The organism is Oricola nitratireducens (assembly GCF_014904745.1).
GTDB classification, from domain to species: Bacteria; Pseudomonadota; Alphaproteobacteria; order Rhizobiales; family Rhizobiaceae; genus Oricola; species Oricola nitratireducens.
Window position 1 is genome coordinate 1 of record NZ_JACZCS010000035.1, and the last position, 55,883, is coordinate 55,883.

General features: G+C 62.2%; 56 protein-coding genes (1 of these 56 running past the window's edge). 37 read left to right on the top strand and 19 right to left on the bottom strand.

The window, feature by feature from the left end; all coding sequences use genetic code 11:
- Window positions 1-8: 8 nt before the first annotated feature.
- The gene (locus IG169_RS16645; RefSeq protein WP_343225668.1) at window positions 9-1,121 is read right to left on the bottom strand and encodes a YeeE/YedE family protein; all 1,113 of its coding nucleotides are present in this window, start codon (window positions 1,119-1,121) and stop codon (window positions 9-11) included.
- A 115-nt stretch (window positions 1,122-1,236) separates the two neighbouring features.
- On the opposite strand from IG169_RS16645, the gene IG169_RS16650 reads away from it, so the two are divergent.
- Window positions 1,237-2,163, top strand: coding sequence for an MBL fold metallo-hydrolase (locus IG169_RS16650; RefSeq protein ID WP_193177367.1), 927 nt, complete (start codon window positions 1,237-1,239; stop codon window positions 2,161-2,163).
- Between the two features lie 4 nt (window positions 2,164-2,167).
- Here the strand turns inward: IG169_RS16650 and IG169_RS16655 are convergent, their stop codons facing one another.
- From IG169_RS16655 to IG169_RS16665, 3 genes are all read right to left on the bottom strand, one after another.
- The gene (locus IG169_RS16655) at window positions 2,168-3,268 is read right to left on the bottom strand and encodes a YeeE/YedE family protein (protein ID WP_193177368.1); all 1,101 of its coding nucleotides are present in this window, start codon (window positions 3,266-3,268) and stop codon (window positions 2,168-2,170) included.
- A gap of 104 nt (window positions 3,269-3,372) precedes the next feature.
- Window positions 3,373-3,717, bottom strand: coding sequence for an ArsR/SmtB family transcription factor (locus IG169_RS16660; protein ID WP_193177369.1), 345 nt, complete (start codon window positions 3,715-3,717; stop codon window positions 3,373-3,375).
- 68 nt (window positions 3,718-3,785) lie between these two features.
- Window positions 3,786-4,157: a thioredoxin domain-containing protein gene (locus IG169_RS16665; RefSeq protein ID WP_193177370.1), complete on the bottom strand. Its 372-nt coding sequence runs from the start codon at window positions 4,155-4,157 to the stop codon at window positions 3,786-3,788.
- Between the two features lie 108 nt (window positions 4,158-4,265).
- On the opposite strand from IG169_RS16665, the gene IG169_RS16670 reads away from it, so the two are divergent.
- The 11 genes from IG169_RS16670 (at window position 4,266) to IG169_RS16720 (ending at window position 14,374) form a co-directional block, all read left to right on the top strand.
- Window positions 4,266-5,000, top strand: a complete 735-nt coding sequence (locus tag IG169_RS16670; RefSeq protein WP_193177371.1) for a cytochrome c biogenesis protein CcdA — start codon at window positions 4,266-4,268, stop codon at window positions 4,998-5,000.
- 11 nt (window positions 5,001-5,011) lie between these two features.
- The gene (locus tag IG169_RS16675) at window positions 5,012-5,599 is read left to right on the top strand and encodes a thioredoxin family protein (RefSeq protein ID WP_193177372.1); all 588 of its coding nucleotides are present in this window, start codon (window positions 5,012-5,014) and stop codon (window positions 5,597-5,599) included.
- A 198-nt stretch (window positions 5,600-5,797) separates the two neighbouring features.
- Window positions 5,798-6,265 carry a sulfur oxidation c-type cytochrome SoxX gene (gene soxX / locus IG169_RS16680; protein ID WP_193177508.1) on the top strand — a complete coding sequence of 156 codons (468 nt, stop codon included), beginning with the start codon at window positions 5,798-5,800 and terminating at the stop codon, window positions 6,263-6,265.
- Window positions 6,266-6,288: 23 nt separating this feature from the next.
- Complete coding sequence (soxY, locus tag IG169_RS16685) at window positions 6,289-6,744, top strand: thiosulfate oxidation carrier protein SoxY (protein ID WP_193177373.1); 456 nt, start codon at window positions 6,289-6,291, stop codon at window positions 6,742-6,744.
- A 24-nt stretch (window positions 6,745-6,768) separates the two neighbouring features.
- Window positions 6,769-7,095: a thiosulfate oxidation carrier complex protein SoxZ gene (soxZ, locus tag IG169_RS16690; RefSeq protein ID WP_193177374.1), complete on the top strand. Its 327-nt coding sequence runs from the start codon at window positions 6,769-6,771 to the stop codon at window positions 7,093-7,095.
- 94 nt (window positions 7,096-7,189) lie between these two features.
- Window positions 7,190-8,011 (top strand): sulfur oxidation c-type cytochrome SoxA, encoded by an 822-nt coding sequence (soxA, locus tag IG169_RS16695; protein ID WP_193177509.1) that lies wholly within the window; start codon window positions 7,190-7,192, stop codon window positions 8,009-8,011.
- A gap of 112 nt (window positions 8,012-8,123) precedes the next feature.
- A complete protein-coding gene (gene soxB, locus IG169_RS16700; RefSeq protein ID WP_193177375.1) occupies window positions 8,124-9,818 on the top strand; it encodes a thiosulfohydrolase SoxB in 1,695 nt (564 codons plus the stop codon).
- A 151-nt stretch (window positions 9,819-9,969) separates the two neighbouring features.
- Window positions 9,970-11,181, top strand: a complete 1,212-nt coding sequence (gene soxC, locus IG169_RS16705) for a sulfite dehydrogenase (protein ID WP_428982260.1) — start codon at window positions 9,970-9,972, stop codon at window positions 11,179-11,181.
- Window positions 11,165-12,259 (top strand): c-type cytochrome, encoded by a 1,095-nt coding sequence (locus IG169_RS16710; protein ID WP_193177377.1) that lies wholly within the window; start codon window positions 11,165-11,167, stop codon window positions 12,257-12,259. Before soxC ends, IG169_RS16710 begins: the two co-directional genes overlap by 17 nt.
- Before the next feature lie 53 nt (window positions 12,260-12,312).
- Entirely contained in the window at window positions 12,313-13,065 is a 753-nt protein-coding gene (locus tag IG169_RS16715) for a cytochrome C (RefSeq protein WP_246717425.1), read from the top strand.
- A 37-nt stretch (window positions 13,066-13,102) separates the two neighbouring features.
- Window positions 13,103-14,374, top strand: coding sequence for an NAD(P)/FAD-dependent oxidoreductase (locus tag IG169_RS16720; RefSeq protein WP_193177378.1), 1,272 nt, complete (start codon window positions 13,103-13,105; stop codon window positions 14,372-14,374).
- Between the two features lie 22 nt (window positions 14,375-14,396).
- Here the strand turns inward: IG169_RS16720 and IG169_RS16725 are convergent, their stop codons facing one another.
- The 3 genes from IG169_RS16725 to IG169_RS16735 form a co-directional block, all read right to left on the bottom strand.
- Window positions 14,397-16,145, bottom strand: coding sequence for a SulP family inorganic anion transporter (locus IG169_RS16725; protein ID WP_193177379.1), 1,749 nt, complete (start codon window positions 16,143-16,145; stop codon window positions 14,397-14,399).
- Between the two features lie 61 nt (window positions 16,146-16,206).
- Window positions 16,207-17,091 (bottom strand): MBL fold metallo-hydrolase, encoded by an 885-nt coding sequence (locus IG169_RS16730; protein ID WP_193177380.1) that lies wholly within the window; start codon window positions 17,089-17,091, stop codon window positions 16,207-16,209.
- Between the two features lie 58 nt (window positions 17,092-17,149).
- Entirely contained in the window at window positions 17,150-17,374 is a 225-nt protein-coding gene (locus IG169_RS16735) for a YgaP family membrane protein (RefSeq protein ID WP_210326074.1), read from the bottom strand.
- A 77-nt stretch (window positions 17,375-17,451) separates the two neighbouring features.
- Between IG169_RS16735 and IG169_RS16740 the strand changes: the two genes are divergently transcribed.
- Window positions 17,452-17,748 carry an ArsR/SmtB family transcription factor gene (locus IG169_RS16740; RefSeq protein ID WP_246717426.1) on the top strand — a complete coding sequence of 99 codons (297 nt, stop codon included), beginning with the start codon at window positions 17,452-17,454 and terminating at the stop codon, window positions 17,746-17,748.
- Window positions 17,749-17,766: 18 nt separating this feature from the next.
- Here IG169_RS16740 and pcaQ read toward each other — a convergent pair whose 3' ends face one another.
- Window positions 17,767-18,681, bottom strand: a complete 915-nt coding sequence (gene pcaQ, locus IG169_RS16745) for a pca operon transcription factor PcaQ (protein ID WP_193177381.1) — start codon at window positions 18,679-18,681, stop codon at window positions 17,767-17,769.
- Window positions 18,682-18,764: 83 nt separating this feature from the next.
- On the opposite strand from pcaQ, the gene pcaD reads away from it, so the two are divergent.
- From pcaD to IG169_RS16765, 4 genes are all read left to right on the top strand, one after another.
- Window positions 18,765-19,559, top strand: coding sequence for a 3-oxoadipate enol-lactonase (gene pcaD / locus IG169_RS16750; protein WP_193177382.1), 795 nt, complete (start codon window positions 18,765-18,767; stop codon window positions 19,557-19,559).
- A gap of 49 nt (window positions 19,560-19,608) precedes the next feature.
- Window positions 19,609-19,767: a hypothetical protein gene (locus tag IG169_RS16755; RefSeq protein WP_193177383.1), complete on the top strand. Its 159-nt coding sequence runs from the start codon at window positions 19,609-19,611 to the stop codon at window positions 19,765-19,767.
- Between the two features lie 2 nt (window positions 19,768-19,769).
- On the top strand, window positions 19,770-20,972 hold the full coding sequence (pcaF, locus tag IG169_RS16760) for a 3-oxoadipyl-CoA thiolase (RefSeq protein ID WP_193177384.1): 1,203 nt from the start codon (window positions 19,770-19,772) through the stop codon (window positions 20,970-20,972).
- 237 nt (window positions 20,973-21,209) lie between these two features.
- Entirely contained in the window at window positions 21,210-22,016 is an 807-nt protein-coding gene (locus tag IG169_RS16765; protein ID WP_193177385.1) for a GGDEF domain-containing protein, read from the top strand.
- Window positions 22,017-22,093: 77 nt separating this feature from the next.
- Here the strand turns inward: IG169_RS16765 and IG169_RS16770 are convergent, their stop codons facing one another.
- Window positions 22,094-23,212, bottom strand: coding sequence for a 5-methyltetrahydropteroyltriglutamate--homocysteine S-methyltransferase (locus IG169_RS16770; protein ID WP_193177386.1), 1,119 nt, complete (start codon window positions 23,210-23,212; stop codon window positions 22,094-22,096).
- 82 nt (window positions 23,213-23,294) lie between these two features.
- Window positions 23,295-24,200, bottom strand: a complete 906-nt coding sequence (locus IG169_RS16775) for an AraC family transcriptional regulator (protein WP_193177387.1) — start codon at window positions 24,198-24,200, stop codon at window positions 23,295-23,297.
- Window positions 24,201-24,389: 189 nt separating this feature from the next.
- Between IG169_RS16775 and IG169_RS16780 the strand changes: the two genes are divergently transcribed.
- The 7 genes from IG169_RS16780 to IG169_RS16810 all read left to right on the top strand — a co-directional run bounded on the left by IG169_RS16780 (window position 24,390) and on the right by IG169_RS16810 (window position 32,541).
- A complete protein-coding gene (locus IG169_RS16780; protein WP_193177388.1) occupies window positions 24,390-25,841 on the top strand; it encodes an aldehyde dehydrogenase in 1,452 nt (483 codons plus the stop codon).
- A 44-nt stretch (window positions 25,842-25,885) separates the two neighbouring features.
- Window positions 25,886-27,088 (top strand): amino acid ABC transporter substrate-binding protein, encoded by a 1,203-nt coding sequence (locus IG169_RS16785; RefSeq protein WP_193177389.1) that lies wholly within the window; start codon window positions 25,886-25,888, stop codon window positions 27,086-27,088.
- A 63-nt stretch (window positions 27,089-27,151) separates the two neighbouring features.
- On the top strand, window positions 27,152-28,018 hold the full coding sequence (locus tag IG169_RS16790; RefSeq protein WP_193177513.1) for a branched-chain amino acid ABC transporter permease: 867 nt from the start codon (window positions 27,152-27,154) through the stop codon (window positions 28,016-28,018).
- Window positions 28,015-28,980, top strand: coding sequence for a branched-chain amino acid ABC transporter permease (locus tag IG169_RS16795; protein WP_193177390.1), 966 nt, complete (start codon window positions 28,015-28,017; stop codon window positions 28,978-28,980). Before IG169_RS16790 ends, IG169_RS16795 begins: the two co-directional genes overlap by 4 nt.
- Complete coding sequence (locus IG169_RS16800) at window positions 28,977-29,711, top strand: ABC transporter ATP-binding protein (protein WP_193177391.1); 735 nt, start codon at window positions 28,977-28,979, stop codon at window positions 29,709-29,711. The genes IG169_RS16795 and IG169_RS16800 overlap by 4 nt, the downstream gene beginning before the upstream one ends.
- Entirely contained in the window at window positions 29,704-31,059 is a 1,356-nt protein-coding gene (locus tag IG169_RS24380) for an ATP-binding cassette domain-containing protein (protein WP_193177392.1), read from the top strand. Before IG169_RS16800 ends, IG169_RS24380 begins: the two co-directional genes overlap by 8 nt.
- A gap of 24 nt (window positions 31,060-31,083) precedes the next feature.
- Window positions 31,084-32,541, top strand: coding sequence for an aldehyde dehydrogenase family protein (locus IG169_RS16810; protein WP_210326075.1), 1,458 nt, complete (start codon window positions 31,084-31,086; stop codon window positions 32,539-32,541).
- Between the two features lie 136 nt (window positions 32,542-32,677).
- On the opposite strand, the gene IG169_RS16815 is transcribed toward IG169_RS16810, so the two are convergent.
- A complete protein-coding gene (locus IG169_RS16815) occupies window positions 32,678-33,442 on the bottom strand; it encodes a winged helix-turn-helix transcriptional regulator (protein ID WP_193177394.1) in 765 nt (254 codons plus the stop codon).
- A gap of 148 nt (window positions 33,443-33,590) precedes the next feature.
- Between IG169_RS16815 and IG169_RS16820 the strand changes: the two genes are divergently transcribed.
- Window positions 33,591-33,806, top strand: a complete 216-nt coding sequence (locus IG169_RS16820; RefSeq protein ID WP_193177395.1) for a tautomerase family protein — start codon at window positions 33,591-33,593, stop codon at window positions 33,804-33,806.
- 57 nt (window positions 33,807-33,863) lie between these two features.
- Here the strand turns inward: IG169_RS16820 and IG169_RS16825 are convergent, their stop codons facing one another.
- The 4 genes from IG169_RS16825 to IG169_RS16840 are packed head-to-tail and all read right to left on the bottom strand — an operon-like array spanning window position 33,864 to window position 38,519.
- Window positions 33,864-35,576: a thiamine pyrophosphate-requiring protein gene (locus IG169_RS16825; RefSeq protein ID WP_193177396.1), complete on the bottom strand. Its 1,713-nt coding sequence runs from the start codon at window positions 35,574-35,576 to the stop codon at window positions 33,864-33,866.
- Window positions 35,577-35,601: 25 nt separating this feature from the next.
- Complete coding sequence (locus IG169_RS16830; RefSeq protein WP_193177397.1) at window positions 35,602-36,960, bottom strand: TRAP transporter large permease; 1,359 nt, start codon at window positions 36,958-36,960, stop codon at window positions 35,602-35,604.
- Between the two features lie 3 nt (window positions 36,961-36,963).
- Window positions 36,964-37,473 carry a TRAP transporter small permease gene (locus tag IG169_RS16835; protein ID WP_193177398.1) on the bottom strand — a complete coding sequence of 170 codons (510 nt, stop codon included), beginning with the start codon at window positions 37,471-37,473 and terminating at the stop codon, window positions 36,964-36,966.
- Window positions 37,473-38,519, bottom strand: a complete 1,047-nt coding sequence (locus tag IG169_RS16840) for a TRAP transporter substrate-binding protein (RefSeq protein WP_193177399.1) — start codon at window positions 38,517-38,519, stop codon at window positions 37,473-37,475. Before IG169_RS16840 ends, IG169_RS16835 begins: the two co-directional genes overlap by 1 nt.
- 660 nt (window positions 38,520-39,179) lie before the next feature.
- Between IG169_RS16840 and IG169_RS16845 the strand changes: the two genes are divergently transcribed.
- Together IG169_RS16845 and IG169_RS16850 are read left to right on the top strand one after the other, a co-directional pair.
- On the top strand, window positions 39,180-41,150 hold the full coding sequence (locus IG169_RS16845; protein ID WP_193177400.1) for a methyl-accepting chemotaxis protein: 1,971 nt from the start codon (window positions 39,180-39,182) through the stop codon (window positions 41,148-41,150).
- The gene (locus IG169_RS16850; RefSeq protein WP_193177401.1) at window positions 41,150-41,647 is read left to right on the top strand and encodes a chemotaxis protein CheW; all 498 of its coding nucleotides are present in this window, start codon (window positions 41,150-41,152) and stop codon (window positions 41,645-41,647) included. The genes IG169_RS16845 and IG169_RS16850 overlap by 1 nt, the downstream gene beginning before the upstream one ends.
- Window positions 41,648-41,681: 34 nt before the next feature.
- Here IG169_RS16850 and betA read toward each other — a convergent pair whose 3' ends face one another.
- Genes betA through betI form a run of 4 tightly spaced genes read right to left on the bottom strand, consistent with a single transcriptional unit; the run spans window position 41,682 to window position 46,926 of the window.
- Window positions 41,682-43,343: a choline dehydrogenase gene (betA, locus tag IG169_RS16855; RefSeq protein ID WP_210326076.1), complete on the bottom strand. Its 1,662-nt coding sequence runs from the start codon at window positions 43,341-43,343 to the stop codon at window positions 41,682-41,684.
- 15 nt (window positions 43,344-43,358) lie between these two features.
- Window positions 43,359-44,822, bottom strand: a complete 1,464-nt coding sequence (gene betB / locus IG169_RS16860; protein WP_193177402.1) for a betaine-aldehyde dehydrogenase — start codon at window positions 44,820-44,822, stop codon at window positions 43,359-43,361.
- The gene (betC, locus tag IG169_RS16865) at window positions 44,822-46,339 is read right to left on the bottom strand and encodes a choline-sulfatase (protein WP_193177403.1); all 1,518 of its coding nucleotides are present in this window, start codon (window positions 46,337-46,339) and stop codon (window positions 44,822-44,824) included. The genes betB and betC overlap by 1 nt, the downstream gene beginning before the upstream one ends.
- Complete coding sequence (betI, locus tag IG169_RS16870; protein ID WP_193177404.1) at window positions 46,336-46,926, bottom strand: transcriptional regulator BetI; 591 nt, start codon at window positions 46,924-46,926, stop codon at window positions 46,336-46,338. Before betI ends, betC begins: the two co-directional genes overlap by 4 nt.
- A 104-nt stretch (window positions 46,927-47,030) precedes the next feature.
- Between betI and IG169_RS16875 the strand changes: the two genes are divergently transcribed.
- The 10 genes from IG169_RS16875 to IG169_RS16920 form a co-directional block, all read left to right on the top strand.
- Window positions 47,031-47,963: a choline ABC transporter substrate-binding protein gene (locus tag IG169_RS16875; RefSeq protein WP_193177405.1), complete on the top strand. Its 933-nt coding sequence runs from the start codon at window positions 47,031-47,033 to the stop codon at window positions 47,961-47,963.
- 99 nt (window positions 47,964-48,062) lie between these two features.
- Window positions 48,063-48,902: a choline ABC transporter permease subunit gene (gene choW / locus IG169_RS16880; protein ID WP_193177406.1), complete on the top strand. Its 840-nt coding sequence runs from the start codon at window positions 48,063-48,065 to the stop codon at window positions 48,900-48,902.
- Window positions 48,903-48,907: 5 nt separating this feature from the next.
- Window positions 48,908-49,942 carry a choline ABC transporter ATP-binding protein gene (gene choV, locus IG169_RS16885; protein ID WP_193177407.1) on the top strand — a complete coding sequence of 345 codons (1,035 nt, stop codon included), beginning with the start codon at window positions 48,908-48,910 and terminating at the stop codon, window positions 49,940-49,942.
- Window positions 49,943-50,049: 107 nt separating this feature from the next.
- Window positions 50,050-51,171, top strand: a complete 1,122-nt coding sequence (apbC, locus tag IG169_RS16890; RefSeq protein WP_193177408.1) for an iron-sulfur cluster carrier protein ApbC — start codon at window positions 50,050-50,052, stop codon at window positions 51,169-51,171.
- Window positions 51,172-51,346: 175 nt separating this feature from the next.
- On the top strand, window positions 51,347-51,583 hold the full coding sequence (locus IG169_RS16895; RefSeq protein WP_193177409.1) for an Lrp/AsnC ligand binding domain-containing protein: 237 nt from the start codon (window positions 51,347-51,349) through the stop codon (window positions 51,581-51,583).
- A gap of 52 nt (window positions 51,584-51,635) precedes the next feature.
- Window positions 51,636-52,775: an ABC transporter substrate-binding protein gene (locus IG169_RS16900; protein ID WP_193177410.1), complete on the top strand. Its 1,140-nt coding sequence runs from the start codon at window positions 51,636-51,638 to the stop codon at window positions 52,773-52,775.
- 73 nt (window positions 52,776-52,848) lie between these two features.
- Window positions 52,849-53,769, top strand: coding sequence for an ABC transporter permease subunit (locus IG169_RS16905; RefSeq protein WP_193177411.1), 921 nt, complete (start codon window positions 52,849-52,851; stop codon window positions 53,767-53,769).
- A complete protein-coding gene (locus IG169_RS16910; RefSeq protein ID WP_193177412.1) occupies window positions 53,769-54,749 on the top strand; it encodes a branched-chain amino acid ABC transporter permease in 981 nt (326 codons plus the stop codon). The genes IG169_RS16905 and IG169_RS16910 overlap by 1 nt, the downstream gene beginning before the upstream one ends.
- Window positions 54,742-55,491 carry an ABC transporter ATP-binding protein gene (locus IG169_RS16915; RefSeq protein ID WP_193177413.1) on the top strand — a complete coding sequence of 250 codons (750 nt, stop codon included), beginning with the start codon at window positions 54,742-54,744 and terminating at the stop codon, window positions 55,489-55,491. Before IG169_RS16910 ends, IG169_RS16915 begins: the two co-directional genes overlap by 8 nt.
- Window positions 55,488-55,883, top strand: partial view of an ABC transporter ATP-binding protein gene (locus IG169_RS16920; RefSeq protein WP_193177414.1) — the 5' portion only. 294 nt of this gene lie beyond the right edge of the window; 396 of the gene's 690 nt are visible here — the first part of the coding sequence; the start codon lies at window positions 55,488-55,490; the stop codon falls past the right edge of the window. Before IG169_RS16915 ends, IG169_RS16920 begins: the two co-directional genes overlap by 4 nt.

The window sequence follows — 55,883 nt, forward strand, 5'->3', positions numbered from 1 at the left end:
AGCTTTCCCTACTCGGCAGGATGGGTTTCAAGAGCCGGCTCTCGGACAGCCGGCTTTTCAATGTGACGATCGACTATCCAGTCGGTCACGCCGGCCGACAGCCACATGGCGAACAGGGCCACCCAGGCCGTCATGGCGAATACGGATGCACCGGTGACGCCCGCGCCGACCGCACAGCCGCCCGCCAGCATGCCGCCGAATCCCATCATCGCAGCACCGAGGAGATAGCGCCGCATCGACTGGCCGTCATGGAAGCCCTGCAACTGCAACTGACCGGTGAGCCAGGCGGCGAGAAAGGCGCCGATAAACACGCCGGGTACGAGACCGACGTTGAAATCGAGCATCGAGCCGGGCGGGGTGAGGAACAGCATTAGCGTGTCGGCCGAGGGACCGGTGAAGGTCAGCGAATTCATCTGGACCGGCTCGAATGCGACACCGCCCATGAGATGGGTGAACAGCCAGGCGGCGGGCACCATCATGCCGACCATGAAAGCGGCAGCGGCACGCCAGGGATTCACATGTTGCCTGGTGGCGACGATGACCGACAATACGAGCGCGATGCCGGCCGCCGTCACGGCCTGGATCGTATCGAGATGCGTCATGGCGAGAAGATCGTTGCCGCCGATCACGATCGTTGTCAGTGGTCGGGCAAGCGCTTCGCGCAGCGGCGACAGGAAGCCGTGCAGGCTCGCCTGGGCGACGACGGCGAAGACCAGACCCGACAGAAGTGCGCGCAGATTGCCAGTGGCGGACAGGACGAGCAGCCGGCTGGCGCAGCCACGCGCCAGGATCATGCCGCTGCCGAACAGCAACCCGCCGATCGCCGCGCCGGACAGGCTCTGTGGCGAGGCGATTTGGCGCGCCTCGCTCGTGTTCAGCATGCCGGCGACTGACAGGGCCTGCGTGCCGAAAACCGCGGCGGTGAAGACGACAAGCCATACAGTCGTTTTCTCGCCGATGCGACCGCGCGAGAACTCGACGGTGGCGGCGCGAAGACAGAACCGGCTCTGCTGCGCGAACGCGCCAAACAAAGCACCGACGATCGCGCCCCCCAGAACAAGCGTCCAGTCCTCGCCGATCCGGTCGACAACAGCAATCAGAACCGATGCCAACATGTCCATGGGCAAACCCTCTTGGAAAACTGATGAACCAGGAGCCAGGCCTTGACGTTGACCTTGATCAAGTTGATACGCATATATTCAAATGTAGCTATGTTTTGAATGCGGGAGGAACGCAATGAGCTTGAAAAAAATGACGCGGCGCGAGGCACTGGCAGTGCTCGGCGTCGCCTCGGCCCTGCCTTTCGTGCCCGGCATGAGCGGGCGGGCGGTTGCCGACATCGCGCTCGGTTCGAAGACGGTCACGACGGTCAGCGATGGCAACCTCGTCCTGCCGCTCGATTTCGCGTTTCCCGACGTGCCGCGCGAGGACCTCATCGCGCTGCTCGAGGCGGCCGGGCTGGGCACCGACGCGGTCGAGCCTCCGTGCAATGTGACCGTGCTGAAGGACGGCGACCGGGTTGTCCTGTTCGATGTCGGTTCGGGCCCGAATTTCATGCCGAGCGCCGGCAAGATCCTCGACAATATCGATGCCGCCGGGATCGCTCCCGAAGATGTCACCGATGTCGTGTTCACGCATGCCCATCCGGATCATATCTGGGGGCTGCTCGACGATTTCGACGAGTTCATTTTCCCGGAGGCGAACTATTTCATCAACCAGGTGGAATGGGACTACTGGCGCGCGGATGACACGCTGGCAAAGATGCCCGAGGCGCGGAAGACCTTCGTCGTCGGGGCGCAGAACCGGCTTGCCGCGCTGGAGGACGTGATCAGCTTCTTCAATTACGGTGACGAGGTGCTGCCGGGTATCGAGGCTATCGACACGGCCGGCCATACGCCGGGGCATACATCATTCGCGATCCATGACGGCAGCGACAGCGTGACAGTGATCGGCGATGCCGCGACCAGCGCGGTGATTTCTTTCGCGCATCCCGAATGGCCGTCGGGCTCGGATCAGGATACGGAGATGGGAATCGCGACGCGCACCAAGCTGCTCGACCGGCTGGCACAGGAACAGACGCGTTTTATCGGTTTCCACCTGCCGGAAGGCGGCATCGGACGGGTCGAGAAGGACGGTACGGCCTACCGGTTCGTGGCGGCTTAGGCCGTCACTCCGCCGGCATGTTGCCGTGACCCTGCCGGCGCATGAAGCCGAAGGCCGATCCCTCGACCAGATAGCCGAGGCCGAGGCGTGCGCCGAAGGCGATGCTTATCATTGCGATCGGCGCCGACAGCGCCATCACGGATACGGCGCTGACTCCCTGACCGATGGTGCAGCCAAGCGCGAACACGCCGCCGGTTCCCATCAGGAACGCACCGAGCAGATGCCGGCTCAGTTCGCGGGCATCGTCGCAGGCTTCCCAGCGCATGTCGTTCGACCGCCATGCGCTCAGCGTCGCGCCGAGCAGCACGCCGCCGACGAGGCCGACACCGTAGTCCGGCAGTACTCCGGTGACGGTGATGATCTGCAGCATTGCGTCGCCGAGCGGCATGACGAAAGACCCGGCTTCAAGCTGTACGGGTTCGAAAAGGTGCTGTGACAATTGCGACGTGACGAACCAGCCGGCGGCGATGCCCGCGCCGATAATGGCGCCCGAGATCATCCGTTCGCGGTTGCGCCGGAAGGCGGCATCGCGAAACACCCAGAAAAACAGGCCGGTGGCAGTGACGATGGCGAGCGGGAAGGAGAGATCGAAACTGGTGAGACTGGAGAGGATCGCGCCGGCCGACTGGCCGCCAAGTCCGCCGAAATCGATGGACAGCGGGTCGATCAGTGCCAGGCGCGCATGGCCGGTCAGGCCGCGCTGGGCCGCGAGCGCTGCAAGCGCGATGCCCGTCAACACGACGAGCGCGCGCATGTTGCCGCCGCCGAGCCGGATGATGGCGCCGAAACCGCATGTGCCGACCAGCGCCATGCCGATGCCGAACATGACGCCGCCGAGGATCGTGCCGGCGACGGGCAGCGGTTCGGTCAGATAGAAGCTCGAGGATACGTCGATCCATCCGAGCGCGATCATCGACTGGGTCAGCGCAAGGGCGACCGCGGCGGCAAGCACCCAGGCGCGCACGCCGGAACTGTCGCCGGCATACCAATGGCGCTCGAGCGCCGACATGGTGCAGAAATGATATCGCCGCGCCGCAAATCCGATGATCGAGCCGATAACGAGGCCGGCCACTGGCAGCGACCAGGCGCTTTCCAGTAAAAGCATCCTGATTCCTCCCGCGCTTCTGACGGCGCATTTTTTTTTCGAAATTGCCCGTTTTCCCGGGGATTGGCAAGGCGGCCGTGGAGGACGGGCCTTGCTGGCTTTCGCTACACCTTGCGCACCGGGCGGCAGAACAGCTCGTAGAGTGTCTCGACGACGGAGGCGACTTCCTTGCCCGCGACGCTATAATAGATCATCCGGCCTTCGCGCCGCGTGTGCACCAGACGGTCGAATCTGAGCCGCGCCAGCTGCTGCGAAACCGCGGCCTGCGGCATCGACAGGATCTCTTCCAGTTCCGAGACCGATTTCTCTCCTTCGGACAAAATGCACAGGATCAGGAGACGCGTCTCGTGGGAGAGCGCTTTCAGGAGGTCGCTTGCCACGCGCGCCTGTTCGATCAACGCATTGGCGTCGGCGGCATCCATGTCCGGGATGAATTTTGGCAGAGGCATGAATCTGTTCCGATTTTCAACTTGCTGGCATGAATATAGCTACTCGTTTGCGGTTTTTACAGTCCGCGTCAACCGGCCTTCGGCGTATTGAGCTTTTCCAGCATCTCTCCGAGCAGAAACCAGAAAAACTGATCACCGGTATATCCGCGCATCCGTCCGATTTCCTTGCCGTTGTCTACCAGCACGAATGTCGGCGTGAAGCGTTCGACACGGATGCCCGCAAGGTCGGCGGGCAGGGGGTCGTGGATATCGACGCGGCGCAGCGGCGCGATCTTTGCTTCCGGCGTGTTGGGATAAGCCGGGCCGATCTCCTTGTTCCAGCGCAGGCACCAAGCGCAGCCGGCCTGTTCGAACATCACCAGTTCGGCGGCCATGGCAGACTGTGGCGCCACGGCGGCGGCGACCGCGACAAACAGGAATGTTTTCAAAAAACGGCGCATCCGGCTGTTCCGCGTTTCACAGGACTTGATTTCCATTTACATATCGCATTGTGTGCATATTTAACAGCCCGATCTTACAGGAACGGGCGAGACTTGGGGAGGTCACACGTGTTCGATATCGGCTTTGGCGCCGCATTTCTTGCGGGCTTGCTATCATTCGTTTCGCCCTGTGTGCTGCCAATCGTCCCGCCATATCTGGCCTATCTCGCCGGCGTATCCTTTTCCGACCTGCAGAGCGCGGAAATGGAACGTGAGCGGGCGCGCCGCATCATCATCTCTGCCGTTGCCTTCGTTCTCGGCTTTTCCACGGTCTTTGTCGCGCTTGGCGCGACGGCAAGTTTCGTTGGCCAGGCAATCGCGCAGTATTTCGACATGCTGTCGATCATCGCCGGCATCATCATCGTCATCATGGGCCTGCATTTCCTCGGCGTTTTCCGCATCGCGCTGCTTTACCGCGAGGCGCGGGTGGATGTGCGCAAGAAGCCGGCGGGGGTCGTCGGCGCCTATGTGATGGGGCTGGCCTTCGCTTTCGGCTGGACGCCGTGCGTCGGCCCGGTCCTCGCGGCGATTCTCTTCATTGCCGGTTCCGAGGACACGGCGCTGCGCGGCGCCGGGCTTCTCGCCGTCTATTCGCTCGGGATCGGCCTGCCATTCCTGCTTGCCGCAGTCTTTGCGAGCCGCTTCATCGGCTGGGCCAACCGCTTCAAGCGGTACATGGGAACCGTAGAAAAAGCCATGGGCGCGTTGCTCGTGCTGACCGGCATTCTTTTCATCACGGGGCAGATGTCGCGAATCGCGCAATGGTTACTCGACACATTTCCCGGATTTGCTACCGTTGGATAGGAGGAGCTGAGATGAGACGATTGATTGCCCTGGCAAGCCTTGCATTCATGGCGTTCGCCGTTCCCGCCGCGGCCGTTGAAATCGGTGACGACGGTCTCCACAAGGAAGACTGGTTCTCGCTCACCTTCAAGGATATCGCCGAGGATATCGCGACCGCGAAGGAAAACGGCAAGCGTCTCGCGCTGATCGTCGAGCAGCGCGGATGCATTTATTGCAAGGAAGTGCATGAAGTCCTCCTGCAGGACCCGGAGGTGCGCGACTACATCAAGGAGCACTTCATGGTGGTGCAGTACAACCTGCACGGCTCCGAGGAAGTCACGGATACCGACGGGGAAGTCCTGACCGAAAAGGCGGCCGCGCGGAAATGGCGCCTGCTTTTTACCCCGACGGTCATGTTCATGCCGGAAGATCCGCCGGAAGGTATCGATGCCGCGCAGGCAGCAGTGGCGATGATGCCCGGCGCGTTCAAGAAGGGCACCTTCCTGGAGATGTTTATCTGGGTGAACGATAAGGGCTACGAAGGCGACGAGGGGTTCCAGACGTACTACAATCGCCGGTATCGGGAGCGCCATGGTGGCGCGGAGCCGGTGGAGAACTGATGCTGGTCACAATCGGGATCATGACGCGGAAAACCCCGGAAATGCCCGCAGAAAAAATATTCAAAAAATCATATTTATGCATTGAATGATGTCAGCGTTTTGGATAGTTTCGCCCGACAGGGTGGCTTTCCAGCAGGGAGTGCCCGCGATACGGGTGCTTTCGGAGGAGTGTCCGGCAAGGAGGAGGAACGATTGCCCATGGTTATCAAAGCAAGGACATGGCTTGTTGCAGCGGCGGCCGTAATGGCGTCGACAGCAGTTGCGTACAGCAGTGAAATGGCGCCGCAGGACGTCAAAATCGAAGACAACATGGTTTCGGCTTCGCTGACTGGCGGGGCGGGCGATGCTGCCGAAGGCCGCAAGATCTTCGCAAACCGCAAACTCGGGAACTGCCTTGCCTGCCATGCGGTCAGTGACCAGAGCGAGCAGCTTTTCCACGGTGATGTCGGTCCGTCGCTCGATGGCGTCGCCGACCGCTGGTCGCCGGAGGAACTGCGCGCGATCGTCGTCAATTCGAAGGCTGTCTTCACCAAAGACACCATCATGCCCGGCTTCTACTCGCTGGATGTCGGCGTGCATGTCCGCAAGGACCTGGTGGGCAAGACGATTTTGACGGCGCAGCAGGTTGAGGATGTCGTCGCATATCTCGCGACGCTGAAAGAATGATCTTCCAAGGAAGGAGACACATAATGACACTCACACGGCGTTCGATGCTCACCTTGTCGGTGGGCGCAGCCATCGGGGTCGCCGCCGGCATGCGGACGGGTCCTGCCGCTGCGTCGGCCGAAGACGCAATGGCGAAAGTCAAGGAATTCGCAGGTGGCGCAGAGCCCGCAACGGGCACGATCACGCTGGATGCGCCCGAGATCGCGGAAAACGGCAACACCGTTCCGATTTCGGTATCCGTGGACAGCCCGATGACCGATGACGACTACGTGACGTCGGTCGCGATTTACGCCGACGGCAATCCGTCGCCGGAAGTCATCACCTTCAACTTCACGCCGCTGAGTGGCGAGGCTTCGGCCACGACGCGCATGCGGCTCGCCAAGACCCAGAATGTCATCGCTGTCGCGAAGACGAGCAAGGGCGGTGTGTTCATGGACAAAAAAGAAGTCAAGGTGACCATCGGCGGCTGCGGCGGCTGATCGAAATCGGAGGTTAGAAAAGAAATGGCAACGGTTAAACCACGCGTCAAAGTGCCGAAGTCCGCGTCCGCGGGCGAGGTTATCACCATCAAGACATTGATCAGCCATCCGATGGAATCGGGGCAGCGCAAGGACAAGGAAGGCAATCCTATCCCGCGCAAGATCATCAACAAGTTCACCTGCGAGTTCAACGGGCAGACGGTGTTCTCGTGCGATCTCGATCCGGCCGTGTCCGCAAACCCCTATCTGGAGTTTACGGCCAAGGTCAACGAGGCGGGGACGTTCAAGTTCGCATGGGTGGATGACGACGGATCCGTCTACACGCATGAACAGGAAATCGCGCTCAAGTAAAGCGCATGGTCTGCGCTGGGAGGGCAGGCCGTCACCTTTGCCGGGAGGAAACGCATTGAAAAAGCAATATCTCGTAAGTGTAGCTGCAATCGCGATGGCTGGGGCGCTCAGCACTGCAGCCGTCGCCGGCGGTCCTGTCGATGAAAAGCTGGTCATCGACGGGGAAATCGAAATGACGACGCGGACTGCCCCGCCCGAGGGGCACCCACTCGATGAACTGATTTCGGGCTGGCACTACCGCACGGTCGAAACCCGTGCTCTGGAAACCGACTCCTTCGAGAATCCGGGCATGCTCGGTGTCGAGGATGGCGAGCAGATCTGGAACACGGTCGAGGGCACCGAAGGCAAGTCGTGCGCGAGCTGCCATGGTGATGCGGCAGAATCGATGAAGGATGTCGGCGCGCATTTCCCCAAATGGGATGCCGAATCCGGCCGTCCGATCAACATCGAGCTGCAGATCAACAAGTGTCGTACCGAACGTATGGGCGCGGAAGCCTACAAGTTCGACAAGGGTGGCCAGAAGCCGCTGACCGCTTATATCAAGCGGCAGTCGCTCGGCACGCCGGTCTCCATCGACCTTTCCCAGGGCGACATGCAGTCGTGGTGGGAAAAGGGCAAGGAGATGTACTACACGCGAACGGGCCAGTTGAACCTGTCGTGTGCGACCTGCCACGAGGACCACAATGGCCAGTTCATTCGTGCCGACCACCTCAGCCAGGGGCAGATCAACGGCTTTCCGACCTACCGTCTGAAGCAGGGTGCGCTGGTTTCCGTGCACAACCGCTTCCGCGGCTGCATCCGCGATACGCGTGCCGAAATGCCGGCCGCCTTCTCGGACGAGTTGATGGCGCTTGAGGTCTATGTGACTTGGCGCGGTACCGGCCTTTCGGTCGAAACGCCTGCCGTCCGGCAGTAATCCGGGGCAGCGATAACCGGCCGGGGCGGTTTGCCCCGGTCATACACATTGATCCTGAAAGTTCCTCTGGCTGGCGGCCGGACGGGCTTTTATTGTCCGGAGTTGGACTGACATGTTCTCACGTCGCGAATTCCTCATGGCATCCGTTGCCGCAGCCGCCGTTGCTGGCCCTGGAATGGTTGGTCAATGGTCTCGCGCCATGGCGCAGCAGGCGCTGACCGAAGACGAACTTCTTTCGTTCGACGCGACGGGCAATGTCACCCTCATCCACATCACCGACATTCACGCACAGATAAAGCCGCTCTATTTCCGCGAGCCTTCGATCAATCTGGGCGTCGGGGAGGCGACCGGGCTTCCGCCGCATGTCACCGGCATGGACTTTCTGAAGCTCTACAATATCGAGCCGGGCACGCCGCACGCCTATGCGCTGACCTCGGAGGACTTCGTGTCGCTCGCCAAGGCCTATGGCAAGATGGGCGGGCTGGACCGTGTCGCGACGGTCATCAAGCGTATCCGTGGCGAACGTGGCGACGACAACGTGCTGCTGCTCGACGGTGGCGACACCTGGCAGGGTTCCTACACGTCGCTGCAGACGCAGGGCTCCGACATGGTCGAGCTGATGAATACGCTGATGCCCGACGCGATGACCGGGCACTGGGAATTCACCTATGGCGCGGACCGGGTGACCGAACTGGTCGAAAGCCTGCCGTTCTCGTTCCTCGGCGGCAACATCTATGACGCCGAGTGGAACGAACCGGCCTTCGAAGCCTACAAGATTTTCGACAAGGGCGGCGTGCGTGTCGCCGTCATCGGCCAGGCCTTCCCCTATACCCCGATCGCCAATCCGCGCTGGATGTTCCCGAACTGGTCGTTCGGCATCCGAGAGGAAGACGTCATTGCCAATGTCGAGGCAGCGCGCGAGGAGGGGGCGGATGTCGTCGTGCTCCTGTCGCATAACGGTTTCGATGTCGATCGCAAGCTCGCCTCGCGGGTCGACGGCATCGATGTCATCCTGACCGGCCACACGCATGACGCACTGCCCGAACCGGTAATCGTCAACGACACGCTGGTGATCGCCTCGGGATCGAACGGCAAGTTCGTCAGCCGCGTCGATCTCGACGTGCGCGACGGCGGCGTCCAGGGCTACAAATACAAGCTGATACCGATCTTCTCCGACGTCATCACGCCGGATGCGGACATGGCGGCGCTGATCGACAAGGTGCGCGCGCCCTACGAGACGGAACTGGCGCGCGAACTCGGCAAGACGGACTCGCTGCTTTACCGCCGCGGCAACTTCAACGGCACATTCGATGACTTGATCTGCGATGCGCTGCTGTCCGAACGCGAGGCCGACATCGCGCTGTCGCCCGGTTTCCGCTGGGGCACAAGCCTGCTGCCGGGGCAGTCGATCACCGTGGAAGATCTGCATAATGCGACCTCGATGACCTATCCGGCCGCCTATCGCTCGATGATGACGGGCTCGTTGATCAAGGACATCATCGAGGACGTCGCCGACAATCTGTTCAACACCGATCCCTATTACCAGCAGGGCGGCGACATGGTGCGTATCGGCGGCATGGGCTACCGGATCAACGTCCACGAACAGATGGGTTCGCGCATTTCCGACATGACGCTTCTCAAGACAGGCGAGGCGATCGAAGCAGACAAGGAATACGCGGTCGCAGGCTGGGCCTCGGTCAACGAAGGCACCGAAGGTTCGGCGATCTGGGACGTGGTCGAAGGCTATCTGCAGAAGAACCCGGTGGTTCAGTTGCAGGAAAACACCTCGGTCATCGTCGAAGCCTGACGAAGCAAATGCGCATTCGACAAGCGTGTTTTTTCCTGATATATAGAAAAAACTGAATATGTCAGCGATCCTGGAGGGACGTGTGAGCAAGCAATCAAGGGAAAATCTGGACAAGAAGGCGGCCTCGCGACGCCGGTTCCTGCAGGCAGGAATCGCCGGTGGCGCGACGCTCGCCGCGGCCGCAACCGCGCGTGCCGCGGGCGATCCGGCGATTACCGAGGTGCAGGACTGGAACCGCTATCTCGGCGACGGCGTCGACGCTGCGCCTTACGGCCAGCCGTCGGAATTCGAGGCGCATGTGGTACGGCGCGACGTTCCATGGCTGACCGCGGACCCGGTCTCGTCGATCAACTTCACACCGCTGCATGATCTCGATGGCATCATCACGCCGAACGGGGTCTGTTTCGAGCGCCACCATGGCGGCACCGCGATCATCGATCCCGCCGAGCACCGGCTGATGATCAACGGCCTGGTCGACAAGCAGCTCGTCTTCACCATGGACGACCTGAAGCGTTTCCCGCGTGAAAACCGTGTCTACTTTCTGGAATGCGCGGCCAATTCCGGCATGGAATGGCGCGGCGCCCAGCTGAACGGCTGCCAGTTCACGCATGGCATGGTTCACTGCGTCGTCTACACCGGCGTTCCCCTGAAATACCTGCTCGAAGAAGCCGGCGTCAAAACCAACGGCAAATGGGTGCTCGCCGAGGGCGCCGATGCGGCGGCGATGACCCGCTCGATCCCGATGGAAAAGGCGCTCGAAGATTGCCTCGTCGCCTTCAAGATGAATGGCGAGGCGCTTCGGCCGGAGCAGGGCTACCCAATCCGACTGTGCGTGCCGGGCTGGGAAGGCAATATGTGGGTCAAGTGGCTGCGCCGCATCGAAGTCGGCGACGAGCCTTGGGCGCAGCGCGAGGAGACCTCGAAATACACCGATCTGTTGCCGGACGGCACAGCGCGCCGCCACACTTGGGTGATGGACGTCAAGTCGGTGATCACCAGCCCGAGCCCGCAGGCGCCGATCACGCATGGCCGCGGCCGCACCGTGATCAGCGGTCTTGCATGGTCGGGCAACGGCAAGGTCACGCGCGTCGACGTTTCGCTCGACGGCGGGCGCAACTGGCAGACGGCGCGCCTTGACGGGCCGAGCCTGTCCAAGGCGCTGCACCGTTTCTACTTCGATTTCGACTGGGATGGTTCGCCGCTGCTGATCCAGTCCCGCGCGATGGACGAAGCCGGTTTCATCCAGCCGACCAAGAACGAGTTGCGTGCCGTGCGCGGGACCAATTCGATCTATCACAACAACGGCATACAGACCTGGCATGTCAAAGGCGACGGAGTGGTTGAGAATGTTGAAGTATCTTAAGGCGGCGCTTCTGACCGCGACCATCGCCGCCGTCGCGGCTCCGGCATTCGCCGGCGATCCCGAGGAAGGCGCAAAGGTGTTCCGCAAATGCGCGGCCTGTCACTCGATCGGCGAAGGCGCAAAAAGCCGGGTCGGCCCGGAGCTCAACGAGTTGCTCGGGCGCACGGCCGGCACTGTTGACGGCTTCAAATATTCCGCCGCCATGGTCGCTGCGGGCGAGGGCGGAATGGTCTGGGACGAGCAGACGCTGACGCATTTCCTCGTCAAGCCGAAGGATCTCGTCAAGGGCACCAAGATGGCATTCGCCGGTCTGCGCAAATCGACCGACGTCGCCAATGTCATCGCCTACTTGAAAACCTTCTCCGAAGGCGCCGCGGAGGCGCCGGCCGAGGGCGAAGCCGCTGCATCGGGCGGTACCGAAGTGGCGATGGCGGAAAAGCCGGCTGCCGCCGCCGACGCTCCGCTGCCCGATCATGAAGGCGTATTCGGACTTGGCCGCCTTGCGACCGATGACGAGGTCGCGGCCTGGGACATGGATGTGCGGCCTGACGGGCTCGGCCTTCCGGTCGGCAAGGGCACGGTCGCCGATGGCGAAGTGCTGTTCACCGAGAATTGCGCGGTCTGCCATGGCGACTTCGGCGAGGGCGTTGGACGCTGGCCGGTGCTTGCCGGCGGTCAGGACACGCTGACCGATGACCGTCCGGTGAAGACGATCGGTTCGTACTGGCCGTATCTGTCGACCGTCTACGACTATGTGCGCCGGGCGATGCCTTTCGGCAATGCGCGTTCGCTGTCGGATGACGACGTTTATGCTATCACGGCCTATCTGCTCTATCTCAACGACATCGTCACGGACGAGGATTTCGAGCTCTCCAACGAGAACTTCACCGATATCCATCTTCCGAACGAGGCGAATTTCAAAGAGGATGACCGCGCTCAGGAGCCGCAATACGCGGAGAAGAAAGAGCCATGCATGAAGGACTGCAAGCCGGGTCCGGTCGAGATCACCATGACAGCCCGCGTGCTGGACGTGACGCCCGACAGTGACGAAGAAAACACCGGCGGCGGTATCGACTAGGGAGGCAGAGCGTCCTCCGGCACGGGGCCATGCCGGCCCGGGAGAGGAGGCCGATGCGCATAGGGCTTCGAAATATCCCGTTCGTCCGATCCGTGACGAAGATTTCGCTCGGCCTCTGTCTCGCTCTGCTTCCGACTGTTTCCTCCCAGGCGCTTGCCAGCGATCTTACGGATCCTGCTGGCGAGCGTCTTTTTTTCCTGTGCACGAAATGTCACGAGGTGGGCGAGGGTGCCCGCCACAAGGTCGGCCCGCATCTCGACGGGATCATCGGCCGCATCGCCGGCTCGATCGACGGCTTCAACTATTCCATGGCAATGCGCGCGGCCGGCGAGAGCGGTCTCAAATGGACGCGTGAAACGCTCGATTCCTATCTCGCAAAACCGAGCGATTTCGTTCCGGGTAACCGCATGTCATTTCGCGGCATGAGCGATGCGAAAAACCGCTCCACCTTGATCGAATGGCTCGCGGCTGTTTCGGCAAGCGCGCCCGGCAAGCCCGGTTCGGAACCGGCAGCCGCCAGTGGCGCACCGCCCGCAAGCTTTGCCGATATCGTGCTCGCGATGGAGGGCGACCCGGATTATGGCGAATATCTTGCCGGCGAATGTGTGACATGCCACCAGGCATCGGGCCATGCCGACGGCATTCCGTCGATTGTCGGCCTGCCGCGCGCCTACTTCGTGCGAGCACTTTTCGAGTACAAGACCAATGTGCGCAGCAACGAAGTGATGAAACTGCGCGTTTCCAACCTCGCCAATGAGGAGATCGCGGCGCTCGCGGCCTATTTTTCCGGGCTCGAACCGCAATAATGTGCTGGTGTCCGGCGCAACCACAGGGAGGATTTCAATGACCACGATCACCAGACGCCGTTTCGGCCTGCTGGCGGGCGCCGGGACCGCAACGCTCGCGCTGCCTCGCTACCTGCGGGCGCAGGAGAAGCCGAAAGTGGTGGTCGTCGGCGGCGGCCCGGGCGGCGCGACGGCGGCGCGCTATATCGCCAAGGATTCAGAAGGGGCGATCGACGTCACGCTGATCGACCCTGCGGAGCAATACACGACCTGCTTCTTCTCGAACCTCTTTCTCGGCGGATACCGGAGTTTCGACTCGATTACCCATTCTTATGACAAGCTGGAATCGGATTACGGGATCACCAAGGTCACGGGGATGGCCGTGGCGGTCGACCGGGATGCGCGGACCGTGCGCATGGCTGACGGTTCGACGATCCCGTATGACCGCCTCGTCATCTCGCCGGGGATCGATCTGATCTACGATTCCGTCGAAGGCTATTCCGAGGAAGCGGCGGAGATCGCGCCGCATGCGTACAAGGCCGGGCCGCAGACGCTGCTGCTGAAGGCCGAACTCGACGCTATCGAGAACGGCCAGCAGATCGTGATCGTCCCGCCGCCGAACCCCTATCGCTGTCCACCCGCGCCGTATGAACGCGCCTCGATGATGGCGCATCTTTTGAAATCGAATGGCGTCGACGCGAAAATCATCATCCTTGATCCGAAGGAAAAGTTTTCGAAACAGGGTCTCTTCCAGGAAGGCTGGGAGAAATATTATCCCGGCATGATCGAGTGGTACGGCCCGACGGTGCATGGCGGTATCGGCGCGGTCGACGTGGTGGCCGGAACCGTCGAGACGGATCTCGACACGTTCAGGGGCGATCTTCTCAACATCATCCCGGCGCAAAAGGCCGGCGCCATCGCCTCCCAGGCAGGGCTGACGGACGAGAGCGGGTTCTGCCCGATCGACGGGGAAACAATGCGCTCGACGGAGGATGAGAATATCTACGTCCTCGGCGACGCCTCGATTGCCGGCGCGATGCCGAAATCGGCATTCGGGGCAAACAGCCAGGCGAAGGTTGCGGCGATGACCATTCGCGGCGAACTGACAGGCTCAAAGGTGTTCCCGGCGCGGTATTCGAACACCTGCTGGAGCCTGATCGAAACCGATGATGCGGTGAAAGTGGGTGCGCAATACGTGCCGCAGGATGGCAGGATCGTCTCGACGCATTCGTTCATCAGCCAGACCGACGAGGATCCCGCCACGCGCAAGGCGAACTATGAGGAATCGGTCGGCTGGTACAAGGGGATCACGACCGATATCTTCGGCTGACGGGACTCGCCGACGGCCCGCTCTATTCCGCGGCGGCAGCCTCTGTCTCGGCAACTAGAGTATGCACGGCCTGGTGTTGGCTGAGGAAGACCTTGCCGTTCAGGTGGCTGAAGAAGTCGCAGCGCCTGAGCCGGTCCATGACCGGGCCCTTGACCTCGCTGAGGTGAAACTGGACGCCGAGTTCCTTCAGCCGCTCGTTGATGGCTTCCAGCGATTCAAGCGCGCTCATGTCAATCTCGTTGACGGCCGGGCACATCAGGATCACGTGTTTGAGCTTCGGGCGCGCGGCGACCATGTCGTAGATGCGGTCCTCGAGATAGCGGGCATTGGCGAAATAAAGGCTCTCGTCGACGCGCAGTGTCAGGATCCTGTCGTCTGTGATGACATCGTGGCGCAGCACGTTGCGGTAATGCTCGGTGCCCGGCACCTGGCCGACGACGGCCATATGCGGGCGCGACGAGCGGTAGAGATGGATCAGGACCGACAGCGCGACGCCCATGGTGACGCCGATCTCGACGCCGAGCCCCAGGGTGGCGAGGATGGTCACAGAGACTGCGGCGAAGTCGGCGCGCGAATAGGCCCAGGTTTTCTTCAGGATCGAGAAATCCACCAGCGACAGGACGGCGACGATGATGGTCGCGGCCAGCGTCGCCTGCGGCAAATGGTAGAGCAACGGCGTCAGGAACAGCGAGGCCATCAGCAGGCCCATCGCGGTGAAGGCGCCGGCGGCCGGCGTTTCCGCCCCGGCGTCGAAGTTCACGACCGAGCGGGAAAAACCGCCAGTGACCGGGTAACCGCCGGTCAGCGCGCCACCCATGTTCGCCATGCCGAGGCCAATCAATTCCTGGTCGGGATCGATGCGCTGGCGTTTCTTGGCGGCAAGCGTCTGGGCGACGGAAACCGATTCCACGAAGCCGATGATCGAGATCAGCACCGCCGAGCCGACGAGGCTTGCCCAAAGATCGGGCGAAAAGGACGGGGCGGTGAGCGGCGGAAGTCCTTGGGGAATCGTGCCGACCGTTCGTACGCCGTGCTCGGCAAGCGAGAACGCCCAAGCGATGAATGTCGTGATGGCGACGACGGCGACCGGGCCGGATTTCGCCGCGATGTCGGCCATGCGCGGCTTGACCCCCCTGGCGGTCAGCAGCGGTTTCAGCCCCTTGCGCACCCAGAACAGGGTCGCGGTAGCTGCGGCGCCAATGACGAAAGTGGTCCAGTTGATTGCGCCGATCTGGCCAAACAGCGAGACCAGGAGTTCGAGCAGGTTGTGACCCGACGCCTTGACGCCGAGGATATGCTTGAGCTGGCTGGTCGCGATAATGATGCCCGACGCGGTGATGAAGCCGGCAATGACGGGATGGGACAGGAAATTGGCGAGGAAGCCGAGCCGGAACAGACCGAGCCCGAGCAGGAAGACGCCGGACAGGAAGGCAAGCGTAATCGCCGCCGTCACATATTCGGGTGTGCCCTGCTGGGCGACGTTGCCGACGGCCGCCGCCGTCATCAGCGACACCACCGCGACCGGGCCGACGGCCAGTGCCCGGCTGGTGCCGAAGATCGCGTAGAGGACGATCGGCAGGATGGAGGCATAGATGCCCATCTGCGCGGGCAGGCCTGCCAGAAGCGCGTAGGCGAGTGATTGCGGGATCAGCATGATCGTGACGATCACCGCCGCCAGCATGTCGTTGGCGAAAACGCCGCGGTCGTAGTCACGCCCCCAGTCGAGGATCGGCAGATAACGCTTGAATGCCGACAGCCCGTTGCCCCTCATGTCACGGCCCCTTGTTGTCCCGGGCCGGCGGCCAGCCGCCGCCCGGTTTGCCGGTGTGTCCTCAGAGTCCGTTGACCGGAACCTTCAGCATCGGACGACCGTCCTTGTCGGTCGGTACCTCTCCGGCGCGCATGTTGACCTGCAGCGACGGGATGATGAGCTTCGGCATGTCGAGCGTCGCGTCGCGCTCGGTACGCATTCGGACGAATTCTTCCTTCGTCTTGCCGCCGCCGACATGAATGTTGTGCGCCTTCTCGTCGCCGACCGTCGTCTCCCACTGGATGTCACGGCCGTTGGGGCCGTAGTCGTGACACATGAACAGGCGCATGTCGTCGGGAAGGGCGAGAACCTTCTGGATGGAGTCGTAGAGGGTGCCGGCGTCGCCGCCCGGGAAATCGGCACGTGCGGAGCCGCCGTCGGGCATGAACAGCGTGTCGCCGACAAAGGCGGCATTGCCGATCACATGCGTCATGCAGGCCGGCGTATGGCCGGGCGTGTACATGGCGAATGCCTGCATGGAACCGATCTGGTAGGTGTCGCCGTCCTTGAACAGGGCATCGAACTGAGATCCGTCGCGCTGGAACTCGGTGCCTTCGTTGAAGATCTTACCGAAGGTGTCCTGGACGACCATGATCTTGTCGCCGATGCCGATCTTGCCGCCGAGCTTCTGCTGAATGTAGGGTGCGGCAGAGAGGTGATCGGCGTGAACGTGGGTCTCGATGATCCATTCCAGCTTCAGGCCGTTCGTCCTGACATGGTCGATCAGCGCGTCGGCGTGGGCATAGGTGATCCGGCCTGCCGCGTAGTCGATATCCATGACGGAATCGATAATGGCGCAGGCGTCGCTATCCGGATCCTTGACGCAGTAGCTGATCGTGTTGGTCGCCGGGTCGAAGAAAGCCTTGATCTCGGGTTCGACATCCATGTTCACGGGATAGTTCGACATCTGCGTCTCCTTTTTCCTCGAAATATGAGCCGGTTTCACAGTGCTGCGGTTTCCGGGTTCAGCCCAGCCTGCACGTGCTGGCACCGAACAGGCGATAGATCGGGCAACACCGCAGGAACGCTGTCAGCACCAGGACCGTTCCCACGATCGGGATGCCCCAGCGTGCGACTGGACTCTCCCAGAGAGCCGCATCGGAAAATAGGTAGGGCGTCGCGATCAAAAACACACCGATTGCGAAGCGGATCAACCGGTCGATTCTGCCCAGATTCGGATTGATGAACATTCGGTGCCTCTGGCTTGCTAAGTGACGCAACCTCACATATATTTGCGATTATGAATATGCAAGAGCGCGAATATAAAATGATGGACATGAAGGCCTTCGAGGAAAAGATACTCGATGCCTCCAAGCTGCTGGAAATGATGGCGCACCATCAGCGTCTGAGGATTCTTTGCCTCCTGATGGAAGGCGAACGCAGTGTCTTGAGCCTTGCGGACGAAACCGGCCTGACACAGCCGGCGATATCGCATCACCTCAAGAAACTGCGTGACTCCAACCTCGTGAAGACGCGGCGTGACGCGCAGACGATCTTCTACTCCCTGCAGGGCGACGAGGTTGAATCGGTTCTGAAGACGCTGAACGGCATCTACTGCAGCTAAGGCAAACGAACGGTCTGTTCAACTGACCGTGAGCCGGCGCACGATGTCGGCGAAAATCTCGGCGCCGGGCGGCAATTCCTGCTCGGCGCGCATGTTCAGTCCGACCGACCCCATAGTCTGTTCCGTATCGACCGGCAGAACCGCGAATTCTCCGTTTTCGATTTCCGATGCGACGACGCCGCGCGAGATGATCCAGATCGCCTTGTGCCGGCGCACGAAGGCGCGGCCGAAGGAATCGGACACCGTCTCGATTGCCTTGCGTGGCCAGGGAAAGCCCTGCTCGATGAAAACCCTGTCGACATAAGGCCGGATAATGGAGCCGACCTGCGGCACCAGGACCGGAAAATCCTGCATCTCACCGGCCGCGATCCGCCGTCTGCCGGCAAGCGGATGGTCGCCATGAATGACGAAGACGACCTTGTCGCGATAGAGCGGTTCGAAAACGAGCCCCTGCATGTTTTCGGGCGCCGGCAGGCGGCCGATCACGAGATCGAGTTCGCCGGTGCGCAACTGGTCCAGCAGGACACGGTTCTCGCCGGTGACGATCCCCAGGCGGTTGCGGGTTCCCGTCGCCAGGAATTCGGCGACCGCTTCCGGCATGACGGTCGCCGAAACTGTCGGCAGCGCGCCGATGCGGATCGGTGTAGCCTCGGTCAGATCGAGCTGGTCGAGCGCCTCGATACCGCTGCGCGCGGCGGACAGGCTGCGGCCGGCGTGGCGCAGGAACACTTCGCCATATGGCGTAACGCGGATGCCGCGACCGTCGCGTGCGACGAGGGGCTTGCCGCAGATCGCCTCCAGCTCCCGGATCGTCCGCGTTACCGCGGGCTGAGTCAGGGCAAGGCTCTCGGCAGCGCGGCTGACGCTTGCGTGGCGTGCCACCTCCATGAATGTCTCAAGATGGCGTAACTTGATGCGGGAAAGCTTATCCATTGCGATTCCGATATGGATTAGTTCATTATTCGTATTATTAATTTCGATATGGATATGCAATATCGCGAAACGGAGGGCTCCACATGCAGTTCGCGTTGCTCAACGGCGTAACGATCCACTACCAGACCATCGGCGCTCCCGCCGGCAAACCGGTGCTCGTGTTCGCGAATTCGCTCGGTTGCGATTTCCGCATCTGGCGGGATGTCATCGTGCGGCTGGCCGGCGACTATGCCATCGTTACCTATGACAAGCGCGGCCACGGCCTGTCGGATATCGGCGAGACGCCGTATTCCATGGACGACCACGTTTCCGACCTGGAAGCATTGCTCGACCATCTTCAGGTGAAGCAGGCGATCATCTGCGGCCTGTCCGTTGGCGGCATGATCGCGCAGGGGCTCTATGCACGGCGCAAGGACCTCGTGCGGGCGCTGATCCTGTGCGATACGGCGCCGAAGATCGGCGATGCGACATCCTGGAACGCGCGCATCGAGACGGTGGAACAGGACGGTATCGCCGCGCTTGCCGACGGCATCCTGGAACGCTGGTTCACGCCTGATTTCCGGCGCGACGACAATCCGGAATTTGCCGGCTACCGTAACATGCTGACGCGCTCGCCCGTCGCCGGCTATGCAGGCACCTGCGCCGCGCTGCGTGATTGCGACTACACGAACGAGGCGAAACAGATCGGCGTGCCGACGTTGTGCGTCGTCGGCGATCGGGACGGCTCAACGCCACCGGAACTCGTTCTCGCCATGGCGAAGCTGATACCCGCCGCCCGCTACGAGGTTATCGGAGGAGCAGGGCACCTGCCGTGCATTGAGCAGCCGGAGACGCTGGTCGCGATGATCCGCGCGTTCATCTCCGGTCTTTCCGATTGAGGCGATCGCGACATGTTGGAAATGGTCGACTTTTTCGCCAGCTTCGGCCATGCAGACGGCGGCGATCACCGCCAGCGGCTGGACGATGAAATTCGCCACTAAATTCGACGAGACGCCTGCGCCGACGGCGCAGGAACTCAAAACCCTGCGGGACCTCAAGGCGCGCATAAAAGCCACTCACGAAGGCAAAAAGAAAGAGGCAGCATAAACATGTCCGAAGCCTATATCTGCGATTACATCCGTACACCGATCGGCCGCTTTGGCGGTTCGCTCTCACCGGTTCGTGCCGACGATCTCGGCGCGACGCCGCTGAAGGCACTGATGGAGCGTCATTCCGGCCTCGACTGGGAGGCGGTGGACGAGGTCTATTACGGCTGCGCCAACCAGGCCGGCGAGGACAATCGCAACGTGGCGCGGATGAGCCTGTTGCTGGCCGGGCTTCCGCACACGGTTCCCGGCACGACGATCAACCGGCTCTGCGGGTCGGGCATGGACGCGGTCATCATGGCGGCACGCTCCATCAAGGCGGGCGAGATCGAAATGGCGATTGCCGGCGGCGTGGAATCGATGTCGCGCGCGCCTTTCGTCATGCCGAAGGCGGATAGCGCCTTTTCACGCCATGCCGAGATCCACGACACGACGATCGGCTGGCGTTTCGTCAATCCGGTGATGAAGAAGCAATACGGCATCGACTCTATGCCGGAGACCGGCGAGAACGTCGCCGAGGACTTCAACGTATCGCGCGAGGACCAGGACGCTTTCGCGCTACGCTCGCAGGCCAAGGCCTTCGCCGCACAGGCAAACGGCCGTCTTGCCAAGGAAATCGTCCCGGTGACGATCCCGCAACGCAGGGGCGACCCGGTGGTCGTCGACAAGGACGAACATCCGCGCGAGACCTCGATGGAGGCGTTGGCCAAGCTGCGCACGCCGTTCCGCGAAGGCGGAAGCGTCACGGCGGGCAACGCATCGGGCGTCAATGACGGCGCGGCCGCGCTGATCGTCGCCTCCGAAGCCGCCGTCAAGAAATTCGGCCTGACGCCGATCGCCCGCGTCCTCGGCGGGGCGACGGCCGGTGTGCCGCCGCGCATCATGGGCATCGGCCCGGCACCGGCGACGAAGAAACTGTGCGCGCGCCTCGGGCTGACGCCGCAGGATTTCGACGTCATCGAACTGAACGAGGCTTTCGCCAGCCAGGGCATCGCCGTGCTGCGCGAACTCGGCATTGCCGAGGATGCCGAGCATGTCAATCCGAACGGCGGCGCGATCGCGCTTGGCCATCCTCTCGGCATGTCGGGCGCCAGGATCACCGGCACCGCGGCGTTCGAAATGCGCGAACGCGGCGTCAAGCGGGCACTTGCGACCATGTGCATCGGCGTCGGGCAGGGCATCGCGATTGCACTGGAAGCCGTCTAGAACGGGATCGCCTCCCGAATTTCGAACAACGCGCCGCGTTTTGCCGGGAACGCGGCGCGCGTCGTTTCGCATTCCGCTCCGGCTTGCCGCAGAAAGGGTTTGTTTACCCTTCCTCTACGTAAGTGGGCGTAATCCCGAAGCGTCAACCAATTCCATTGCACGTGCGCGGTAAGCTGCCGTCATGAAATTGAGACGCGAGATCGCAATGGCTGAAGTGGGTTTTCCCGGGAGGTTCGGATGAAAAACCCATTTTCCTCGACGGGGCGCGGCGTCGTTTACGGCACGACGATCATCGGGACCATCATATGCATCGCAATCGTATTTTTCGTCGATTATCCGAATTTCGCGAATTTTTCTGAACCGCTCTTGCGCAGTGAGATACTGCTTGATTTTCTGCTTCCGACTGGGCTTGCGGGGCCTCTGCTCTTCCTGTTTTCGTCAAAGATACGCCAGTTGAATATCGCGCGCAGGGAACTGGAGCTGATCGCTTCGACCGACAGCCTGACCCGCATTCTTAACCGGGGCGCATTCACGATGCTGGTCGATGCCTATCTGGAAACGGTGAGCAAGAAGGATCCGGTACCGTCCGGTGCCTTTCTCGTGATCGATGCCGACCATTTCAAGCTGGTCAACGACCGGCTTGGACATGCAAACGGAGATACTGCCCTGATATCGATCGCGAACACGCTTCAGGCCAATCTTCGCGAGAGAGACCTCGTCGGACGGATCGGCGGCGAGGAATTCGGCGTGTTTCTGCCCAATTCCGAGCCGCAGGAGGCCGAGACCGTCGCCGAGCGGATAAGGTTGGGTGTCAGGGAAATCGACTTCCGGCCGAGCGGCGACCGGTACGATCTTTCCGTGAGCATCGGAGGGATCATTTATGATCGCGGCACTTCGTATGACGAATTGTTCCAGGCCGCCGATCAGCGGCTGTATCTGGCCAAGAAGAATGGCCGAGATCAGGTGAGGCTGGGGCTCCTGGCGTCCTTCCTCGAACAGAAGAACGATATGGCGGTGGTGGCCGCGGCATTGGGCGCATCCTGATCCAAACCTGTGGCCGGAACGAAAAACGCGCCGACTGCTGTCCAGCCGGCGCGTTCGATGTTTGATGCGGGGAAATGTCAGGCGGCGACGCCGCCCCAGATCGTTTCCGCGGTCTTGACGACGAGCTCCAGCTTGCGGCGCTGGTCGTCATAGGTGATCGCGTTGCCTTCCTCGGTAGAGGCGAAACCGCATTGCGGCGCGATGCCGAGCTGGTCGATGTCGGCATATTTCGAGGCTTCCTCGAATTTCTGCTTCAGCCAGTCTAGGCTTTCAAGTTCCGCGGTCTTGGTGGTGATGAAGCCCGGCAGCACGCGCTGCTTGCCCTTCGGCAGCAGCCTCAACGGTTCCAGTCCGCCGGCGCGGTCGGTATCGTATTCCATGAAGAAGATGTCGACACCGGTCGAGAAGATCGCCTCGGCAGCAAGGTCATAGGCGCCTTCGGCGGCGTGGGTCGAGCGGAAGTTGCCGCGGCACATATGCATGCCGATCACCATGTCTTCGGGCCGATCCTTGATCGCCTCACGCAGCATCCACGCATAGCGCTCGATCAGCCAGTCGGGGTCCTGACCGGCCTCGGCCTTGGTGGCGCGGTGCTTTGGATCGCAGAGATAGGCGAAGAAGATGTCGTCCATTTGCAGGTAGCGGCAGCCGGCGTCATAGAAACTGTGAACGGCCTTCTTGTAGGTCGCGGCGAGATCGTCGAACAGGACCTGCGGATCCTTGTATTCGGCCGGGCGGATGTCCTCGACCGCCGTACGGAAATGGCAGCAGGACGGGCCCGGGATCGAAATCTTCGGCACGACCTTGGTGTTCTCGGCGACGAACTTGAAATGCTCGATCATCGGGTGATCGCCGGGAAAGTCGAGCTTGCCGGTGATGGTCGGGAAGATCGGCCGCAGCTTGACGCCGGCAAACTGCACGCCTTCGTCGCGTTCCTCGAGGTCGAGACCGGTGAGGGCGCCCATGAAATCATAGTGCCAGAACGAACGGCGCAGTTCGCCGTCGGTCACGGCAAGAAGGCCAACCTCTTCCTGCATCTTGATCACATCGCGCACGGATGCGTCCTCGACCGCCTTCAGTTCGTCGGCGGAAATGGATTTTTCTTCGTAGAACTTCTTGCGGGCTTCCTTGACCGGTTCGGGCCGAAGCAGGCTGCCGACGTGGTCGGCGCGGAAGGGCGGTTTTGCAACGCTCATCAAAATCTCCACATATGAGATACGGTTATGGATGCGCGCTTGTTACCACGATGGACGGCGAGCGCAACTGCCACGCCTCACGTCATGGCCAGTCTGCGAAATTCGGGGGCGAAAACTCGCCGGATTCCGGATTGGCGGTTGCCATCATGCGCCGGAACCGGCCTGGCGTTATCCCGGTCATGCGGCGGAAGAAATTGGAAAAATGCGCCGGATCGCGGAAGCCGAGCGAGTAGCTCAACTGCTTGATCGAAAGAGTCGAGCGTTCGAGGCCCAGCGCGGCCTCACGCGCGAGGCGCTCGGCAATCAGGGATTTCGGCGTCTTGTCGAGTTCGCGCGTGCAGATCGCGTGCAACCGGTCATGGGTGATGCCGAGTTCCTGGGCATAGTGGCCGACGGGATGGTGGGCGCGGAAGCCCGCTTCCAGCAATTGCCGGAAGCGCTGCAGGTAGTGGGCGCTGTTGCCATGGGTGATGCCGGCGACCTCGTCAATGCCGGAGGCCCGCAGGATCGTTACAAGGATGATCCGAAGATGGGCGACGATCATCATGCCGGTGGCGGCCTGCGGCGCCAGAAACTCGTCGAGAGTGGCGTCGAGATGCTGCTGGATCGAGTGATGCGCAATCGCGTCGTCGGCAAAGGAGCGTGTCCAGTCCGTATCGAACATTGTGTGAAGGGCCGCCGATTCGAAGAAGTCGCCGACCGCGCGGGCCAGCGTCTCCTCGGCGATTTCCGCCACATATCCGGACGAGCCGGCCTCCATGATCAGCCGGAAATCGCCGGCCGTCTGCCGCCAGGCGACCGACGGTCCCGAAAGCTGGATTTCGCCGCCGCCGCCCTCGATACGGGCATCGCCGTCGGCCAGGAGAAACAGGATGCGCGCATTGGCTCCGAGACCGCGCTTCAGGGTTTCGATGCGCCGCTGCAAGCCGCCTTCGAGGCGACTGAGATACATCGGCAGTTTTGTGAATTGGGGAAGGTCGGATGCCATTAACCGCTTTTCCGAATACCGGTCTCAATTTGTTTCATACGCCAAAAAAGCGCAATAATCGACCAATAAATCGCATTCCCTTTCGGTGTGGGCGCGTTATCCTCCTATCAAAGCCCGGGAAGGCATGCCGGGAGGCAAGCCGGACACATTCGGGAAGGCGGTCGAAAAGGCCGCAGCAAGGGAGGAGGAATGCTGGAAGCAGCACTCCTGATAGATAGCGCGGCGGTTCCCGCCTCGAACGGAGAGACGTTCGAGCGGATTGATCCCGTTTCGCGTGAAGTTTCGACGCGTGCTTGCGCCGCGAGCATCGACGATGCCGTTCGTGCGGCGAACGCTGCCGCGCGCGCCTTTCCCGGCTGGTCCGCCACACCGCCAGGCGAGCGGCGCGAGTTTCTCAACAAGGCCGCTGACATTCTCATTCGGCGGAGCGACGATTTTGTCGAGGCGGTCGTTGCGGAGACCGGCAGCACCATGGCGTGGGGCCAGTTCAATTGCCGGCTTGCGGCAAGCATTCTGCGCGAGGCCGCCGCGATGGCGACCCAGGCGACCGGCGAGGTGATCCCGGCGGAGAGACCGGGGTCGTTCGCGATGGCGGTCCGCCAGCCATGCGGCGTGGTGTTCTCGATGGCGCCGTGGAATGCGCCGGTGATCCTTGCCGCGCGCAGCGTCGCCATGCCGCTTGCCTGCGGCAATACCGTCGTCCTGAAGGGATCGGAATTGTGCCCGCGCACGCACGGGCTGCTCGGCGAGGTGCTGAACGAAGCCGGTCTGCCCAAGGGTTGCGTTAATGTCATCCATTCCTCGCCGGAAAAGGCGCCGGAGATCGTCGAGGCGCTGATGGCGCATCCGGCCGTTCGCCGGGTGAACTTCACCGGTTCGACGCGGGTTGGCCGGATGATCGCCGAGAAGGCTGCGCGCCATCTCAAGCGGTGCCTGCTGGAACTCGGCGGCAAGGCGCCGGTGATCGTCCTCGACGACGCCGATATCGATGCGGCGGTCGACGCGACGGTGTTCGGGGCGTTCTTCAATCAGGGCCAGATCTGCATGTCGACGGAGCGGGTCGTCATCGACGAGCGTGTCGCCGACGAATTCCTGGAAAAATTCCGCGCCCGGGCGGACCGGATACGCGCCAGCGATCCCCGCGATCCGAACTGCGTGCTGGGCGCGATGATCACCGAGACGGCGGCGCAGCGGGTCAAGGGACTGATCAACGATGCGGAGATAAAGGGGGCGACACTGGTGACCGGCGGCCGGCAGGAAGGCGTATTCGTCGATCCGGCAATCCTCGACAATGTTTCACCGGCCATGCGGATCTATCACGAGGAAAGTTTCGGGCCGGTCGCCTCGATCATTCGCGTCAGCGGCGACGATGAGGCGGTGTCGGTCGCCAACGACACCGAATACGGGCTGGCTGCCGCCGTGTTCAGCCGTGATGTCGGACGGGCTTTAACCGTCGCGCAGCGCTTGGAAACCGGCATCTGCCATATCAATTCGGCGACCATTCATGACGAGCCGCAAATGCCCTTCGGCGGCGTCAAGGCGTCGGGTTACGGCCGTTTCGGCGGCAAGGCCGGTATCGACGAATTCACCGAGCTTCGCTGGATCACCATCCAGCAGGGGAAGAACGAATACCCGATCTGAGGACCGGGTCGATACGAAATCAACGTTCAAAAGGGAGGAAACCAATGGAACGTAGAACACTCATGAAGACTTTCGCCGCAACGCTTCTAGCGGGTGCGGTTCTCGCGGGTCCGGCTGTCGCCGAAGGCACGATCAAGATCGGCGCCAGCGCGCCGAAAACCGGCCCGCTCGCAGGCGGTTCGGCGGTGACCTACTGGCCCGCCATCCAGTTGTGGGTGCACGACGTCAACGAGCGTGGCGGCATCGATGTCGGCGGCACGAAGATGAAGGTCGAACTGATCGAATATGACGACCGCACCTCAAACGAGGAGGCGATCAAGAACATCCAGCGTCTGGCAACGGTGGACAAGGTCGATTTCATCATTCCGCCCTACGGCACCGGCATCAATCTCGCCACCGCGCCGCTGATTGCCAAATACGGCTATCCGCATATCGCCGTGACCGCGGTGACTGACGGCGTTGACGAATTCGCCGACCGCTGGCCGAACAGCTTCTGGACGCTCGGCACCTCCACGGCCTTCGCGACCACGCTGGTCGATCTGCTGAAAGGCATGCGCGACGCCGGCCAGATCAACGATAAGGTCGCCGTCGTCAACGTCGCCGACGCCTTCGGGATCGAGCTTGCGAATGCCGGCAAGCCGGCACTCAAGGATGCAGGCTTCGACATTGTCTACGAAACCTCGTATCCGCTGCAGCAACAGGACTTCGCGCCGATCATCTCCAGTGCCAAGAACGCAAACCCGGACACTTTCATCGCCTTCTCCTATCCGGGCGACACGTTCGGCCTGACCAAGCAGGCGGCCATCGCGGACCTGCCGGTCAAGGCCTACTATGTCGGCGTTGCGACGGCGTTCCCGGCATTTGCCGCCGCGAACGGCCCGGCCGCAAACGGCGTGCTCGGGGCCGGTGGAGTCAACGCGGCAAGCGACAAGTACCAGGACTTCATGAAGCGCCAGATCGAGGTGACCGGCAGCGCACCGGACTTCTGGGCGAGCCCGGTACAGTACGCCAGCCTCGAGGTTCTCGAGCAGGCGATAACGTCCGCCGGCACGCTGGACAAGGCTGCCGTGATCGACGCGATCAAGAACGGCACTTTCGACACGATCATGGGCGAGTGGAAATTCGACCACAACGTCATCCGCAAGTATTGGACAGTGGGCCAGTGGCAGGACGGCGTGTTCCATGGCGTCGCCTCGACAGGTGTCGGCGGCGAAGTCGCTCCGATCGTCAAGTCCGGCTGGAACTGATCGCTTAACCACGAAAGCCGGTGCGGCCTTCGCCGCACCGGTCAAAAAGCATAGAATTCGATGATGGACATACTGATCACGGGAACGGTGCTGGGCGGCACCTATGCGCTGATCGCGCTCGGGCTGACGCTGCAATACGGCGTCGCGCGGATCATGAATCTCGCCAACGGGGAAAACCTCGTTTTGGCGTGTTTCTGCGCGTTCTGGCTCTATTCGACCGCGTCCATCAATCCCGTGCTCGGTATCGTCCTGATCGCGCCCGGGGCCTTCGTCCTGAACTGGCTGATCTACGACTTCGCGATGAAGCCGCTGGTCAATCGCGCCAAGAATCGCGGTCAGCTGGAAGTCGACAGCATCCTCGCGACGTTCGGCCTGATGTTCATCATGCAGGGCGTCATGCTGCTGGTTTTCGGCGGCGGCTACTATTCCTACAACTTCCTGTCGGAACCGGTTCAAATCCTTGGCGAAAATTACGGTCTGAACCGTATCGTCGCGCTGATCGCGGCGGCGGTTATCGCCCTGGGCCTCTATGTCTTTCTCTACCGGACGCGCTACGGCACGGCGATCCGCGCCGTTTCGGTCAATCCGTCCTCGGCGAGCCTTGTCGCCATCAACGTGGAGCGTGCCTCGGCCTTTGCCTTTGCGCTCGGTGGCGCGTTGACGGCAGCCGCCGGCGCGCTGTTGTCGACTTTCTACACCTTTAATTCGTCCATGGGCGTGATCTTCACAATGAAGGCGTTGATCATCGTCATCATGGGTGGGGTCGGCGACGTGCGCGGCGCGGTGCTTGCGGCCCTCCTGCTGGGCCTCACCGAGACGGCGGTGGCGAGCCTGATCGATCCGGGCCTGACGCTGGCCGCGACTTACACCCTGTTCATCCTCGTATTGTTGTTCCGGCCGCAAGGCATCTTCGGGAGGCAGGAGGCATGACGCGCCTGAGCGAAAAGGAACTGCGTATCGCGGTATTGGCAATTGTCGGCTTCGCGGCCGTGGCCACGATCCCGCTTTTCGACGACGGCTACTATCTGTCGCTTTCCGTCAACATCGCCCTCTATGCCGTCCTGTGCACTGCCTGGACGCTGTTTTCCGGCCCGACACACTACATCTCGCTGGCGACAGCCGCCTTCTTCGGTATCGGCACCTACACGGTCGGGCTCGGCATCGACGTGCTGCCGTTTCCGGTCCTGCTCGTCATCGCTGCCATCGCGAGTGGCCTGTTGGCGGGTCTTGTCGGCGTCGCGACGCTCAGGCTGTCGGGCGTCTATTTCGTGATCTTCACGCTCGGTCTCGCCGAACTGGTGCGCCAGGTCGTGACATGGCTGCAGACGAATTTCACCAATGGCGTCGGTCTTTATGTCTTTACCGACATGGGCGAGAAGCACATTTTCTGGATGCTGCTGGCGCTGGCCGCTGTCGTTTATGTCACGGGATGGCTGATCAACCGGTCGCGGCTCGGTTTTGCCATGCGCATCATCGGCAATGACGAGTTGGTCGCGCGCCATGTCGGCATCGACGTCGCGCGCGCAAAGGTCATCCTCTTCGTGGTCTCCGGCGCCTTCATCGGCGTGACCGGGGCGATCCTCGCGCCGCGTTTCGCCTATGTCGAACCGCCGTCCGCCTTCAACCCGGTGATTTCCTTCCAGGTCGTGATCATGGCGCTGCTTGGCGGGACCGGACGGCTGTGGGCGCCGCTACTCGGCGTCATTCCTTTCACCATCCTGTTCGACCAGATTTCTTCGAGGTTTCCGAACCACACCAGCCTGCTGATCGGCGTCGCGTTCATGGCGATCGTCTATTTCCTGCCGCGCGGCGTCTCCGGGCTGATCGAGGATCTTCGCAAGGTGCGGGGCGATTTCGGCTCTGCTGCGAAGGCAAAGGAGGCGGTGCGATGAGCAGCCGTTCGCTCCTTTCCGTAGAGACCGTGCGCAAGGCGTTCGGTGGCCTGGTCGCCGTCAACGATGTCGATTTCTCCGTCAAGGAGAGCGAACTGATCGGCCTGATCGGGCCAAACGGATCCGGCAAGACGACGATGATGAACCTGATTTCCGGCGCGTTGAAACCGACATCGGGCACGATCCGTCTCGACGGCGAGGTCATATCCGGCATGCCGGCGCACCAGATCGCGCGACGCGGCGTCGCGCGCACCTTCCAGCTGGTGCGTATCCTGCCGTCGCTGTCGGCAATCGAGAATGTGATCGCCGGCGCGGTCTTCGGACATGTGCGGGCGTGGGGCGACGATGCCTACCGGGAAGCCGAAGTGCTGCTCGACCGGGTCGGGCTCGGCAGGCGCGGCGGCGCGCCGACGGGATCGATGACCTATATTGACCAGAAACGGCTCGAACTGGCACGTGCGCTGGCTTCCAACCCGCGCCTGCTGCTACTCGACGAGTGGCTCGCCGGTCTCAATCCGAGCGAATTGAAAATCGGCATCGAACTGATCCGCGATCTGCGCGAGGACGGGCGCACGATCATCATGGTCGAACACGTGATGGATGCCATCCGCTCGTTGTGCGACCGCTGCGTGGTGATGTCGAGCGGCGTCAAGATCGCCGACGGCTCGGTGCATGAGGTGTTGTCCCGGCCGGAAGTCGTGACCGCCTATCTGGGAGCGGACGATGCTTGAGGTCGAACATCTCACCGTCTCCTACGGCGCGCACCGGGCGCTGGAAGACGTTTCAGTCCGCGTCGCGGCCGGCGAAATCTGCGTGATCCTCGGTGCCAACGGTGCCGGCAAGAGTTCCCTCCTGAACGCGATCGGCGGCATGGTGCAGGCGGCGCCCGGCGCGCGGATCATCATCGACGGCAGGGACATCACGCAGGCCAAGCCGCACAAGGTGGTCGAGGCGGGTCTTGCGCTGGTGCCGGAAGGCCGCGGCATATTCGGCGACCTGACCGTTGCCGAAAACCTCCAGCTTGGCGCCTACGGGCCGCAGGCCCGGACCGATGAGGCAAGACGCCGCGAGCAGGTGCTGACGCTGTTTCCGCGGCTTGCCGAACGCCGCAGCCAGATAGCGCGCACGATGAGTGGCGGCGAACAGCAGATGGTAGCGATCGGTCGCGCGTTGATGTCCAATCCGACGATCCTGATGTTGGACGAGCCGTCGCTCGGCCTGTCGCCTCTGCTGACGAAAGACCTGTTCAAGTCGCTCAAGGCGGTGCGCGAGACCGGTGTCGGCATCCTGCTGGTCGAGCAGAACGCCAAGCAGAGCCTGGCGATCGCCGACAGGGGCTATCTGATCGAAAACGGCCATATCACGGGCGAGGGGACCGGCGAGGAACTGGCGCGCGACCCGGCTGTGCAGGCGGCTTATCTTGGCGGTGCGGCCGGCGAAACGCCGCGCGCCGACAGGCAGCGGCCGTCGGAGGAGGCGACGACCGCTGCCGCCGCCGATATGTCCGCCCGGGCGCTGGCCGAACGCGCGGCGCGCATTCAGCGCGATCATGTGAATGCAGTGAGGACCGGCGTGCGGCATGTCAACGGACATGCCAATGGTCATGGACACCCCTTAGCGGAAACACTGACCACAAGCGGAGAAGTGATCACCATGTCGAGCCAAGCCCATGAACTGAGCCTGCAGGCAGCCGAATTCGTCAAGAAGGCGACGCGCATCCAGCGCGAATATGTCGAAGCGCAGCGCGTGGACTATCATTTGACGGCCGCATCGAACCTCTTGGCGCCAGAACCGGGCGACAAACCGGCCAAAGCGGAGGCGCAGGCACCGTCGGGTGACCCTGCTCGGAATCTGGGCCGGCAGGCGGCCGATTTCGCGGCGCGCGCCGCTCGAATCCAGCACGACCATGTCGTCGCCACACGCGAGGCCTATGTTCCTCACGAAGACGGCGGGAGCGACACGAACCGCCGCGGCAAGCGCAAGCTGACAGGCCGTGGCAAGAAACTCGCGAAAAAGGCCGAAAAACTGGCCCGAAGAGCGGAAAAACTCGCCGAAAAGGCGATGCGGATTAGCGATTGAACCAGACGATGAATGGAGAGTGACATGGCACGCGTATTGGACGGCATGTATATCGGCGGTGGCTGGACCACCAAGTCGCAAACCTTCCCGGACTACAACCCGTCGGACGGGTCGATCTGGGCGAATATCCCGGATGCTTCGGTCGAGGATACCCGCCGCGCCATCGAGGCGGCGCATGAGGCATTTCCCGAGTGGGCGGAGATGCCGTTCACGAAGCGCTCGCAGATCATGATCAAGGCCGGCGAGATCTTCGAAAAGCGCCGCCAGGAAATCGCCGAGGCGGTGATGGCGGAAGGCGGCGGCTGGTTCGGCAAGGCGATGTTCGAGACCGGTTACACGGCCGAAATATTCCCTGCCGCCGCCGCCGCGAACTACGGTTCGATCGGTGATGTGCTGCCGTCCGAATACGGCAAGCTTTCGATGGCGGTGCGCCGCCCGATGGGCGTCGTCTCGGTGATCAGCCCGTGGAACTTCCCGCTGATCCTCACCGGCCGCGGATTCCTGTTCCCGCTTGTCGCCGGCAACACGATCGTGCTGAAGCCGTCGGAAGACACCCCCTATATCGGTGGCCTTCTGTGGGCGGAAATCTTCGAGGAAGCGGGGCTGCCGAAGGGCGTGCTCAATGTCGTGACCTGCTCGCGCGACAACGTCGCGGCGGTCGGCGACGAACTGATCGAGAATCCTCTGGTCAAGGGCATTTCCTTCACCGGCTCGACGGCGGTCGGGCGTGTGATCGCCGCAAAGGCGGGCGCGCATCTGAAGAAATGCTGCGTCGAACTCGGCGGCAAGAACTCGATGATCGTGTGCGACGACGCCGACATGGAACGCGCCGTGCAGGCAGCCAATTTCGGCGCTTTCATGCACCAGGGGCAGATCTGCATGTCCATCGAGCGCGTGATCGTGCACGAGGACGTCTATGACGAGTTCATCGAAAAGTTCATTCCGCGCGTCAAGAAATTGACGGTCGGCGACACGACGGACAAGGAAAATATCCTCGGTCCGGTCATCAATGACCGTGCGGCCGAGCGCCTCAAGCGCCATTTCGACGATGCCAAGGCGAAAGGCGCCAAGGTGCTCGCGGGCGGCGATGTCGACGGCCGGTTCATTGCGCCGACGGTGTTCGCCAATGTGACGCCGGACATGCTGCTCTACCAGGAGGAATCCTTCGGTCCGGTCTGTTCGGTCTTCAAGGTGAAGAACGACGAAGAGGCCATCCGTCTCGCCAATGACAGCGAATACGGACTGACCGCCGGCGTCATGTCGGAAGACGAGGGCCGGGCGATGGAGATCGTCAATCATCTCGACACCGGCAACTGCCACGTCAACTGCTCGCCGGTGAATGACGAACCGCATGTCCCGTTCGGCGGCTTCAAGGCCTCCGGCCTCGGCAAGCACGGCGGCAAGTGGTCGATGGAAACATTCACGGAGACCCGCTGGATCACGCTCGATCGCGGCGGCCGTCCGTTCCCGCCGGTGTTCTGACGCCGCAAGTTTGCGATATCTCTCGGGCCGGGGCTGATTTCAGCGCCGGTCCAAAGGCGGCTACATAATCGTGGTTGCCTGATCGGCAGCCGATCCAGAACAGGCTATGCGCGATCGGTGGGCGAAAACGTTTCGACTACAAATTTGCGGTCGCGGTTCGTCCGATCGTCGCGAAGCCGTCGGCGTCGTCTCGCGACACTTCGGTGGCGCTACCCTTTTTCTTCACTGTCGAAAAACTACTCCGGATCAACCACTTTGTCAGATTGCGCGCCATCAGTTCGTGGCCAATAAGCGTGATGTTGCCGGCCTCGATCTCGTGCTCGAAACGCGTGTGCCCCATCCAGGCAGATGTCAGCGCGCGCAACTGACAGACGATGAACAGGTCGATATCGAAGCGCGGATTTGTGAAACACAGATCGGTTTCCATGCCGGGTTTGATGACCAGCCAGTAGTTGGCGATGTCTCCGGGCGGATTCTTCAGGGTGAACTGGATTGCGCATTTTTGCTTGGGTAGTTCCAGCCGGTTTATCTTGCGGCGTATGTTCCACATCAACATTCGCGCATCGAGATTTTGAAGCGAGACCTCGCTGTCAATGTTCCGATGCGCCCATTCTCCCAATTGGCGCACAAGCGGTTCAAGTTCATCGGCCAACGGCGTCGTGAGGTATTCGAACTGGCCGGTCGCTGGATTGTTCACGCGGCTGATCAGACCTTTTGTTTCCATGTCCTTCAGTCGTTTCGAAAGAAGCCCTGGCGACATACCGGGTACGCCGCGTTGTATTTCGCTGAACCGCGATGAACCCGACCACATTTCGCAAAGAACCAACATCGTCCACCGTGGTTCGATCATCTCGGCGGCCATCGCGACAGGGCAAAATCGGGGATAGGCTGTTTCAGGCATGGTTCCGCCTCCATGCCAAAGGTCTCACAAGCGAAGGACAGGCGTCCAGTTCAAAAACTGTAGCGGTTTTCCTACTGTTTCCGGACTGGCCGCGCACTTCGCCTGTTTGGCAGGATCGGGCTGTTCGCAAACAGCAAGGAGACGCGACATGCCTTTAGTGGATATCGAAGTGATCGAGGGCGTTTTCGACAAGGGCCAGATAGGCCAGATGATCGAGAAGGTGACCAATGCGATGGTCGAGGTCGAAGGCGAGGCCATGCGCGGCGTGACATGGGTCCGTGTAAAAGAGGTGCGCAGCGGCCAGTGGGGCATCGGCGGCAATACGCCGAGCGCGGCCGACATCAGGGCGATGGCGGCCAGCTAACGCTTCTATCGGGCAGTCGTAATCCGGCTGCCCGGATCCCTGGTCCCATCATCCGGATCAGTCCGGCAGGACGCGGACGTCCAGAAGCGCCACGCGGCGGTTTTCGCGCACGACGCGCAACGCCTGTTCCAGCACCTTCGGCAGTTCATCCGGATCCGTCACCTTGCGCGCCCAGGCGCGGCTGGCGGCGGCGGTGTTGGTGAAGTCGGGCGAGGGCTTCAGCGCCGTCAGAGGCATTTCATTGGCGCGCGAGGCAAATCCGTTCGGATACATGCCTGTGACGGAGGCGCGCACGGCGCCCCATTCCTCGTTGTTGAGGACGATGATCAGAACCGGCAACTCCAGCGCCTCGGCGATCTGGTGGCAGACCGTCGGATTGGCGAACATGTAGGAGCCGTCGCCCATGGTGGCGACGCAGACGCGGTCCGGCTCGGCGAGTTGAGCACCGAGCGCGGTCGGGAAACTCCAGCCGAGGCCGCCGGAATGCGGTTCCTGGAACCACGACTTGTGGTCGGTGCGTTTCAACGTACCGAGCGACGTGCCGAGTTCGGAAAAGACGCTCGACTTGATGCCGTCCAGCGCTTCGCCGAGGCAATGGCTGACATAGGCCTTGGTGATGCCGCGGGCGGTATCCGACGTGGCGCGGTCGGCGAGCGCGGCGCGCATGTCGTTTGATGCCTTCGCCAGCCTGTCGCGGCGGGCAGAGATCGCGTGTTCGTCGCGGCGCAACGGCTCCATCGCTTCGACCAGCGCCGGGACGGTGAGGGCGGTTTCGCCTGCTATCGTCAGATCGGAGCGGAAATTGCGCACCGGGAATCGGCTGAAGACCGGGTCCGGGCCGATATTGATGACCTTCGCGCCGTCTGCCAGCTTGTGCTTGTCCGGCCACCAGGGTGCGATGCAGTTGAGCACGACGACGACATCGGCCTCGGCCATCCAGGGGCCCGGGTCGGAGCCGACATGGCAGGGATGTTCGGTGGAAATGGCAAGATGCGTCGCCCACCATGAGCAGACGGCAATGCCCCATTTCTCGGCCCATTCGGCGAAGGCGCGGAAGCTCTTTTCGTCGCCGGCGCCGCGCTGGGCGATGACAAGCGGCGCCTTCGCCTCGGCAAGCCAGCGCGCTGCGGTTGCGATCGCGTCCGGATTGGGCGCGCCGGTGACCGGCTGGATTGTCGCCGGGCCTTCCAGGCCCTCGCGCGGCGTCGGCTCGCACAGCGTCTCGCGCGGCAGCGACAGATAGACCGGGCCTTTCGGCGTCGAATTGGCGATGGCGTGGGCGCGGTCGAGCAGGCCGGCGATCTGCTCCGGAAATTTCAGTTCGTAGTCCCACTTGCAGGATTCGCGCACCAGCGCGGTCTGGTCGCGCATCTCCTGGCCCCAACCGATGGGAACGGTTCGCGCGCCGAATCGGTCGCCTTCCATGACCGGCGTACGGCCCGACATCAACAGCATCGGGATCTGCTCGCAGGCGGCGTTGATCGCGCCGGTCGCGCCGTTGGACAGACCGACATTGGTGTGCAGCATGACCGCCTGCGCCTGTCCGGTCATCAGATAGTATCCATGCGCCATGCCGAGCGCGGCATGCTCATGCGGGATGATGACCGGCTTCGGCAGGTCGATGTTCTTGGCTGCGGCTTCGGCCAGGCCTTCGATGATCGGCGGAAAATCGGTGCCGGAATTGGTAAAAACGTAATCGACCCCGAGCGCCTTGAGGCGCGTGAAAATTGCGCCGCCAGCGGTAATGTCGCCTGAAACCGTGTGTTTCATAGCCAAATTCGTCCCTGTTTCTTCGTTATCCGCCCAAGAGCCTAGGCAACCAGAGCGTTATCGCCGGGAACGCCACGAGAACGGCGACCCGGAGGATCTCTGCGACGAAGAATGGCATAACACCCTTAAAAGTTTCACTCATGGGTGTGTCTTCGGCGAGCGCGGAGATGACGAAGACGTTCATGCCGACTGGTGGCGTGATCAGTCCAAGTTCAACGACTATGAGCGCCAGAATGCCGAACCAGACTTTCAGTTCTTCAGTGCTCATGCCGAATCCGGCTCCGTCCGCGATCTGGTAGAGACCGCCGTTCAGTTCGACCAGAACCGGCCAGAAGAACGGGATGACCAGCAGGATCATGGACAGGCTGTCCATCAGGCAGCCGAGCACGATCAGGGCGAGGAGAAGCATGATCAGCACGGCCATCGGCGAGAAGCCGGAATTGACCATCCATTCGGCGGCGGCCTGCGGGACCCCGGCGCGCGACATGAAGATTTTCAGCATCTCGGCGCCGAGCAGGATCAGGTAGATCATGCCGGCGGTTTGCGCCGTTTCGAAGATCGCATCCTTCATGCCGCGAAGATCGAGCCGGCCGCGGACCGTGGCATAAAGCCAGACGAGGAAGACGCCGATCGCAGCCGCGGGCGTCGGATTGTACAGGCCGGCATAGATGCCGCCGATTACCAGCAGGAAGATCAGCAGGACCGGGATGACGCCGATCGTTGCGGCAACGAATTCCTCGCGGCTACCCGATCCGCCGCGCGGGCCGGCTTCCGGCCACACCAGCACGTAGATGGCGATGGTCAGCAGGAAGAGCAGGACAGCGATGATGCCCGGAATGAGCGCTGCCATGAACATCGTGACGATGTTGGCTTCAACGATGATGGCGTAGATGATCAGCACCACCGAGGGCGGGATCAGGATGCCGAGCACACCGCCGGCGGCGAGCGTTCCGGTGGCAAGCGATCCCTGGTAGTTGTAGCGTTTCAGTTCGGGCAGGGCGACCTTGCCCATCGTCGATGCAGTCGCCAGCGACGAACCGCAGACCGCGCCGAAAATGGCGCAGGCGGCGATGGCGGCCATGGCGGTTCCGCCGCGCAGCCAGCCGAGCCACGCATTGGCCGCCCGGAACATGTCCTGACTGAGCCCCGCGCGTGTGGCGAGGGCGCCCATGAAGACGAACATGGGGACGACGGAGAGATCGAAGATGGAGAACTGGCCATAGGCGAGCGTCTTCAACTGGGCCATGAAGATCGCGCTGCCATTCAGCAGCGTCACGCCGACGCCGCCGACAAGGATCATCGCATAGGCGATCGGCATGCGGATGGCGATCAGCAGGACAAGGACGATGAGACCGGCAAGACCCGTCAGGAGTGCATCAGCCATCGCTCAGGGTTTCCTAATCTTTTTGATGTCTTCGAGGAGCGTGATTGTCGCCGCGACGGCAAGCAGGGCGAGCGAAATCAGGATCGGAATGAAGGCAACCCAGTGGGGAAACTGCAGGATTGCGGTCGTGTAGTTGTAGGCTTTCTGGTCGAGCATACCGAAATACATGCGCGACAGCAGCAGAAGGCTGAAGCCGAGCGCCACGATGGACGCGAGAAGCGAGAAGACCGCCACCAGCCGATAGGGCGCACGGGCGGTAAAGATGTCGGCCGTCACATTGGCGCCGACCATCTGGCAGTAGGGCAGAAAGGCGAAGGCGGCGACCGCCACGCCGATCTCGGTCATCTCGAAATCGCCCGGAAACGGCTTCCAGACAACGCCGCCGATGACGGAGATCACGTTGATGGCGACGACCAGTGACAGGATGATGCCGCCGAAAAACGCCCAGCCGATAATCGCATTGCGGGCGAGGCCTTCCAGCCCCGCCCGCTTTTCTGAAATCACTTCGGACATTACATTCCGCTGCTGTGCTTGGCGATCAGGGAACGGGCCTTTTCAACCAGCGCCGCGCCGTCGATGCCCTGGGCCGAAACCTCTTCGATCCAGCGGCCGACAACCGGCTCTTCCTTCTGGCGGAAGGCTTCTGTCTGTTCCTCGGTCAGGGTGATGTGTTCGTTGCCGGCATCGGTCGCGACCTTGATGCCGTGCTCATCCGACGCGCGCCAGATGTCGCCGACCTTGCCCCACCATTCCGGTCCGGAAGCGTCCTTGAAGGCCTTCTTGATGTCGTCCGGCAGGCTGTCCCAGCGCGCCTTGTTCATCGAGACCTGGAACGTCGTCGTGCCGAAGCGTTCCTTGTCGTAGCCTTCGATCTGGTACTTGGTCTGCTCCTGAATGTTCAGGGCCGGGATGATTTCCCAGGGGATGAGCGCGCCGTCGACGACGCCCTTGGAGAGTGCCTGCGGCAGTTCCGGCACCGGCATTGCGGTCGGAGCGGCGCCGAGCGCCTCGATCAGCCATGCACCAGTCCGGGTCGGGATGCGCAGCTTGGTGCCGACGACATCGTCCGGCGTGTGGACCGCTTTTTCGCGCATGTGGAAGGCCTGGCCGGCATGGACATGCAGGAACATGACCTCGAGACCCTGGTATTCCTGCTTCAGGTCGCTCTCGAACATGTCATACATGGCGAGGTTCGCGGCCTTCGGGTCGTTCTTGAAGACGCCCGGTAGCTCGAAGACTTCGGTGCGCGGGAACAGGCCCGGCGTGTAGCCGTTCACGGTCCAGATCAGGTCGACCACGCCATCGCGGGCCTGCTGGACGAGTTCCGGCGGACGGCCGCCAAGCGACATGGCCGGGTAGATCTCGATCTTCACGCGACCGCCGGAATTTTCCTCGACCTGCTTCGCCCACGGCTCGAGCATCTGGGTCTGCGCGGGCGCTTTTGCGCCGAGCAGGTGGTGCAGCTTGAAGGTGAACTCCTGCGCCGACGCGAGCGACGTGCCCGCCATCGCGATGGCCGCGCCGAGAAGTGCAGCCCCCGCAAGTTTCAATGTTTTCATGATTTCCTCCTCTGGATGGATATTATTGCGTTAGCGGGCCGGCTTTAGGGCCTGCCTGATCTCCCTCACGGCAACGCGAGTCATGTAGCGGACCCGATCGTTGCAGCCTGATATCGTGTCGGTATTTCAAGCCCTTTTTTCGCAGGATGTCACTAACAAGTCGCCACCGGATTCAGCGAAGCCCCCGGTTCCGGGTTTCTAGCGCAATTCACCCTGCAAAAACTTGGGAAAAAAATGTAAAAAACCGGCAGTTTCCGCAATGGTTGATTTTGTCGCAGTCTCATAATGCGAGAACCAGAAGCGCTTCTCCTGGTTAAGGGCGCATGGGGGGTGCCTGATCGTAATCGTGGTTGGCCAGCGCGGGCCTGCCGTTGCGGCAGATCCTCGTCCGCCGGGATTAATGCTTTTTTATTGAATATCGTGCCTTGTAGAGGCTGCAATTACTGCATGAGGCATCCGCACGGATGCATCGACATGATGTCGTTTCGCCAGCTTTGCGCGCCAAGGGTACGAAACAGATGTCGTGTGAAATCCTTTCGTACAGTCTGAGCGTGTGAACCGGCCCGGTTGTGCAACCGGCCGCTGGCGATCAGGGCGTTCGTCGAGGCGGATGTTCCGGCGATGCCTCATGACGACCGGTGTGGTTCAGAGAGGATTTTGATGGGTTTCCTGTCCCGATTTGGCTTGGTGCGCGTTGTCTCGGTATCGACGGCGCTTATTATTGCGCTCGCGCTGATGGCTGTTTCGGCCGCGGTCTACATGATTGTTTCCGACCGGATCGCATCGGACGCCGTTGCGCGCCAGGATGCGAGCCTGCGGGTTGCAGCGACCATTGTCGAGCGGGATTTGCCGGGCACCGAAGTGACGTGGACAAAAGACGGCAATGTCGACCGGATCGTCATGGATTCGGTTCCGAATTCCTTTCAGACGCATGACATGATCGATACCGTCGGCCGGATGACCGGCGAGACGGCAACGGTGTTCGCCTGGGACTCTGAATCGAAGGATTTCTGGCGCCGTACGACCAATATCGTCAAGCCGGACGGCAAGCGCGCGGTCGGCACGCAGCTTGGCCAGAAGGGCGCGGTCTATCCGGTCGTTACCAAGGGCAAGACGTTCCGCGGCGAAGCTGTCATTCTCGGTGTTCCCTATTTCACCATCTACCAGCCGATTTTTTCGCCGGCGGGTGATATCATCGGGATCCTCTATGCCGGCGTGAAGAAGTCAGTGATCACGGCACTCGCCACGGAGATGTCGAGCGCCCTGGCAGTCGCCTCGCTGCTGGTTCTTATTGTCGCCGTGGCTGCCATGACCTTGCTGGCGCGTGCCATCATGCGCCCGATTCCGCGCCTGACAGAGACCGCCCAGGCGCTTGCGGAAGGCCAAGCCGACGTTACGGTGCCCTATACGGATGCGCGTAACGAGATCGGCGGATTCGCCCGGGCACTGGAAGTGTTTCGCGAGAACGCGCAAGCCAAGCTGCGCATTGAACGCGAGGCGGAAGAAACGCGTTCAATGAGCGAAACCGAACGTCAGGAGCGCGATGCCGCAAGGCGCGCGGAAGCCGACCGCGTCGATGCCGCGGTCGAGCGGCTGGGCGAGGGGCTGCACCGCCTCGCCGAGGGCGATCTTTCGGTTCACATCGAAACGCCATTTATCGACAATCTCGACAAGCTGCGGATCGACTTCAACGCATCCGTGGGAAAACTGCGCGCCGCATTGGGCGATGTCCGCGACAATTCCGAATCGATCGAGGGTGGTTCCGCCGAAATACGCAGCGCCATCGACGAACTGTCGCGTCGCACCGAACAGCAGGCCGCGTCGCTCGAGCAAACCTCGGCCGCAGTCGAGGAGATCGCCGCAACCGTCACCAGCGCGGCGGAAATGGCGCATGACGCCAGCGAGAAAGTCGCCTCCACCAAGACCGATACCGAGAACTCGAGCCAAATTGTCTCCGATGCGGTCGCCGCGATGGGGCAGATCGAACAGGCCTCCGGCGAAATTTCCAACATTATCAACGTGATCGACGAGATTGCTTTCCAGACGAACCTGCTCGCGCTCAATGCCGGCGTCGAAGCCGCCCGCGCCGGCGATGCGGGCAAGGGCTTTGCGGTCGTCGCGCAGGAAGTCCGCGAGCTTGCGCAACGCTCGGCGGGGGCAGCAAAGGAAATCAAGGATCTCATCACGAAGTCCACGCGCGAAGTGTCGACCGGAGTCGACCTCGTCAACCGCACGGGCGAGGCGCTGTCGGGCATTTCCGCCAAGGTGATCGACGTGAATGACCGGATCCAGTCGATCGCCAAGGCGGCAAGCGAGCAGTCCACGGGCATCAAGGAAATCTCGGTCGCGGTCAATCAGCTCGACGAAGTCACGCAGAAGAACGCCGCCATGGTCGAGCAGACCAATGCGCTGACGCACAGGCTCTCCGACGAGGCGTCGAACATGCGATCGAAAATTGCCCATTTCGGACTGGGCGCGGCAGCCAAGGCTCCGCCTGCTCGTCCGGCATCCGCCACCGACAATGCCCGGCCGGTCGCTTCGCCGGCCCGCGCAATGGTCGGCAGCATCACACGCGCATTCAGCAAGAAAACCAACCTCGCAACCAACACCGATGAGTGGGAGGAATTTTGATGAGGGATAACACCAATATGAGCTCTTCCGAGCCGACACTGAAAATTATTTCGTTCCGGCTTGGTGATCAGGTCTTCTGCCTGGACATCATGGTCGTTCGCGAGATCCGCGTCTGGGTGAAGGCGACGCCGTTGCCACATTCGCCGGATTACGTGCTCGGTTTCATCAATCTGCGCGGCCGCGTGATCCCGGTCGTCGACATGGCACTGCGCCTCGGCCTGCCAGCGGTTCAGCCGACAGAGCAGAGCGCCATCATCGTCATCGACGAAGGCGAACGCGGCGTCGGCATCCTGGTCGAGAGCGTTTCCGACATGGTCAGCGTCAAGCCGGAAGAGATGCAGCCGGTTCCAGACGTCATGAGCGACGAGGAAAAGGCACTGACCAAGGGCATTGTCCCGGTCGGGGACGACATGATCTGCTTCCTCGACCTGAAGGGCCTGTTTGACAGTGTCGACGATGTCGAAGAGGCCGCTGTCGAGGCCGCAGCCGCGGCCTGACGGCTGACACGCATTCGCGTTTATTCGGACCGCGTCAGCGGTCCGAATCCCTCCAGCGCGGATTGATCCATGGCTCGGAATTTTCCGGGGGCAGAGGCGTGCGATCCAGAATGTGATCGGACGCCTTTTCGCCGACGAGGATCGACGGGCCGTTGAGATTGCCGTTGGTGATGCGCGGGAAGATCGACGAGTCGGCGACGCGCAAGCCTTCCACACCGATCACACGGCATTGCGGATCGACGACGGCGTTTGGGTCGTCGGCGCGGCCCATCCGCGCGGTTCCGCATGGATGGTAGGCACTTTCGACATGTTCGCGGATGAAGGTGTTCAACTCGTCGTCCGACTGGACGGCTGATCCGGGCTGGATTTCCTTGCCGCGGTATTCGTCGAAGGCCTTCTGACCGAAAATCTCGCGGGTCAGGCGGATGCAGTGGCGGAAATCGGTCCAGTCCTGTTCGTGGCTCATATAGTTGAACAGGATTTTCGGGGCATCCTTCGGATCGTTCGAGGCAAGTGTGACCGTGCCGCGCGAGGGTGAGCGCATCGGCCCGACATGGGCCTGGAAGCCGTGCCCCTCGGCTGCCGCCTTGCCGTCGTAGCGCACGGCGATCGGCAGGAAGTGGTACTGGATGTCGGGATATTCGACGCCCGCTTTCGAGCGCAGGAAGGCCGCGCTTTCAAACTGGTTCGAAGCGCCGACTCCGTTCTTTGTGAACAGCCATTGCGCGCCAACGAAGGCCTTTCCGAACAGGTTCCAGTACTTGTAGAGGGTGATCGGCTTCACGCAAGCCTGCTGGATATAGAGTTCCAGATGGTCCTGCAGGTTTCGACCGACGCCGGGCCTGTCGGCGATGACGTTGATGCCGCGTTCGGCGAGATGTGCGGCCGGGCCGACGCCGGAGAGCATCAGGATCTTCGGCGTATTGATGCTGGACGCCGCGACGATGACTTCACGGCGCGCGGTAAGGATCTCGGTCCGTCCGCCGCGCTCGACTTCGACGCCGGTCGCGCGATTGCCGTCAAAGACGACGCGGCGTGCAAAGCCGCGCAGGAGCGAGCAGTTCTGCCGCTTGAGCGCCGGGCGCAGATAGGCGTTTGCCGTCGACCAGCGGCGGCCCCGCCAGACCGTCTGCTCCATTGGGCCGAAGCCTTCCTGCTTCTCGCCATTGTAGTCGGGCGTGACCTCGAAGCCTGCCTGGCGGCCCGCCTCGACGAAGGCCGCGTGGAGAGGATTGTCGCGTTTGCCTCGCGTTACGTGCAGCGGGCCTGACTTGCCGCGCCATTCCGGATCGCCGCCATGGCCGCAGGAATGCCAGTTCTCCATGCGTTTGAAATAGGGGAGGACGTCGGCATAGGCCCAGCCGGTCGCACCGGTATCGGCCCAGTGATCGTAATCGCGGGCATGGCCACGCACATAAACCATGCCGTTGATTGAAGACGATCCGCCGATGACGCGGCCGCGCGGTGTCGCAAGGCGCCGGCCGTCGAGATGGGGTTCCGGCTCGGACTGGAAACCCCAGTCGTAGCGCTTCATGTTCATCGGATAGGACAGGGCGCCGGGCATCTGGATGAACGGGCCGATATCGGTGCCGCCAGCCTCGACCACGACAACGGAATGCTTTCCGTCCTCGGAAAGCCTGTGGGCCATAGCCGATCCCGCCGAGCCGGACCCGATGATGATGAAATCCGCTTCCATGTCAGAGCTGTTCCATCAGTAGGGGCTCTCGACCGGGCCGAGCCCGACATAGACGCTCTTGATCTGACTGTAGCTCTCGATGGCGGCCGCCGCGTTTTCGCGGCCGAAGCCCGACGCCTTGACGCCGCCGAACGGCATGCCGGCGGGTGTCAAATTGTAGGCGTTGATCCAGCAGGTGCCGGCCTGCAATCGGGCGATCGTGCGGTGGGCGCGAGCGAGATTTCCGGTGAATACGCCGGCGGCCAGGCCGAATTCGGTGGAATTGGCGCGAGCGATCACCTCATCCTCATCATCGAAATCGAGCACCGACATGACCGGGCCGAAGATTTCCTCGCGGGCGATGGTCATGTCGTCGGTGACGCCGGTGAAGACAGCGGGCTCCATGAAGAATCCGTTGTCGAAGCCCTGAATATTCGGGATGCCGCCGCCGATTTCCAGCGCCGCGCCTTCCTTCTTGCCGGTTTCAACGTAGCCCCGAACCTTTTCGCGCTGCGCCGCCGAAATCAGCGGGCCCATCTGCACCGCCTCGTCCATCGGATCGCCGATGACGATCGCGCGCGTCCGTTCCACCAGCCGCTCGACAAAGCGGTCGCGGATCGAACTGTGGACAAAGACGCGGGTGCCGTTGGAACAGATCTGGCCCGACGAATAGAAATTGCCGAGCATCGCCCCGCCGATGGCGCTCTCGATATCAGCGTCATCGAAGACGATCAGCGGCGACTTGCCGCCGAGTTCCAGCGTGACGTGGTGCAGCCCCTCGACCGCGCCGGCATAGACCTTTTTACCGGTCGGCACCGAACCGGTGAGCGAGATCTTGGCGACGCGTGGATCGCCGGTCAGCTTCGCGCCGACATCGCCATAACCCTGGACGACGTTGAACAGGCCGGCGGGCGCGCCGGCGTCGATCAGAATCTCGGCCAGCTTCAGCGCCGAAAGCGGCGTCATCTCTGACGGCTTGAAGATCATGGCGTTGCCGCAGGCAAGCGCCGGGGCGGCCTTCCAGCAGGCGATCTGGATCGGATAGTTCCACGCGCCGATACCGACGCAGACGCCGAGCGGTTCGCGCCGCGTATAGGCGAAGTCGGCGCCGAAACCGACGGTCTCGCCGCCAATGGTCGCAGCGATACCGCCGAAATATTCGAGCGCGTCGGCGCCGGAGAGGGCGTCGGCGACGAGCGTTTCCTGCAGCGGCTTGCCGGTATCGAAGGTTTCCAGTTCAGACAGTTCGCGATTGCGCTCGCGGATGATGTCGGCGGCGCGGCGCAGCACCCGGCCGCGCTCCGTTCCGGTCAACGCTGCCCATTCCGCCTGCGCGCGCATGGCGCTCTCCAGCGCCTGTTCGATGATGGCGTCCGTCCCCGCGTGGACGGTGGCGATCGTCTCACCAGTCGCCGGATAGATGACCTCGATCGGTCGTCCGGCCGGGTCCTCTATTGGTTTGCCGTCGACGAAATGGCTGGCCGCAGGTTGTTGTGTCATCAGTCTCCCCTGGGAAAGCGCTGGCTTTCCTCGAGCACGTTCAGGTCCATGTGGTTGCGCATGTAGCGCTCCGATGCTTTCTGCAGCGGCTGGTAATCCCACGGGTAATAACTGCCGTTGCGCAGCGCCTCGTAGACGACCCAGCGGCGCGCCTGGCTCTGGCGCACCTCGGCGTCGAAAGCGGCCATGTCCCAATACTCGCCGGCCATCCGTGCGAAGTCGGACGCTGTTGCGGCATGATCCGGTTCGTGCGCGAGGTTCTTCAGTTCGAGCGGGTCCGCGTCAAGATCGAAAAGCTGCGGCTCGTCCAGCTCGCAATGGGTGTATTTCCACTTGCCCTGACGCAGGCAGACGAGCGGGGCGTAGGACCCCTCGGCGGCATATTCGATGCGTACCGGATTGTCCCGCGAACCGCCGGTCATGAGCGGCACCAGGGTTTCCCCGTCCGTCCACGGATGTATCTCGGAGATGTCGATCTTAGCGAGGTCGCACACGGTGGGGGTGACGTCCATCGTGCTGACCGGCGTCTTGACCAGGGCAGGCGAGACGCCCGGCGCGGCGATCATCAAGGGAACGCGCGAGGAGCCCTCGAAGAAGCTCATCTTGAACCACAGGCCGCGCTCGCCGAGCATGTCGCCGTGGTCCGACACGAACAGGATGATAGTGTCGTCTTCCTGGCGGGTGCTCCGCAGCGCTTCGAGGATGTCGCCAATCTTGTCGTCGAGATAGGAAATGTTGGCGAAATAGGCGCGCCGCGAGCGGCGGATGTTCTCGGTCGTGATGTCGAAGCTGCGCCAGTCGTTTGCGTCGAAAATACGCTTCGAGTGGTCGTCCTGTTCCTCGTAGGGAATTACCGGAACCTCCGGCTCGAGATGCTCGCAATCCTCGTAGAGATCCCAATATTTGCGGCGTGCGACATAGGGGTCGTGCGGATGGGTGAACGAAACGGTCAGCATCCAAGGGCGTTCGTCCTTGCCGCGGGCGAGGTCGTAGACCTTGCGCACGGCGTGATAGGCGACCTCGTCGTCATATTCGAGCTGGTTGGTGATCTCGGCGACGCCGGCGCCGGTGACCGAGCCCATGTTGTGATACCACCAGTCGATGCGCTCGCCGGGCTTGCGGTAGTCCGGCGTCCAGCCGAAATCCGCCGGATAGACATCCGTCGTCAGGCGTTCCTCGAAGCCGTGCAATTGGTCCGGTCCGACGAAATGCATCTTGCCGGACAGGCATGTCTGGAAACCGGCTCGGCGCAGGTGATGGGCATAGGTCGGAATGTCGGAACAGAACTCGGCGGCGTTGTCGTAGACGCGCGTGCGCCGCGGTAATTGTCCGGCCATGAAGCTCGCCCGTCCGGGGGCGCAAAGCGGCGAGCCCGTATAGGCGTTGGTGAACCGCACCGACCGGTCGGCGAGTTTGCGCAGGTTGGGAACGTGCAGCCAGTCGGCCGGCCCGTCGGGAAACAATTTTCCGTTCAATTGGTCGACCATGACGATCAGGATGTTGGGAGCGGAACTCACGTGCGCGTTTCCTTTTGGAGGCAGAGTTCGAGATATTCGCAGACGAGGCGCTTGGTGGCGTCACGATCGGGAACGCGATCCTGAAGGGCGTGGCGGATGTAGAAACCGTCGATCATCGAGGAAAGGCCCTGCGAAATCTTGCGCGCGGCCTCCTCGCTGACGATCTGGCGAAGGTTGAAGACCAGGTTGCTGTCGAGCCTCTGCGCATAGACCTTGAGCAACCGCGCCGCTTCCGGCGACTTCTGCGCCTGGACATAGAAGGCCAGCCAGGCGGCAACGATCTCGCGATCGAACTGTTCCGGACCGAAGCTTGCGGCGATGATGCCGTGCAGCCGCTCGACCGGTCCGGTCGCGGCTTTCAGCCTTACCTGCACGTCCACGCCGAAATCGCTCAGGATACGGCGCATTGCGGCCAAAAAGATCTGGTCCTTGGAGCCGAAATAGTGATGGGCGAGCGCGGGGGAGACGCCGGCACGGCGCGCAATCTGGCTAACGGTCACCTCGAGCGATCCGGATTCTCCGATTTCCGCGATGGTCGCGTTAACCAGGGCTTCTCGGCGGATCGCCTCCATCCCGAGCTTGGGCATTGCAATCTCCAAACATCGCTTGCCATTTATCCCTAGTTATTTTTTAATTGATCCGTCAATCAAGAAAAATCCGTCACGCCCGGATAACTGACAGGAGCGACTCAATGACATTCTTCAAGTCTACCCTGGCCGCTTTGGCTGCGCTTGCCGCAAGCACGAGCCTGGCCTTTGCCCAATGCGACGAGGTGACGTTCTCCGATGTTGGATGGACGGATATCACCGCGACGACCGCCGCCACCAAGACGATGCTCGAGGGGCTCGGCTACAAGGTCGACGTGAAAGTCCTCTCCGTGCCGGTGACCTATGCCTCGATGAAATCGGGCGATGTCGACGTTTTCCTCGGCAACTGGATGCCGACGATGGAAGCCGATATCAAGCCGTACCGCGACGATGGCAGCGTGGAAACGGTGCGCGAAAACCTTGAAGGCGCGAAATACACGCTGGCCGTCAACAAGGCGGCGGCCGACCTCGGCATCAAGGATTTCGCCGACATCGCCAAACACAAGGACGAGCTCGGCGGCAAGATCTACGGTATCGAGCCCGGCAATGACGGCAACCGCCTGATCATCGACATGATCGATTCCGGGGCATTCGGCCTGAAAGGCTTCTCGCTTGCCGAGAGCTCCGAGCAGGGCATGCTGGCGCAGGTCGACCGCGCCACGAAACGCGGCGAGCCGATCGTGTTCCTCGGCTGGGAACCGCATCCGATGAACGCCAATTTCGACATGACCTACCTGACCGGCGGGGATGACTATTTCGGTCCGGATTTCGGTGGCGCGACTGTCTACACCAACACCCGCGCGGGCTTCTCGAAAGAATGCCCGAATGTCGGTGCGCTGCTTTCCAACCTGAAGTTCACGCTTCCGATGGAAAACGAGATCATGGGCGCGATCCTCAACGACGGCGCCGATCCGGACAAGGCCGCGGCTGCCTGGCTCGCCAAGCATCCGGACATGCTCGACGGCTGGCTGAAGGGCGTGACGACCAAGGACGGCGGCGACGCCATGGCCGCGGTCAAGGCGAAGCTTGGCCTTTAAGTCCTTGAAATGCCCCGGGCATTCGGCCCGGGGCATTTCTGATTGCCAATCCCGCAGTAGCGCAGCAGACTGCACGCCTGCGTGGGAGGAACAACATCCATGGAATGGCTGACTGACGCCAAGATCCCGGTGGGCCGCTCTGCCAAGGCGGTTTTCGACTGGCTGCAAGCGCATGCCGGCTGGTTTTTCGACGGGCTCGCGGTGGCGATGGAATGGCTGATCAACGCGTTGCTCTGGATATTGCAGACACCGCCGCCGCTTGTCGTCGTGCTCGCCATCGTTGCGTTCACCTATGCGATGCAACGCAACTGGAAAACCGCGCTGTTCGTGTTTGCCGGGTTCCTGTTCATCCTCAACCAGGGATACTGGGAGGAGACGACGGAAAGCCTGACGCTGGTTCTCTCGGCCTGTGTCGTATGCATGGCCGTCGGTGTGCCGATCGGGATCGCCGCAGCGCACCGGCCGCGCTTGTTCCAGGTCATGCGCCCGGTCCTCGACCTGATGCAGACGCTGCCGACCTTCGTCTATCTGATCCCGGCCATCGTGTTCTTCGGCATCGGCATGGTGCCGGGGCTGATCGCGACGGTGATCTTTGTCGTGCCGGCACCGATCCGACTGACGCATCTGGGCGTCTCCTCGACCCCGGAACCGCTTCTGGAAGCCGCCGATGCTTTTGGTGCGACACCGTCGCAGAAATTGTGGAAGGTCGAGCTTCCCTATGCCCTGCCGCAGATCATGGCCGGCCTGAACCAGACCATCATGCTGTCCTTGTCGATGGTGGTGATCGCCGCGCTGGTCGGCGCCGACGGGCTCGGGGTGCCGGTGGTGCGCGCGCTCAACTCGGTCAACACATCGCTCGGCTTCGAGAGCGGATTCATCATCGTGGTGCTTGCGATCATGCTGGATCGCATGCTGCGCATCGAACGTCAGGATCGGTGAGCGGCATGAGTGCGGCAGTCATTTTCGAAAAAGTCTCCATCGTCTTCGGCAATTCGCCCCATGAGGCGCTTCCGCTGATGGACGAGGGCAAGGACCGGGCGGAAATCCAGCAGGCGACCGATCAGGTGCTCGGCGTGCATGATTGCGACCTGACAGTGGAGGCCGGTGAAATCCTCGTTCTGATGGGGCTGTCGGGGTCCGGAAAGTCCACGCTGCTACGCGCCGTAAACGGTTTGAACAAGGTCGCGAGGGGCAGGGTTCTGGTCGATGGCGGGGACGGTCCCGTGGACATCACCAATGCCGATGCGGCGCAGTTGCGCCAGATGCGGCGCGAGTGCATTTCGATGGTTTTCCAGCAGTTCGGGCTTCTGCCGTGGCGCAACGTGCTCGACAATGTCGCGTTCGGGCTCGAGCTTTCGGGCATGCCGCATGCCGAGCGCGAGGAAAAAGCTCGTGCGCAGCTGGAGCTGGTCGGTCTGACCGACTGGGCGGACCGCAAGGTCGCGGAACTGTCAGGCGGCATGCAGCAGCGCGTTGGCCTGGCGCGCGCCTTTGCCACCGAGGCGCCGATCCTGCTGATGGACGAACCTTTCTCGGCACTCGATCCGCTGATCCGCACACGGCTGCAGGATGAATTGCTGGAACTGCAGGCCAATCTGAAGCGCACAATCGTCTTCGTCAGCCACGATCTCGACGAGGCGTTCAAGATCGGCGGGCGTATCGCCATCATGGAAGGCGGACGAATCGTCCAGTGCGGTACGCCGCAGGAAATCATTCGCGATCCGGCAAACGACTATGTCGCCGACTTCGTCGCGCATATGAATCCGCTTGGCGTGCTGTGCGCGGAAGATGTCATGGAAGCCGGAACAGCGCCCGGTGGCGCGCGCGCAGTCGAGCTCGACACCAGCGTAGCCGACATCATGAACATGTTCCTCTCCAACGACGAACCGCTGCTGGTGCTGCGCGACGGCCAGCCGGCCGGCGTCGTCACGCCGCAGAGCTTCATGTCGGGTCTTGCGGGAAAACCTGCGGCATCGTGACCGTGCAATAGATGCGAATTTGAGTCAGCAATTGCGCTTACCCCATTGGACGCGCTTCCCAAATCGCCTATCTGCGGTGTGAAGATACCAGACAAAAGGGGAAAGCGGTGGCCATCAAGGACCTCGTTGTCGAACAGTTGAAGCGCGTCAAGGGCCCGGATCTGACGGGGAACATCGTCGATCTCGGTCTCGTTTCGGAGATCGTCGCCGCGGACGGCAAGGTGTTTTTCTCGATCACGGTTCCCTCGGATCGTGCGGAGGAACTGGAGCCGCTGCGCATCGCCGCCGAAAAGGCCGCGATGTCCGTCGAAGGCGTCCAGAAGGCCGGCGTCGTGCTGACGGCGGCGAAGCAGGGCGGCGGGCCATCGTCCGGAGCCGCGCGTCCTTCGCCGCAACCCGCGCCGAAACCGCAGGGCGGTCCGCCCAAGCCCGCCGGCATTCCCGGTATCGGCGCGATCATCGCGGTGGCGTCCGGCAAGGGCGGCGTCGGCAAGTCGACGACGGCGGTCAACCTCGCGCTCGCCCTGCATGGGCTTGGCCTCAAGGTCGGCATCCTCGATGCGGATATCTATGGGCCGTCGATGCCGCGTCTCCTGCACATCACGGGCCGGCCGCAGACGGTCGACGGGCGTACGCTCAAGCCGATGGAAAACTACGGCCTGAAGGTCATGTCTATGGGCTTCCTCGTCGAAGAAGATACGCCGATGATCTGGCGCGGCCCGATGGTGATGTCTGCGCTTAACCAGATGCTGAAGGAGGTCGAATGGGGTGAACTCGACGTGCTCGTCGTCGACATGCCGCCGGGAACCGGCGATGCGCAGCTGACGATGGCGCAGAACGTGCCGCTCGCCGGCGCGGTCATCGTTTCTACGCCGCAGGACCTCGCCCTGATCGACGCGCGCAAGGGAATGAGCATGTTCCGCAAGGTCGAGGTGCCTGTGCTCGGGATCGTCGAGAACATGAGCTATTTCATATGTCCGGATTGCGGATCGCGGCATGACATCTTCAGTCATGGCGGCGCCGAAAAGGAAGCCGAACGTCTCGGTGTTCCGTTTCTCGGCGCAATTCCGCTGGCCATGGACATCCGCGAAACCTCGGATTCCGGCGCGCCGATCGTCGTTTCAGATCCCGATAGCCCGCATGCCGAGGTCTATCGCGCGATCGCCAAGACAGTGTGGGAAGGGGCTACTGCGTCGAAGCAGGAAGCGCCGAGTATCGTGTTCGACTAGGTTTGGCGAAAGTGCCGGAATTTCGGGCGCGCGGCTTCAATGCCGCGTGCCCGGCAGGGCCTGAAGAAAAAGTTTTAAGCTTGAAATTTCTCGGTTGCTTTTCTGATCCCAATCTTCAAGGATAGGCTTGCTGTCAGGCCGGCCATTTGCCGGAGCGTGTAAGGGGAAGCGTTCGATGAATTGCGTATTCGTCCAGTTGCGGTGCCATCCGGGGCAGACCTACAAGGTGGCCGACAAGGTCTATGAGCGTGAAATCGCATCCGAGCTCTATTCCACGAGCGGCGACTTCGATCTCCTTATGAAGATCTACGTGCCGAGCGACGAGGATATAGGCAAGTTCATCAACGATCATATCCTCGACATCGAGGGCATTTCGCGCTCGCTCACCACGCTGACTTTCAAAGCTTTCTGACCCGCTCCGGCTTCGGCGCGGGTCCTTTCGTTTCTAGTTGGAGGGAGACCACATGAATCTGATAACCAAATCGCTCGCCGCGCTGGCGGTTCTCGGCATGACGTCTGCCGCATTCGCTGAGCCGGTGAAGGTCGGCATGATCACGACGCTTTCGGGCGGCGGCGCGAGCCTCGGGATCGATGCCCGCGACGGCTTCATGCTCGCGATCAAGCAGTCGGGCAACAAGGACGTGGACGTCGTCATCGAGGACGACCAGCGCAAACCGGACGTTGCGGTCCAGATCGCCGACAAGATGATCCAGTCCGACAAGGTCGACATCCTGACCGGCATTATCTGGTCGAACCTGGCGATGGCCGTGGTTCCGGCAGCGGTCGCGCAGGGCAAATTCTATCTTTCGGTCAATGCCGCGCCGTCGCAGCTCGCCGGAAAGGGCTGCAATGCCCATTATTTCTCGGTTTCCTACCAGAACGACAATCTGCACGAGGCCGCCGGCGCCTATGCGACGGATGCGGGCTACAAGAACACCTTCATCCTCGCGCCGAACTATCCCGCCGGCAAGGATTCGCTGACTGGATTCAAGCGCTTCTACAAGGGCGAGCTTGCCGGGGAGGTTTACACCCAGCTCGGCCAGACCGATTATGCCGCCGAGATCGCGCAAATCCGCGCGTCCGGCGCCGACAGCGTGTTCTTCTTCCTGCCAGGTGGCATGGGCATCGCCTTCATGAAGCAGTATGCGCAATCCGGCGTCGACATCCCGCTGATCGGACCGGCCTTCTCGTTCGACCAGGGCATCCTGCAGGCCGTCGGCGACGCGGCGCTCGGCGTCAAGAACACAGCCAACTGGTCTAAGGACATCGACAACGCGGCCAACAAGGCATTCGTGGAAGGCTTCCAGGCTGAATACGACCGGTTGCCGTCGATTTACGCATCCTACGGCTACGACACGGCCAACCTGATGCTGTCGGCGCTTGCCAAGGCATCTCCGTCCGACGCCGACGCGTTCCAGAAAGCGCTCGAAGCCGCCGATTTCAATTCGGTGCGCGGCAAGTTCTCGTTCGCCTCGAACCACCATCCGATCCAGGACATTTATGTGCGCGAGGTCGTCAAGGAAGGCGACATCCTGACCAACAAGATCGTCGGAACGGCGATGACAGACCGCAGCAATGCCTATGTCGACGACTGCAAGATGTAGTCGATGAGTGTCCGGCGGGCCGCGCGGTGAAGCAGCCCGTTTTTTCGCTCCTCGTAATCCGGATGCCGTTTCCGTGAGCGCAGCCCTTTTGATCGAACAGGTCCTCAATGGCCTGCAACTCGGCGTCATGCTGTTCGTGATGGCGGCGGGGCTGACGCTGATCTTCGGCGTCATGGGGCTGATCAATCTCGCGCATGGCTCGCTCTATATGGTCGGCGCGTTCGCCTGCGCGGCGGTTGCCGCCGCGACCGGTTCGTTCTGGCTCGGGCTGGCGGCGAGCCTCGCCGCCGCGGCGATCACGGGAGCAATCGTCGAAATCGTCGTGATCCGGCGGCTTTATAGCCGCGACCATCTCGATCAGGTTCTCGCGACCTTTGCGCTGATCCTGATCTTTTCTGAAGGCACGCGCTGGCTGTTCGGCTCGTTCCCGCTTTACCTCGACGTCCCGCCGATCCTGTCGGGCGCGGTGCCGCTGCCGGGCGGCGGGGCCTATTCGCTCTATCGCCTTGCGATCATCGGCGCGGGAATTCTCGTCGCGGCGGGGTTGTTCCTGCTGATCGGCAGGACGCGGCTCGGCATCCGCATTCGCGCCGGCGAGGCGGACCGGGAAATGATCGCGGCTCTCGGCGTCGATATCGGGCGGCTCTACACGATGGTCTTCGCGCTCGGCGCGGCGCTTGCCGGCTTCGCCGGCGCGCTTGTCGGCACCATCCAGTCGGTTCAGGTCGGCATGGGAGAGCCGGTGCTGATCCTTGCCTTCGTCGTGATCGTCATCGGCGGGATCGGCTCGATCAAGGGCGCTTTCATCGGCGCGCTGCTGGTCGGTATTACCGATACGCTCGGACGGTTCCTGCTGCCGATCGCCTTCGGCACCGTGATGAACGCGTCCGACGCCACCGCCGTCGGTTCGGCGCTCGCCTCGATGCTGATCTACATCCTGATGGCGGTGGTGCTTGTTGTGCGTCCCGGCGGCCTCTACGGGACGGCGACCTGATGCTGCGCGAGACACCGGTCAATATCGCTCTTGTCCTGCTGCTGCTCACGGTTCCCGTGGCGGCATCGGCAATGGACGAACCCTTCATCGTCACGCTGGCGACCAAAGTCGCGATTTTTGCTACGGCGGCGGTTGGGCTCAATATCGCGCTCGGCCATGGCGGGCTGGTCTCCTTCGGGCACGCCGCTTTTTTCGGCATCGGCGGCTACGGGGCCGGGATCCTGGCCAGCCACGCCCAGAATTACGAACCCCTGATGACATGGCCTTTCACGGTCGAGGGCACGCAGCAGATGCTGATCATCTGGCCGGTGGCGCTCCTCGCTGGCGGGATCGCCGCGTTGGCGATCGGGGCGCTCAGCCTGCGCACATCCGGCGTCTATTTCATAATGATCACGCTCGCCTTTGCGCAGATGGTTTTCTATTTTGCGGTTTCATGGCCGGCCTATGGCGGCGAGGACGGATTGCCGATCTATGTGCGCAACTCATTTCCCGGGCTGAACACGCTCAGGCCGCTGGATTTCTTTGCCGTCGCTTTCGTGTGGTTCCTCGCGGCCACGCTGTTCTCAATCCTGCTGTCGCGGTCGCGCTTCGGCCTTGCCTTGCAGGGCGCGCGCCAGAACGTCGAGCGCGTGCGCGCCGTCGGCATCGATCCTTATCGCCTGCGCCTCGTCGCCTTCACCATCTCCGGCATGATCACCGCGCTGGCAGGCGCGCTCTATGCCGATCTCAACCGTTTCGTCAGCCCGTCGATGCTATCGTGGCAGACATCGGGCGAGATCATGGTGTTTATCATCCTCGGCGGAGTGGGCCGACATTTCGGCCCGCTGGCGGGCGCGGCGCTGTTCATCCTGCTGGAATACGCGCTCGGCGGTGTCAGCGAATACTGGAAGTTCTTGCTCGGCGTGCTGTTGCTGCTGGTCGTTCTGTTCGCCCATGGCGGCCTGATCGGCGTCGTAACGCGGAGGCGGCACCATGGCTGAACCGATCCTCGAAATTCGGGACCTGACGAAATCGTTTGGCGCGCTGACCGTAAGCGACCATATCTCGCTCGACCTCCGTGCCGGCGAAATCCATGCGCTGATCGGGCCGAACGGGGCCGGAAAATCCACTCTCATCAAGCAGATATGCGGTGAGCTTCAACAGGATAGCGGATCGATCCGTTTCGCGGGGCGCGATCTTGCCGGAACTGGCACGGTGGAGCGGGCGCGGCTCGGCCTGGCGCGGACCTTCCAGGTCTCCTCGGTGGCGCCGGAATTCACCACTCTGCAGAACGTCGTGCTGGCGGTGCAAGGGGCGAGCGGGAGAAGCTTCGGCTTCCTGCGCCCGGTGCTGTCCGACCCGTCATTGACGGGACCGGCCCGCAGGCACATGGAGCGGGTCGGCCTGACGGGGCGCGAGAACATCCTGGCATCGATCCTGTCGCATGGCGAGCGGCGGCGGCTGGAACTGGCGATGGCGCTCGCCATGGAACCGCATGTCTTCCTGCTCGACGAGCCGATGGCCGGGCTCGGGCCGGAAGGGTCGGTGGAATTGACGGCAATCCTCGCCAATCTGCGCCACGAGGCGCCAATCCTGCTCGTGGAGCACGACATGGACGCGGTCTTTGCGCTCGCCGACCGGATTTCGGTGCTTGTCTATGGCCGTATCATCGCCACCGGTAACGTCGACGACATCCGCTCCAATCCGGAAGTCCAGAGCTCCTATCTCGGGGAGACGGCATGAGCGCGCTGCTCGAAGTCTCCGGCCTTACGGCCTTCTATGGCGCTTCGCAGGCGCTTTTCGGCGTCGATCTGACGGTCGGGGACGGCGAGTGTGTCGCTCTGATGGGGCGCAACGGCATGGGCAAGACGACCACCGTTCTGACGATCATGCGGATGCTTCGGCACAGCGGTGGCAGTATCCGTTTCCGCGGGCGGGACCTCGGGCCGTTGCCGTCACACAAGGTCGCGCAGGCGGGGATCGGGCTCGTGCCGGAGGGCCGGCGCTGTTTCGGACCGCTGACGGTGGAGGAAAACCTCGTCGCGGCGGCGCGGCCTGGAGAGTGGGACCTCGGGGCGGTTGAAAAGCTGTTCCCGCGCCTGGGCGAGCGGTTGTCGCAAAAGGCGGGGCTATTG

What these genes read in the sequence shown, in the direction of transcription:
- soxZ (WP_193177374.1), top strand. Translation starts at nt 6,769, where the DNA reads ATGGCAACGGTTAAACCACGCGTCAAAGTGCCGAAGTCCGCGTCCGCG.
- betA (WP_210326076.1), bottom strand. Translation starts at nt 43,343, where the DNA reads ATGGAAGCGGATTTCATCATCATCGGGTCCGGCTCGGCGGGATCGGCT.
- IG169_RS16875 (WP_193177405.1), top strand. Translation starts at nt 47,031, where the DNA reads ATGACATTCTTCAAGTCTACCCTGGCCGCTTTGGCTGCGCTTGCCGCA.
- IG169_RS16895 (WP_193177409.1), top strand. Translation starts at nt 51,347, where the DNA reads ATGAATTGCGTATTCGTCCAGTTGCGGTGCCATCCGGGGCAGACCTAC.
- IG169_RS16725 (WP_193177379.1), bottom strand. Translation starts at nt 16,145, where the DNA reads ATGAGGGGCAACGGGCTGTCGGCATTCAAGCGTTATCTGCCGATCCTC.
- IG169_RS16835 (WP_193177398.1), bottom strand. Translation starts at nt 37,473, where the DNA reads ATGTCCGAAGTGATTTCAGAAAAGCGGGCGGGGCTGGAAGGCCTCGCC.
- IG169_RS16900 (WP_193177410.1), top strand. Translation starts at nt 51,636, where the DNA reads ATGAATCTGATAACCAAATCGCTCGCCGCGCTGGCGGTTCTCGGCATG.
- choW (WP_193177406.1), top strand. Translation starts at nt 48,063, where the DNA reads ATGGAATGGCTGACTGACGCCAAGATCCCGGTGGGCCGCTCTGCCAAG.
- IG169_RS16710 (WP_193177377.1), top strand. Translation starts at nt 11,165, where the DNA reads ATGTTGAAGTATCTTAAGGCGGCGCTTCTGACCGCGACCATCGCCGCC.
- pcaF (WP_193177384.1), top strand. Translation starts at nt 19,770, where the DNA reads ATGTCCGAAGCCTATATCTGCGATTACATCCGTACACCGATCGGCCGC.
- IG169_RS16825 (WP_193177396.1), bottom strand. Translation starts at nt 35,576, where the DNA reads ATGAAACACACGGTTTCAGGCGACATTACCGCTGGCGGCGCAATTTTC.
- IG169_RS16720 (WP_193177378.1), top strand. Translation starts at nt 13,103, where the DNA reads ATGACCACGATCACCAGACGCCGTTTCGGCCTGCTGGCGGGCGCCGGG.
- IG169_RS16715 (WP_246717425.1), top strand. Translation starts at nt 12,313, where the DNA reads ATGCGCATAGGGCTTCGAAATATCCCGTTCGTCCGATCCGTGACGAAG.
- IG169_RS16645 (WP_343225668.1), bottom strand. Translation starts at nt 1,121, where the DNA reads ATGGACATGTTGGCATCGGTTCTGATTGCTGTTGTCGACCGGATCGGC.
- soxY (WP_193177373.1), top strand. Translation starts at nt 6,289, where the DNA reads ATGACACTCACACGGCGTTCGATGCTCACCTTGTCGGTGGGCGCAGCC.
- soxX (WP_193177508.1), top strand. Translation starts at nt 5,798, where the DNA reads ATGGTTATCAAAGCAAGGACATGGCTTGTTGCAGCGGCGGCCGTAATG.
- IG169_RS16665 (WP_193177370.1), bottom strand. Translation starts at nt 4,157, where the DNA reads ATGCGCCGTTTTTTGAAAACATTCCTGTTTGTCGCGGTCGCCGCCGCC.
- choV (WP_193177407.1), top strand. Translation starts at nt 48,908, where the DNA reads ATGAGTGCGGCAGTCATTTTCGAAAAAGTCTCCATCGTCTTCGGCAAT.
- IG169_RS16810 (WP_210326075.1), top strand. Translation starts at nt 31,084, where the DNA reads ATGGCACGCGTATTGGACGGCATGTATATCGGCGGTGGCTGGACCACC.
- IG169_RS16770 (WP_193177386.1), bottom strand. Translation starts at nt 23,212, where the DNA reads ATGAGCGTTGCAAAACCGCCCTTCCGCGCCGACCACGTCGGCAGCCTG.
- IG169_RS16765 (WP_193177385.1), top strand. Translation starts at nt 21,210, where the DNA reads ATGAAAAACCCATTTTCCTCGACGGGGCGCGGCGTCGTTTACGGCACG.
- IG169_RS16830 (WP_193177397.1), bottom strand. Translation starts at nt 36,960, where the DNA reads ATGGCTGATGCACTCCTGACGGGTCTTGCCGGTCTCATCGTCCTTGTC.
- IG169_RS16780 (WP_193177388.1), top strand. Translation starts at nt 24,390, where the DNA reads ATGCTGGAAGCAGCACTCCTGATAGATAGCGCGGCGGTTCCCGCCTCG.
- soxA (WP_193177509.1), top strand. Translation starts at nt 7,190, where the DNA reads ATGGCTGGGGCGCTCAGCACTGCAGCCGTCGCCGGCGGTCCTGTCGAT.
- IG169_RS16820 (WP_193177395.1), top strand. Translation starts at nt 33,591, where the DNA reads ATGCCTTTAGTGGATATCGAAGTGATCGAGGGCGTTTTCGACAAGGGC.
- soxB (WP_193177375.1), top strand. Translation starts at nt 8,124, where the DNA reads ATGTTCTCACGTCGCGAATTCCTCATGGCATCCGTTGCCGCAGCCGCC.
- IG169_RS16845 (WP_193177400.1), top strand. Translation starts at nt 39,180, where the DNA reads ATGGGTTTCCTGTCCCGATTTGGCTTGGTGCGCGTTGTCTCGGTATCG.
- IG169_RS16735 (WP_210326074.1), bottom strand. Translation starts at nt 17,374, where the DNA reads ATGTTCATCAATCCGAATCTGGGCAGAATCGACCGGTTGATCCGCTTC.
- IG169_RS16800 (WP_193177391.1), top strand. Translation starts at nt 28,977, where the DNA reads ATGAGCAGCCGTTCGCTCCTTTCCGTAGAGACCGTGCGCAAGGCGTTC.
- IG169_RS16790 (WP_193177513.1), top strand. Translation starts at nt 27,152, where the DNA reads ATGGACATACTGATCACGGGAACGGTGCTGGGCGGCACCTATGCGCTG.
- IG169_RS16850 (WP_193177401.1), top strand. Translation starts at nt 41,150, where the DNA reads ATGAGGGATAACACCAATATGAGCTCTTCCGAGCCGACACTGAAAATT.
- IG169_RS16815 (WP_193177394.1), bottom strand. Translation starts at nt 33,442, where the DNA reads ATGCCTGAAACAGCCTATCCCCGATTTTGCCCTGTCGCGATGGCCGCC.
- IG169_RS16655 (WP_193177368.1), bottom strand. Translation starts at nt 3,268, where the DNA reads ATGCTTTTACTGGAAAGCGCCTGGTCGCTGCCAGTGGCCGGCCTCGTT.
- betI (WP_193177404.1), bottom strand. Translation starts at nt 46,926, where the DNA reads ATGCCCAAGCTCGGGATGGAGGCGATCCGCCGAGAAGCCCTGGTTAAC.
- IG169_RS16755 (WP_193177383.1), top strand. Translation starts at nt 19,609, where the DNA reads ATGCAGACGGCGGCGATCACCGCCAGCGGCTGGACGATGAAATTCGCC.
- IG169_RS16650 (WP_193177367.1), top strand. Translation starts at nt 1,237, where the DNA reads ATGAGCTTGAAAAAAATGACGCGGCGCGAGGCACTGGCAGTGCTCGGC.
- IG169_RS16795 (WP_193177390.1), top strand. Translation starts at nt 28,015, where the DNA reads ATGACGCGCCTGAGCGAAAAGGAACTGCGTATCGCGGTATTGGCAATT.
- IG169_RS16785 (WP_193177389.1), top strand. Translation starts at nt 25,886, where the DNA reads ATGGAACGTAGAACACTCATGAAGACTTTCGCCGCAACGCTTCTAGCG.
- IG169_RS16730 (WP_193177380.1), bottom strand. Translation starts at nt 17,091, where the DNA reads ATGTCGAACTATCCCGTGAACATGGATGTCGAACCCGAGATCAAGGCT.
- IG169_RS24380 (WP_193177392.1), top strand. Translation starts at nt 29,704, where the DNA reads ATGCTTGAGGTCGAACATCTCACCGTCTCCTACGGCGCGCACCGGGCG.
- IG169_RS16660 (WP_193177369.1), bottom strand. Translation starts at nt 3,717, where the DNA reads ATGCCTCTGCCAAAATTCATCCCGGACATGGATGCCGCCGACGCCAAT.
- IG169_RS16740 (WP_246717426.1), top strand. Translation starts at nt 17,452, where the DNA reads ATGATGGACATGAAGGCCTTCGAGGAAAAGATACTCGATGCCTCCAAG.
- betB (WP_193177402.1), bottom strand. Translation starts at nt 44,822, where the DNA reads ATGACACAACAACCTGCGGCCAGCCATTTCGTCGACGGCAAACCAATA.
- IG169_RS16775 (WP_193177387.1), bottom strand. Translation starts at nt 24,200, where the DNA reads ATGGCATCCGACCTTCCCCAATTCACAAAACTGCCGATGTATCTCAGT.
- IG169_RS16910 (WP_193177412.1), top strand. Translation starts at nt 53,769, where the DNA reads ATGCTGCGCGAGACACCGGTCAATATCGCTCTTGTCCTGCTGCTGCTC.
- pcaQ (WP_193177381.1), bottom strand. Translation starts at nt 18,681, where the DNA reads ATGGATAAGCTTTCCCGCATCAAGTTACGCCATCTTGAGACATTCATG.
- IG169_RS16915 (WP_193177413.1), top strand. Translation starts at nt 54,742, where the DNA reads ATGGCTGAACCGATCCTCGAAATTCGGGACCTGACGAAATCGTTTGGC.
- IG169_RS16675 (WP_193177372.1), top strand. Translation starts at nt 5,012, where the DNA reads ATGAGACGATTGATTGCCCTGGCAAGCCTTGCATTCATGGCGTTCGCC.
- pcaD (WP_193177382.1), top strand. Translation starts at nt 18,765, where the DNA reads ATGCAGTTCGCGTTGCTCAACGGCGTAACGATCCACTACCAGACCATC.
- IG169_RS16840 (WP_193177399.1), bottom strand. Translation starts at nt 38,519, where the DNA reads ATGAAAACATTGAAACTTGCGGGGGCTGCACTTCTCGGCGCGGCCATC.